Origin of the sequence: Pseudomonas sp. NBRC 111138 (genome assembly GCF_001320835.1) — a bacterium.
Taxonomy (GTDB): Bacteria; Pseudomonadota; Gammaproteobacteria; order Pseudomonadales; family Pseudomonadaceae; genus Aquipseudomonas; species Aquipseudomonas paracarnis.
Genome location: NZ_BCBO01000063.1, coordinates 56,333 through 114,003 on the forward strand (window position 1 = coordinate 56,333; position 57,671 = coordinate 114,003).

At 60.1% G+C, this 57,671-nt stretch carries 47 protein-coding genes and 2 pseudogenes (1 of these 49 cut by a window edge); 29 read left to right on the forward strand and 20 right to left on the reverse strand.

Going from position 1 to position 57,671, the window contains the following annotated elements; all coding sequences use genetic code 11:
* The 11 genes from APH41_RS11275 to APH41_RS11325 form a co-directional block, all read left to right on the forward strand.
* Positions 1-1,332 carry the 3' portion of a DUF1302 domain-containing protein gene (locus APH41_RS11275; protein ID WP_054896432.1) on the forward strand. It extends 312 nt beyond the left edge of the window, so 1,332 of the gene's 1,644 nt are visible here — the last part of the coding sequence; the start codon falls outside the window, past its left edge; it ends in the stop codon at positions 1,330-1,332.
* A gap of 89 nt (positions 1,333-1,421) precedes the next feature.
* Positions 1,422-3,743, forward strand: coding sequence for an RND family transporter (locus APH41_RS11280; RefSeq protein ID WP_371262622.1), 2,322 nt, complete (start codon positions 1,422-1,424; stop codon positions 3,741-3,743).
* Between the two features lie 10 nt (positions 3,744-3,753).
* Positions 3,754-4,698, forward strand: a complete 945-nt coding sequence (locus tag APH41_RS11285) for a YCF48-related protein (protein ID WP_054918964.1) — start codon at positions 3,754-3,756, stop codon at positions 4,696-4,698.
* A 242-nt stretch (positions 4,699-4,940) separates the two neighbouring features.
* Positions 4,941-6,224, forward strand: coding sequence for an acyl-CoA dehydrogenase family protein (locus APH41_RS11290; protein WP_054918966.1), 1,284 nt, complete (start codon positions 4,941-4,943; stop codon positions 6,222-6,224).
* Positions 6,225-6,278: 54 nt separating this feature from the next.
* Positions 6,279-7,412, forward strand: coding sequence for a trans-acting enoyl reductase family protein (locus APH41_RS11295; protein WP_054896436.1), 1,134 nt, complete (start codon positions 6,279-6,281; stop codon positions 7,410-7,412).
* A 10-nt stretch (positions 7,413-7,422) separates the two neighbouring features.
* Positions 7,423-8,982, forward strand: coding sequence for an AMP-binding protein (locus APH41_RS11300; protein ID WP_054896437.1), 1,560 nt, complete (start codon positions 7,423-7,425; stop codon positions 8,980-8,982).
* Positions 8,983-8,995: 13 nt separating this feature from the next.
* Positions 8,996-10,234: a thiolase family protein gene (locus APH41_RS11305; RefSeq protein ID WP_054896438.1), complete on the forward strand. Its 1,239-nt coding sequence runs from the start codon at positions 8,996-8,998 to the stop codon at positions 10,232-10,234.
* Between the two features lie 11 nt (positions 10,235-10,245).
* Positions 10,246-11,613 (forward strand): FAD-binding oxidoreductase, encoded by a 1,368-nt coding sequence (locus APH41_RS11310; protein ID WP_054896439.1) that lies wholly within the window; start codon positions 10,246-10,248, stop codon positions 11,611-11,613.
* A 191-nt stretch (positions 11,614-11,804) separates the two neighbouring features.
* Complete coding sequence (locus APH41_RS11315; RefSeq protein ID WP_054896440.1) at positions 11,805-13,277, forward strand: FAD-dependent oxidoreductase; 1,473 nt, start codon at positions 11,805-11,807, stop codon at positions 13,275-13,277.
* A 9-nt stretch (positions 13,278-13,286) separates the two neighbouring features.
* On the forward strand, positions 13,287-13,943 hold the full coding sequence (locus APH41_RS11320) for a c-type cytochrome (RefSeq protein ID WP_054918969.1): 657 nt from the start codon (positions 13,287-13,289) through the stop codon (positions 13,941-13,943).
* A gap of 39 nt (positions 13,944-13,982) precedes the next feature.
* A complete protein-coding gene (locus APH41_RS11325; protein WP_054918970.1) occupies positions 13,983-14,645 on the forward strand; it encodes a hypothetical protein in 663 nt (220 codons plus the stop codon).
* Between the two features lie 88 nt (positions 14,646-14,733).
* Here the strand turns inward: APH41_RS11325 and APH41_RS11330 are convergent, their stop codons facing one another.
* The 8 genes and pseudogenes from APH41_RS11330 to APH41_RS29660 all read right to left on the reverse strand — a co-directional run.
* On the reverse strand, positions 14,734-15,390 hold the full coding sequence (locus tag APH41_RS11330) for a c-type cytochrome (protein WP_054896443.1): 657 nt from the start codon (positions 15,388-15,390) through the stop codon (positions 14,734-14,736).
* Positions 15,390-16,874: an FAD-dependent oxidoreductase gene (locus APH41_RS11335; protein ID WP_054918971.1), complete on the reverse strand. Its 1,485-nt coding sequence runs from the start codon at positions 16,872-16,874 to the stop codon at positions 15,390-15,392. Before APH41_RS11335 ends, APH41_RS11330 begins: the two co-directional genes overlap by 1 nt.
* Positions 16,875-17,060: 186 nt before the next feature.
* Entirely contained in the window at positions 17,061-17,723 is a 663-nt protein-coding gene (locus APH41_RS11340; RefSeq protein WP_054896445.1) for a TetR/AcrR family transcriptional regulator, read from the reverse strand.
* Positions 17,724-17,813: 90 nt separating this feature from the next.
* Positions 17,814-18,230 (reverse strand): RidA family protein, encoded by a 417-nt coding sequence (locus APH41_RS11345; RefSeq protein WP_054918972.1) that lies wholly within the window; start codon positions 18,228-18,230, stop codon positions 17,814-17,816.
* 13 nt (positions 18,231-18,243) lie between these two features.
* A complete protein-coding gene (locus tag APH41_RS11350) occupies positions 18,244-19,077 on the reverse strand; it encodes a phytanoyl-CoA dioxygenase family protein (RefSeq protein ID WP_054896447.1) in 834 nt (277 codons plus the stop codon).
* Positions 19,078-19,747: 670 nt separating this feature from the next.
* Positions 19,748-20,338 (reverse strand): hypothetical protein, encoded by a 591-nt coding sequence (locus APH41_RS11360; RefSeq protein ID WP_054918979.1) that lies wholly within the window; start codon positions 20,336-20,338, stop codon positions 19,748-19,750.
* 135 nt (positions 20,339-20,473) lie between these two features.
* Positions 20,474-21,337, reverse strand: coding sequence for a methyl-accepting chemotaxis protein (locus APH41_RS29655; protein WP_370694803.1), 864 nt, complete (start codon positions 21,335-21,337; stop codon positions 20,474-20,476).
* Positions 21,332-22,087, reverse strand: a pseudogene (locus APH41_RS29660) (MCP four helix bundle domain-containing protein); the annotation flags it as partial. The gene APH41_RS29655 and the pseudogene APH41_RS29660, both read right to left, overlap by 6 nt.
* 157 nt (positions 22,088-22,244) lie before the next feature.
* Here APH41_RS29660 and APH41_RS11370 point away from each other — a divergent pair.
* Positions 22,245-23,456 (forward strand): multidrug effflux MFS transporter, encoded by a 1,212-nt coding sequence (locus tag APH41_RS11370; RefSeq protein ID WP_054896498.1) that lies wholly within the window; start codon positions 22,245-22,247, stop codon positions 23,454-23,456.
* Positions 23,457-23,552: 96 nt separating this feature from the next.
* Here the strand turns inward: APH41_RS11370 and xerC are convergent, their stop codons facing one another.
* Positions 23,553-24,467, reverse strand: coding sequence for a tyrosine recombinase XerC (gene xerC, locus APH41_RS11375; RefSeq protein WP_034127441.1), 915 nt, complete (start codon positions 24,465-24,467; stop codon positions 23,553-23,555).
* A 108-nt stretch (positions 24,468-24,575) separates the two neighbouring features.
* Positions 24,576-25,388 carry a M949_RS01915 family surface polysaccharide biosynthesis protein gene (locus APH41_RS11380; protein WP_054918985.1) on the reverse strand — a complete coding sequence of 271 codons (813 nt, stop codon included), beginning with the start codon at positions 25,386-25,388 and terminating at the stop codon, positions 24,576-24,578.
* A 411-nt stretch (positions 25,389-25,799) separates the two neighbouring features.
* Here APH41_RS11380 and arnC point away from each other — a divergent pair, with 411 nt between their 5' ends.
* The 12 genes from arnC (at position 25,800) to APH41_RS11435 (ending at position 38,889) form a co-directional block, all read left to right on the forward strand.
* Positions 25,800-26,834 (forward strand): undecaprenyl-phosphate 4-deoxy-4-formamido-L-arabinose transferase, encoded by a 1,035-nt coding sequence (arnC, locus tag APH41_RS11385; RefSeq protein WP_003191219.1) that lies wholly within the window; start codon positions 25,800-25,802, stop codon positions 26,832-26,834.
* Complete coding sequence (gene arnA, locus APH41_RS11390; protein ID WP_054918987.1) at positions 26,831-28,822, forward strand: bifunctional UDP-4-amino-4-deoxy-L-arabinose formyltransferase/UDP-glucuronic acid oxidase ArnA; 1,992 nt, start codon at positions 26,831-26,833, stop codon at positions 28,820-28,822. Before arnC ends, arnA begins: the two co-directional genes overlap by 4 nt.
* A complete protein-coding gene (gene arnD, locus APH41_RS11395; protein ID WP_054918989.1) occupies positions 28,822-29,706 on the forward strand; it encodes a 4-deoxy-4-formamido-L-arabinose-phosphoundecaprenol deformylase in 885 nt (294 codons plus the stop codon). Before arnA ends, arnD begins: the two co-directional genes overlap by 1 nt.
* Positions 29,703-31,358 carry a lipid IV(A) 4-amino-4-deoxy-L-arabinosyltransferase gene (gene arnT / locus APH41_RS11400; RefSeq protein WP_054918991.1) on the forward strand — a complete coding sequence of 552 codons (1,656 nt, stop codon included), beginning with the start codon at positions 29,703-29,705 and terminating at the stop codon, positions 31,356-31,358. The genes arnD and arnT overlap by 4 nt, the downstream gene beginning before the upstream one ends.
* Positions 31,355-31,702, forward strand: coding sequence for a 4-amino-4-deoxy-L-arabinose-phosphoundecaprenol flippase subunit ArnE (gene arnE / locus APH41_RS11405; RefSeq protein WP_054918992.1), 348 nt, complete (start codon positions 31,355-31,357; stop codon positions 31,700-31,702). Before arnT ends, arnE begins: the two co-directional genes overlap by 4 nt.
* A complete protein-coding gene (arnF, locus tag APH41_RS11410; RefSeq protein WP_054896505.1) occupies positions 31,699-32,112 on the forward strand; it encodes a 4-amino-4-deoxy-L-arabinose-phosphoundecaprenol flippase subunit ArnF in 414 nt (137 codons plus the stop codon). The genes arnE and arnF overlap by 4 nt, the downstream gene beginning before the upstream one ends.
* The gene (locus APH41_RS11415; RefSeq protein ID WP_054918996.1) at positions 32,109-33,491 is read left to right on the forward strand and encodes a UDP-glucose/GDP-mannose dehydrogenase family protein; all 1,383 of its coding nucleotides are present in this window, start codon (positions 32,109-32,111) and stop codon (positions 33,489-33,491) included. Before arnF ends, APH41_RS11415 begins: the two co-directional genes overlap by 4 nt.
* Positions 33,492-35,114: a glycosyltransferase family 39 protein gene (locus APH41_RS11420; protein WP_054919000.1), complete on the forward strand. Its 1,623-nt coding sequence runs from the start codon at positions 33,492-33,494 to the stop codon at positions 35,112-35,114. It abuts the gene before it with no gap.
* 320 nt (positions 35,115-35,434) lie between these two features.
* Positions 35,435-35,623 carry a type VI secretion system contractile sheath small subunit gene (locus APH41_RS28775; RefSeq protein WP_254989728.1) on the forward strand — a complete coding sequence of 63 codons (189 nt, stop codon included), beginning with the start codon at positions 35,435-35,437 and terminating at the stop codon, positions 35,621-35,623.
* Positions 35,624-35,789: 166 nt separating this feature from the next.
* The gene (locus APH41_RS11425; protein ID WP_054896508.1) at positions 35,790-36,500 is read left to right on the forward strand and encodes an HPP family protein; all 711 of its coding nucleotides are present in this window, start codon (positions 35,790-35,792) and stop codon (positions 36,498-36,500) included.
* 130 nt (positions 36,501-36,630) lie between these two features.
* A complete protein-coding gene (locus APH41_RS11430; RefSeq protein ID WP_054919005.1) occupies positions 36,631-37,734 on the forward strand; it encodes an enoyl-CoA hydratase/isomerase family protein in 1,104 nt (367 codons plus the stop codon).
* 3 nt (positions 37,735-37,737) lie between these two features.
* Positions 37,738-38,889, forward strand: a complete 1,152-nt coding sequence (locus tag APH41_RS11435) for an acyl-CoA dehydrogenase family protein (RefSeq protein ID WP_034127451.1) — start codon at positions 37,738-37,740, stop codon at positions 38,887-38,889.
* A 248-nt stretch (positions 38,890-39,137) separates the two neighbouring features.
* Here the strand turns inward: APH41_RS11435 and APH41_RS11440 are convergent, their stop codons facing one another.
* The 5 genes from APH41_RS11440 to APH41_RS11460 are packed head-to-tail and all read right to left on the reverse strand — an operon-like array spanning position 39,138 to position 44,695.
* Positions 39,138-39,911: an enoyl-CoA hydratase gene (locus APH41_RS11440; protein WP_054896511.1), complete on the reverse strand. Its 774-nt coding sequence runs from the start codon at positions 39,909-39,911 to the stop codon at positions 39,138-39,140.
* 11 nt (positions 39,912-39,922) lie between these two features.
* Complete coding sequence (locus tag APH41_RS11445) at positions 39,923-41,050, reverse strand: acyl-CoA dehydrogenase (RefSeq protein WP_034127453.1); 1,128 nt, start codon at positions 41,048-41,050, stop codon at positions 39,923-39,925.
* A gap of 9 nt (positions 41,051-41,059) precedes the next feature.
* Entirely contained in the window at positions 41,060-42,244 is a 1,185-nt protein-coding gene (locus APH41_RS11450; protein WP_047710882.1) for an acetyl-CoA C-acyltransferase, read from the reverse strand.
* Between the two features lie 12 nt (positions 42,245-42,256).
* A complete protein-coding gene (locus tag APH41_RS11455; protein ID WP_054896513.1) occupies positions 42,257-43,024 on the reverse strand; it encodes an SDR family NAD(P)-dependent oxidoreductase in 768 nt (255 codons plus the stop codon).
* A 21-nt stretch (positions 43,025-43,045) separates the two neighbouring features.
* The gene (locus APH41_RS11460; protein ID WP_054919007.1) at positions 43,046-44,695 is read right to left on the reverse strand and encodes an AMP-binding protein; all 1,650 of its coding nucleotides are present in this window, start codon (positions 44,693-44,695) and stop codon (positions 43,046-43,048) included.
* Between the two features lie 374 nt (positions 44,696-45,069).
* On the opposite strand from APH41_RS11460, the gene APH41_RS11465 reads away from it, so the two are divergent.
* From APH41_RS11465 to APH41_RS11480, 4 genes and pseudogenes are all read left to right on the forward strand, one after another.
* Complete coding sequence (locus APH41_RS11465) at positions 45,070-45,963, forward strand: bestrophin family protein (protein WP_054919016.1); 894 nt, start codon at positions 45,070-45,072, stop codon at positions 45,961-45,963.
* A 70-nt stretch (positions 45,964-46,033) separates the two neighbouring features.
* The gene (locus tag APH41_RS11470) at positions 46,034-47,092 is read left to right on the forward strand and encodes a tetratricopeptide repeat protein (protein WP_054919022.1); all 1,059 of its coding nucleotides are present in this window, start codon (positions 46,034-46,036) and stop codon (positions 47,090-47,092) included.
* A 157-nt stretch (positions 47,093-47,249) separates the two neighbouring features.
* Positions 47,250-48,749 carry an ATPase domain-containing protein gene (locus APH41_RS11475; RefSeq protein WP_034127457.1) on the forward strand — a complete coding sequence of 500 codons (1,500 nt, stop codon included), beginning with the start codon at positions 47,250-47,252 and terminating at the stop codon, positions 48,747-48,749.
* Positions 48,749-50,424: pseudogene (locus tag APH41_RS11480) on the forward strand (ATP-binding protein). The gene APH41_RS11475 and the pseudogene APH41_RS11480 overlap by 1 nt, the downstream one beginning before the upstream one ends.
* Before the next feature lie 63 nt (positions 50,425-50,487).
* Here the strand turns inward: APH41_RS11480 and APH41_RS11485 are convergent.
* The 5 genes from APH41_RS11485 to APH41_RS11505 all read right to left on the reverse strand — a co-directional run bounded on the left by APH41_RS11485 (position 50,488) and on the right by APH41_RS11505 (position 57,055).
* The gene (locus tag APH41_RS11485) at positions 50,488-50,865 is read right to left on the reverse strand and encodes a response regulator (RefSeq protein ID WP_032897270.1); all 378 of its coding nucleotides are present in this window, start codon (positions 50,863-50,865) and stop codon (positions 50,488-50,490) included.
* A 78-nt stretch (positions 50,866-50,943) separates the two neighbouring features.
* On the reverse strand, positions 50,944-52,137 hold the full coding sequence (locus APH41_RS11490; protein WP_034127459.1) for a hybrid sensor histidine kinase/response regulator: 1,194 nt from the start codon (positions 52,135-52,137) through the stop codon (positions 50,944-50,946).
* Complete coding sequence (locus tag APH41_RS11495; protein ID WP_054919024.1) at positions 52,131-52,730, reverse strand: chemotaxis protein CheB; 600 nt, start codon at positions 52,728-52,730, stop codon at positions 52,131-52,133. The genes APH41_RS11490 and APH41_RS11495 overlap by 7 nt, the downstream gene beginning before the upstream one ends.
* Positions 52,727-53,557: a protein-glutamate O-methyltransferase CheR gene (locus APH41_RS11500; protein ID WP_019817062.1), complete on the reverse strand. Its 831-nt coding sequence runs from the start codon at positions 53,555-53,557 to the stop codon at positions 52,727-52,729. Before APH41_RS11500 ends, APH41_RS11495 begins: the two co-directional genes overlap by 4 nt.
* Positions 53,558-57,055: a response regulator gene (locus APH41_RS11505; protein ID WP_054919026.1), complete on the reverse strand. Its 3,498-nt coding sequence runs from the start codon at positions 57,053-57,055 to the stop codon at positions 53,558-53,560.
* Positions 57,056-57,317: 262 nt separating this feature from the next.
* On the opposite strand from APH41_RS11505, the gene APH41_RS11510 reads away from it, so the two are divergent.
* A complete protein-coding gene (locus APH41_RS11510; protein ID WP_054896520.1) occupies positions 57,318-57,671 on the forward strand; it encodes a response regulator in 354 nt (117 codons plus the stop codon).

A 57,671-nucleotide genomic window follows, 5' to 3' on the forward strand; every position in this document is an offset into this window, starting at 1 on the left:
GACTACACGTTCATGGCGCGCGGTAGCTGGATTCGGGACTTTGCCGCGACCGACACCAGCGGTGCGCTATCGGCTAACCGGCCTGAAGGTGTCGGTAGCGACGGCCTCACCAGTGGCGCCCGAGACGATCTGGAGTTCAAGGCGCGTCTGCTGGATCTGTGGGTGAGCAAGAGTTTCGATGTCGGTGACCAACGTGTTCGCGCTCGCCTGGGTAATCAGGTGATCAACTGGGGCGAGAGTCTGTTCGCTGCTGGCGGCATCAACAACACCAACGCTTACGATGTCATGGCATTGTCGCGTCCCGGTACCCAGCTCAAGGAAGCCTTGCTGCCGGCCCCGATGTTGAGCCTGGCGTCGGGGCTTGGTGCCGGGGTGAATATCGAGGCGTATTGGCAGTTCAATTGGAACAAAAGTGAATTGCCCCCGGTAGGGAGCTATTGGTCCACCACCCACGCGCTGGGTGAGGGCAGGGGTACCTACGGGTACGATGAAAAAGAGGCGCGCAACAGCGGCCAATGGGGCGTGTCACTGCGCTGGCAGCCTGACAACACCGATCTCAACCTGGGTCTGTACGTGATGCGTTATCACGACAAACTGCCGTCACTGAGCGTGCAGGTGGATCCGCAAACCTTCGCCGCGGCGCCGACCTGGGAATATCCGGAAGACCGCATGATGTACGGCATCAGCGCCAATATGCCGGTCGGCGACTGGGCACTGGGCACCGAGTTGTCCTATCGTCCCAAGGATGCGGTACCGCTCAACCCGGTCATCGACGCTTGCGCCGCCAACGGTGGCAAATGCTGGAAAGACGCAAAGAAACTGCAATGGCACCTGACCGGCATCTACAGCATGACGCCGTCCAACTCGCCGACCTTGCTCGAATTCACCGGTGCCAGCACCGGTACCTTGTTGAGCGAACTGGTGGTCGTGAAATACCCCGGTCTGCATAACGACTACGCCGGGGAACCCATCGCCGCCGGCCTTAATACCTGGCAACTGGACCCGGCCATCGCGCCGAGCGCCAAGGGTAACAAAACCTCCTCTGGCATCAGCCTCGATTTGAGCCTGACCTATGACAACACGCTCGTTCCTGGCTGGCAGGTCACGCCGGGAGTGTTCTACTCGCGCTCGATCAACGGACGCACCCCGAACCTGTCGGCCACCTTCACCGAAGACGCCAGCAGCATGAACCTCTACCTCAACTTCGTGCGCAATCCGGCGAGCTGGCAAATCTCGGCCAACTACGCAAAGTTCATGGGCGGCAAGACCCCTTACGATCAACTGCTGCGTGATCGCGATTACGTTGGCCTTGTGGTTTCCCGAACCCTGTGAGGCGCGCCGTGAACAGTTCCCTGAACCTTAAGCAAAGCACTTCGCGCGGCGTGTTACCGCGCATCGAACAATGGCTGTTCTCGCATCGCATGCTGACGTTGGCGAGCCTGGCGCTGTTCACCTTGGGCATGGCTTGGTTTGCCGTGCAGTTGCGCATGGAAGCCGGGTTTGAAAAGCAGTTGCCCATCGGCCATGAATACATCGAGACCTTTGAGACCTATCGCAATGACTTGCTCGGCGCGAATCGGTTGACGGTGGTGGTCAAGGCTCGCCAAGGGACGATCTGGAGCCAGGCAGGGCTCAACCGTCTGTATGACGTCACCCAGGCGCTGATCTTTCTGCCCAACGTGTCGCGCAGCAGCGTGCGTTCGTTGTGGACGCCCAACGCGTTCGTCAATGAAATCACCGAAGAGGGCTTTCGTGCCGACCCGCTGGTACCAGGGACGGTAACGCCGGAAAGTCTCGATGATACGAGCATAGCCATGATCGCCAACTCGACGGCGCAGGGTGGTTTTATCGGAACGCTGGTGGCTCGCGACCAAAGCAGCGCGATGATCACGGTCGACCTCAACGAGTTCGATACTAACGGCCAGCGCCTGGACTATGTGGCTTACAACCAGGTCCTGGAGCAGCAGATTCGCGGTCAGTTCGAGGACATGGATTTCGAGATCCAGATCATCGGCTTCGCCAAGCAGATCGGGGACATTGCCGTGGGCGCTTCGGCGGTTTTCGAGTTCTGTCTGCTGGCCTTGTTGCTGACAGCGGCTGCGGTGTTCTGGTACTGCCATTCGCTGCGTTTCACCTTGCTGGCGGTGGGTTGCTCGCTGGTTTCGCTGATCTGGCAGTTCGGCGCTTTGCGTCTGCTCGGCTATGGCCTCGATCCGTTGGCGGTGCTGGTACCGTTTCTGGTGTTTGCCATAGGGGTATCCCATGGCGTGCAGCAGATCAACTTCATCATTCGCGAGATCGCCTGCGGCAAGTCGGTGGAGGGCGCGGCGCGTGCCAGTTTCAGTGGGTTGCTGATTCCCGGCACACTGGCGTTGGTCACCGCATTCGTATCGTTCGTGACGTTGCTGTTGATCCCGATACCCATGGTGCGGGAACTGGCAATCACCGCTTCACTCGGGGTGGCGTTCAAGATCGTCACCAATCTGGTGATGCTGCCCGTGCTGGCCTCGATGCTCAGGGTGCATGACGGTTACGCCGCAGCCGAGGAAGTTTCTCGCCAGCGCCGTGTCCGTTGGTTACACGGTCTCGCCCGTTTGAGCGAATGGCACAACGTGCGCTGGGTGCTGGGTATGGCCGTGCTGATCTTTGTCACGGCGGCGTGGCAAAGCCATGATCGAGTCGTCGGTTCTTTACAGGCCGGAGCCCCGGAACTGCGCGAGGATGCGCGCTTCAATCGGGATGCGCTGTCGATCGCCAGCAATTACGACATTGGTCTGGACTGGCTCAGTGTGGTCTTCGAGGTCAAGGTCGATGGCGGTGCGAACGACTGCGAGAACGTCGCTCTCGGCCAATATCAGGACCGTTTTGTCTGGGCCATGCAAGGTGTGCCTGGTGTGGTCTCGGTGACCTCGTTTTCCAACAGCCTGCGCCAGTTCAACGAGGGCTATAACGAGGGCAACCCGAAAATGAACGCGGTGCCCATCGACCCGACCAACTACTCGTCGATGGCCGCCGAGGTGGCTCGCGTGCCCGGCATGATGCGGCCTGATTGCAGTATGACCGCGGTGCATTTGTTTCTCGCCGATCACAAGGCAACCACCATTCACCGGGTGATCACCGCGGCCAAGGCTTTCCGCAGCCAGTTCACTCAGCCCGGGGTGAGTGTACGTCTGGCGTCCGGTAACGCCGGCGTGATCGCGGCGATCAACGAAGAAGTGGAACGCAGCGAGTTGCCGATGATGCTTTACGTCTACGGCGCTATCGCGCTGCTGGTGTTTGTCGTCTACCGCGATTGGCGCGCAGTGCTGGTCTGCTGCCTGCCGCTGACTCTGGGGACCTTCATCGGCTACTGGTTCATGAAGGAGCTGCAGATCGGCCTGACCATCGCCACCTTACCGGTCATGGTGCTGGCGGTCGGCATCGGCGTGGATTACGCGTTCTACATCTATAACCGTTTGCAGCTGCATCAGGCGCTCGGGCAACCGATCACCAAAGCCGTGGAGCATGCATTGCTGGAGGTCGGCGTCGCCACGATTTTTACTGCGATCACCCTGGCGGCGGGCGTCGCCACCTGGGCGTTTTCCGATCTGAAGTTTCAGGCAGACATGGGCAAGCTGTTGGCCTTCATGTTTCTGGTCAACATGATCATGGCTATGACCGTTCTCCCAGCCTTCGCAGTATGGCTGGAGCGGACATTCCCGCGACGGCGCCCAGTGCGCCTGATCGGCTCACTGGTGCATTGAGGAGACAGCCATGCGAAACCTGATGCCTTTACTGGTTCTGATGTTGCCGGCGTTATTGCAGGCTTCGTCCTTGTCGGCTGTACCGGCTACACAAACGGCCAGCGCCAATGCCGCGACGCTGTTGAGCGTTGCCCGGGCCGGGGAGCGAACCGTTGCCGTCGGCGATCACGGCGTGGTGCTGTTGTCGGATGATCACGGTGGGCATTTCCGTCAAGCGACATCCGTGCCGTTGGCCACCCCTCTGACGGGGGTGTCCTTCGTCGATGCCCGTCAGGGTTGGGCCGTTGGTCACTGGGGGGCGATTCTGGCCACTACTGACGGCGGCGATACCTGGCAGGTGCAGCGCCTTTCCAGTGCAGAAGATCGGCCACTGTTTGCCGTGCACTTTTTCAATCCGCAGCAAGGGGTGGCGGTGGGGCTGTGGTCGCTGGTGCTGACCACCGATGACGGCGGCAAGCACTGGACCGAGCAGCGACTCGAAGCTCCGCCGGGTTCGAAGCGGGCCGACCTAAACCTAATGGGGCTGTTTGCCGATGGGGAAGGGTGCTTGTACGCCACCGCCGAACGCGGCCAGTTATTGCGCTCAGACGATCAGGGCAAGCACTGGCGCTATGTGGATACCGGTTACAGCGGCACGCTGTGGACGGGGGCGGTGCTGGGCGACGGCTCGCTGCTGGTGGGCGGGCAACGCGGCACGTTGCTGCACGGCTCCGCCGACGGCGCACGTTGGCAGCGCGTGTCGCTGCAAAGCAAGAGCTCGGTCACCGCCATCGATGTTTCCGGGCAAACAGTCATCGCCGTAGGTCTGGACGGTTTGATCGTGCGCAGCGACGACGGTGGCCAAAGTTTCCATGAACAACCCAGCGGCGACGGGGTTTCGCTCACGGCGACACTGCTGAACGGGGATGGCTCGCCGATCGTCTTTTCCCGTAGAGGCGTCGTTTCTCGGCACTGATACCGGCGGTATGTCGGGAGGCGGACGCCATGCTCGTTTCCCGACACGTCGGCGCGATTTTTTCTCAAACGAACTGCTGATTTCCGGCCGAATTTCCATGCCTGAATGAGTTTCTATAGGTGCAAAATAATAAACATAACGAATGTTGCGTTAATTAATTTTGCTTGTTAGAGTCGATGGCAAATAACAAGACGCAGCACGCTGCAAGCGCAGCGGCTGCCACTCTCGATGGAGGTACTTTGATGATCTCGCTCAAGTCGACACTCACCCTGCCAGCCGCTGGACTCACCGGTTTCGAAACCCCGCTGACGGAAGAGGAGGCTGCGATTCAGGCCTCCGTGCACCGCTTCGCCAAAGAAGTGTTGCGACCATTGGGTCGCGAGCTGGACCGCATGACCGCCGAAGAGGTGGTTGTCCCTGGCTCGCCTTACTACTCGCTGTTTGCCGAGTTCGCCAAGCTCGGCCTCGACCCGGCGCTGTTGGCACAGTTGCCGCCGGACATGGCGGTGCGAATCGAATCGCTGATCGGTGAAGAACTCGGCTGGGGCGACGCCGGGCTGGCGATCTCTTTGGGCTGCGCCGGTTTCCCTCTGCAAATGGCCGTTGCCGCCGGCAATGCCGAACTGGTCGAACTCTGCCAGGGCCGGATCGGCTGCTGGATGGCCACCCAACCCGACCGTGGCAGCGACAACCAGATCTTCGACATGGCGCGAGACTGGCCAGCGGGCAAGCTCGGCAATATCGGCAACCTGACCGCCAAAGTGGTTGGCGATGAAGTCATCCTCAACGGCCAGAGCTCGGCGTGGGTCTCCAACGGCGTCATTGCCCAAGTGGCACTGGGCTTGATCTGCGCCGATTACGGTGACGGTTTTTACGATGAGAACGGCCGGCCGCACGGGATTGCGCTGATTATTCCGCTTGATCTGAAGGGCGTGTCCAAAGGCAAGCCGCTGGACAAAATCGGGCAGCGATCCTTGCCTCAAGGCGAAATCTACTTCGACAGCGTACGAGTGCCTCGGCGCTTTGCTATCGCCGAGCGCGACAACTACTACGGCGCCGTCAGTTCTTCCTGGTCGTTCGCTGGCACCCACATGGGCCAGGTGTTTACCGGTGTCGCACGAGCCGCCTTCGAAATGGCCCTGCAGTACTGCCATGAGCGCCGCCAGGGCGGGCACCCATTGATCGACCACCAGATGACCCGTCTGCGCCTGGGTGACATGTTGCGTCGGGTCGAAACGGCCCGTGCGGTCGCCCGACGTTCGCTGAGCTTCGCGCGCCTGTCGCCGCAAACCCATCCGTACGCCACCGCCTCCGCCAAAGTCACGGTGACCGAAGAGGCGATGGCCGTTGTGCAGGAAGCTTTCCGCCTGTTCGGTGGCAATGGCACCACCCGTGAATACCCGATCGAAAAACTCTTGCGTGACACCCAGTCGTCATTGATCGAGGACGGCGAAAACCGGGTCCTGACCATGCGCCTGGGGCTGCTCGCCCAGCAGCTGTACGCCGAAGGCTGGGCTAACAACTGATTCTGAATGCACCCGACATCACTCATCCAACAATAACAAATGAGGTAAATCCCGATGGCCAAATATCCTGTCGTTGTCTATGGCGCCAGTGGTTACACCGGCATGCTGATCATGGACTGGTTGATCGACCAGCACATCCCGTTCACCGCCGTCGCTCGCAACGCCGCCCGTGCTCAGGAAATGATGGCACAACGCGTCGTCGGCCTGGAGTCGGCCACTTACGAAATCATTGAATGCGCCCACGAGGTCGACGCGCTGGTCTCGGTTTTCAAAGGTGCGCGCGTGGTGTGCAACACGGTCGGCCCGTTCATCAATTTTGGCCTGACTGCCGTAGAAGCGGCCTTGAAAGCTGGCTGCCATTATCTGGATCCAGCCGGAGAGCAGGCGCACATTCGAGCCTTGCGTGATCAGTTCGGCGAGCTGTATCGCCAGGCCGGGCTGCTGCTGTCGCCATCGCTGGCGTACATGTACACCTACGCCGAGATCGCCGCCGAATTGGCCCTGGAAACACCGGGCGTCGATTCGCTGGAAACCGCGACACTGACCCGCGGCCCACGCACCGGTGCCGCTGGGGTGACTGTCGGTTCAACGGCGACCATTTTCGAGGGCGTCCGTTACCCCGGCGCCTACCTGTGGGAGAAGGAACTGGTGCCTTATGCGCCGAACACAAGCTTCAACGTGGTTTGTCCTGATCTGCTGGAAGCTGTGTTCTGCCTGCCTTGGGGCGGCACTTCACTACCGGTATTTTACGAAGAGGATGGCCGGGTACGCAGTTGCATGTCCTGTGTCGGCTTCTACGACAACCCGGTGATGAAAATGGTCCACGGCCTGGGTGAGAAGTGGGAAGCCGAATACAAGCACCTGCCCAAAGAACAGCAGGACGCGGTGATCCAGAGCCTCGTGCAATCGACCACCCCGAGCATGCCACCGCGTGAACGCAGCACTCTGCAACGCACCGTTGACTTCGCAATCGGTCGTGGTCAACTGACGGCCGTGCGTGCCACCGTGCATGGCATCACGCCTTACATCGCCACCGGGGCCTTGCACGCCGCAGCCGTGGTCAAACTGTTGAATAACGACACCGCCAGAACCGGTTTCGCCTCGGCCTCGAAAGCCTTCGGTCATCGCTATCTGCTGGGCTTCCTCGAGCAGCGTGGCCTGGCCCGCGCAACCGTTACTCAACTGTGAAGTGAATAACATGGCGATTATTGATTTCTTCGACCGTGGCTGGCGGATCAATCCGCACGGCGCGGCGTACATCCAGGACGATCGGGTGTTCACCTTCACCGAAGTCCGCAACCTGTCTAGCCGGATCGCCAACGCGCTGTTAGCCGCCGACCTGCCCGGCGGCACCAAGGGCGCAGTCTGGTCGGCCAACGATGCGGTGGCCTGGACCTGCACCCTGGGGCTCTGGCGCGCCAACCTGTGCTGGATTCCCATCGGCGCACGCAACAGCGCCGAAGAGAACCGTCACGTGCTCGATGCCTTCGACTGCGAGGTGCTGTTTTTTCAACGAGAGTTCGCGCCGATCGTCGACGCGTTGCGTTCGAGCCTGCCGAAAATCCGGTTGTGGATCTGCATCGACGAGCACTTGCCCGGGGCGCCGTCGCTCAAGTCCTGGATCGCGGATCAGCCGGCCACGGCACCGAAGGTCGAGTATCAACTCGATGATGTCGTGGCGCTCTCGCCAACCGGCGGCACCACGGGGCTGCCGAAAGGGGTGATGAACACTCATCGCAGCATCCAAACGTTCTGCGCGCACTTTATGATCAATTTCCCATATGCCGATGAGCATCCGCCGGTCAACCTGGCGGCGGCGCCGATGACGCATACCGCCGGCACGCTGTCCCTGCCGTGCACCTCGCGCGGAGGCACCGTGGTGATCATTACTAAGCCGGATCCTGCACTGATGCTGGCAATGATTCCGAAATACAAGGTCACCGAGACCTTTCTACCGCCGACGGTTATCTATCGACTGCTGGATGTTCCGGATCTGGCGCAGAAGGTCGATTTCAGCTCGTTGAAGTATTTCCTGTACGGCGCGGCACCGATGTCGGTGGACAAGCTCAAGCAAGCCATCGAGACCTTTGGCCCGGTAATGGCCGGCGGTTACGGTCAGACGGAAGCGCCGGCCTCGATTTCCAACCTGCCGCCCGCCGAACATTTGCACGGTGGACGTCTTGCAACGGACGAGCGTTTGTCATCGGTAGGCCGTCCTAATCCGCTGGTTCGGGTGGAAATTCTCAGCGACGCCGGAGACATTCTCGGCCAGGGCCAAACCGGAGAAATCTGTGTGCGCGGCGATCTGGTGATGAAGGGCTACTACAAGGATCCGCAGAAAACCGCAGAAACCATCGTCGATGGCTGGCTGCACACCGGCGACATCGGCCATTTCGATGTGCACGGCTACCTGCACATTACCGACCGCAAGAAAGACATGATCATCTCCGGCGGATTTAACGTTTATCCCAGTGAAGTCGAGCAAGTGCTGTGGAGTCATCCGGCGGTGCAGGACTGCGCCGTCATCGGTGTGCCAGATGAGCAATGGGGCGAGGGCGTGAAGGCCGTGGTCGAGTTGAGCGCCGGGCATACCGTCACTGCTGAGGAGTTGATCGAGCTGTGCAAGACCCGGCTCGGTTCGGTCAAGTCGCCGAAAACCGTGGATTTCATTGATGCATTGCCACGCAGCCCGGTCGGCAAAGTACTGAAAAAAGATCTGCGTGCCCATTACTGGCAAAACGTTGAGCGGCGTATCTGAGGGAAATGATCTGATGGAACCTATTTACATCGCCGGCATTGCCATGACCGAGTTCGGTCGCCACTTGGACCGAAGCCTTCAGGATCTGGCGCTGGAGGCCTTGCAAGGCGCACTCGCCGATTCCGGTGCCCTGCGCGCCGATATCGGTGCGGTGTTCTACGCCGGGATCACCAACGGTCATCTGCAAGGGCAACTGTCGATTCCCGGGCAGGTGCTGTGCAGCAAGATCGGCCTCGAAGGGGTGCCGGTGTACAACGTCGAAAACGCCTGCGCCTCGGGCAGTACCGCGGTTCATCTGGCAGTGCAGAGCTTGCGCTCGGGGGCTACCGACGTAGCCCTGGCGTTGGGCGCGGAGAAAATGAACGTGCCGGACAAGGCGCGGGCGCTGGCCCTGTTCGAAACCGGCTGGGACGTTTCCACCGCCGAGGAAAACTACGCGACGCTGGTGAAAATGGGCGAGGGCATCGTGGTGCCGCCGGGCTCGGAATCCGATCGTCCATACAGCAAGTTCATGGCCATCTATGCCGCCATGTGTCGCTGGCACATGAAGACCTACGGCACCACTCAGCGACAGATTGCAGCGGTGTGCGCCAAGAATCATCAACACTCGGTGCACAACCCGTATTCGCAATTTCGCAAGACCTTCACCATTGAAGAAGTGCTCGCCGCGCCGCCGATCACTTATCCGATCACGCTGCCGATGTGTGCGCCGTTATCCGACGGCGCGGCCGCCGCGATTCTCTGTACCGAGGCGGGATTGAAACGCATTGGTGCCGACCCGAAACGTTGTGTGCGGATCGCCGCCAGCGTGATCCGCAGCTTCACCCTGCGTGGGCTCGACGAGCCGCACAAGCACGTCAGCCTGTTGGCAGCGCGTGAAGCCTACGAAATCGCCGGCCTTGGCCCGCAGGACATGCACGTGGCCGAAGTGCACGACGCCTCGGCCATGGGCGAAATCATCCAGGCGGAAAACCTCGGGCTTGCGCCGCTGGGGGAGGGTGGGGTGTGTGCCGAACGCGGCGATTTCACCCTGGGTGGTCGCCTGCCGATCAATCCCTCTGGCGGCCTGGAATCCAAGGGCCATCCGCTGGGTGCGACAGGGATCGGTCAGTTGTACGAGCTGACCACCCAGTTGCGCGGGGAGGCCGGTGCACGCCAGGTACCCGGTGCGCGGCATGCCATCCAGGAAAACGGTGGCGGTCTGCAAGGTGTAGAGGAAGCAGCCGTCGCTATTCACATCCTGAGTCGATAGGAGCACATCACATGTCCATGACCTACCAATCACGAGAGCTGGAAAGCCACTTCGCCGGCGGGCATTTCCGTCGGCTGGGTGGCTGGGTCGAAACTCCGGCTGATCTGCAACCCGAGCTTGAGGGCGATGTCAGCGCGGACGTCATCGTGATCGGTGGCGGTTTCGCCGGGCTGTCCACCGCCCTGGAACTGACGGCGTTGGGGGCCAAGGTTGTGGTGCTGGAGCAGGCGTTTGCCGGTTTCGGCGCCAGCGGGCGGAATGCCGGCTATCTGGGCGGCAGCGTCGGCATTGAGTTCGAGTTATTCTTGAAACGTGTTGGCAAGGAAAAAGCGCAAAAAATCGTCAAATTCTATGACGAAGCTGTCGCCTACGTCGAAGGTCGCTTACGCGAATTGGAGATCGACTGCGACTACAACGCATCGGGCATCATCAGGGCGGGCATCCATCCGTCGCAGGAGAAAAGGCTGCGCAAAAGCATGGCCGTGGGCCACGAATTGGGTTCGCAAACCGAGTTTCTGGATCAGGCACAAATGCGCGCGCGGGGCATTCCACCGGCCTTTCTGTTTGGCTGCCTGCAACGCCACGGCGGTACGCTGGACCCTGGCAAATATGTGATGGGCCTGCGCCGCGCTGCACTTCAGGCGGGAGTGAGGCTGTATGAAAACACCAAGCTTGAGTCGTACTCCGACGGGTCGACGATCACCTGCCGGACGCCACGCGGGCAGGCGAGCGCGCCGATAGTGGTGCTGGCCACCAATGCCTATACGCCGCAACTCGGTCTTCTGCGCGACAAAGTCGTTCCATTTCGAGTGTCGGCGGTCGAAACCGAGCCATTGACACCACAGCAGTTGGCATCGCTGGGCTGGGCAGGGCGGGAAGGGTTAACCACGCCGCACCTGGTGATGGAAAGCCATCGCCTGACCGCACGCAATACGCTGCTGATGACCACTAAACGGCTGGGTTATGCCTACGGCTCGAAAACCCCGAACATTCCCGATGAGGTGACCTACCGCGCGTTGCAAGACAACCTTGGCGTGCGTTTCCCGACGTTACGCGGTGTCGGCATTCAAGCGTGCTGGAGTGGTTACGTCAGCATGGCCTACGACGCGTTGCCGGTGGTGGGCGAAACCGGGTCGCACCACAACATTCTCTATACCGCGGGTTGCTCCGGACACGGCGTCGCATCGCAGTCGCTGATCGGTCACCTGCTGGCGGAAAGAATCGGCGGTATCGAGCATCCGCTGCTCGCCGCGTTGCGGCATAAAACCCCGAAAACCCTGCCCGAACCGCTGCAGTGGTGCGCCGTGAATGTGGCGCTGGGAGGGGCACATCTGCTGGACGAATACACCAACCGCAAAGTTGCGCGCCCTCATGCCTGACGGCTGAGGCTTATAGAACCAACACGCTGAGTTTGCATGATGACGCTGACCTTGAAGTCCTGGGGCCGGTAGGCGTTCGCCTGCAGAAAGACAAACGAATGTTTGCGTTTTCGTCACCCCTTTTTTACTGCCGCACCCACGCTCGGCCACGGGCGTTCAATTCAACAATAACGTGATGTGAGGCAACGAACATGAGCACTGACGCCCCTCCTGATTTGAAGCGCAGGCAACTACTTAAACTGGCCGGTGCCACTGCCGCCGTGGGATCGATCGGTTTGAACATTGGCCTGGCCACTGCCGCCGATGCGCTGCTCAAAGACAACCCGGACGATGTGTTTGATGTGGTGATCATCGGTGCCGGCCTGGCTGGTTTGACCGCCGCTCGTGATCTGCATCTGGCGGGTTGCGAGTCGCTGCTGGTGCTTGAAGCGCGTGATCGTGTCGGTGGCCGCACGCTAAATCATGACTTGGGTTCCGGCTATATCTCCGAGGCCGGAGGCCAGTGGATCGGCCCCGGACAAACCGCCGTAGCGGACCTGGCCCGTGAGCTTGAGGTCGGCACCTTTCCCAGTTTCTATGAGGGGGAAACCGTGATCCTCGGTGGCGATGGACGTGTCGCCGTCGATTTGAAAGGCACCTTCGGTACCGACGAAAGCGTCTCGGCAAAACTCAGCGAGCTGTCGCGTGATGTGCCGTGCGGCGCGCCATGGAAATCCCCCCGACTGGCCGAACTGGACAAGCTCTCGGCAGGCGACTGGCTGGCTCAGCAAAACATCAAACCGGAAGACCGCGCAGGGTGGAATGCCAGCTTTCTCCTGACCTGCGGCGTCACACCAGCGAAGATGGGCTTTCTGCATTTTCTGTCGATGATCAATTCGGCCGGCAGCGAATACATGCGGCTCGACTCGATCAAGGACAGCGCGCAAGGGACGCGGGTCGTCGGCGGTTCACAGGTTCTCAGCAGCAAAATGGCGCAATTGCTGGGTGACAAGGTTCGCTTGTCGTGCCCGGTGCGCAAAATTGCTGACTGGAACGGCGACATCGTCAGACTGCAAACGGATCAGGGCGAGATCCGCGCCCGGCGCGTGATCATGGCGATTCATCCAGCACTGTGCCAACGCCTGCAGTACGATCCACCGCTGCCCGAAACCCGCGCCGCCCTGCAGCGAGCCTGGCCGGCGCACTCGCCGGCACGCAAGACCACAATGGTCTACCCGCGGCCTTTCTGGCGCGACAAAGGCTTGAACGGCCATATCATTCAGGTCGGTGGGCCGGTCATCTGGGCATACGACAACTCGCCGCCAAACGGCGAAATCGGTGTGATCAATGCGTTCATTTTGAATGCCGCAGCCCCCACCGACCTAGAGGCCGCGAAGCGTATGCAGACCGAAATCTATGCACGTGCCCTGGGGGACGCAGCGCTCGAGCCGGTTTCCTATCACGATCATGACTGGGCGCATGCCGACCCGTGGACCATTACGTGCGTGTCGCCGATTCCCCCCGGTTTCTGGTCGACACATGGCGAGGCACTGCGTCCGCCCTGCGGCAATCTGTTCTGGTCGGGCACCGAAACCGCTGACATCTGGGCAGGTTACATGGACGGTGCCGTGCGCGCCGGACGCCACAGCGCCTTACAGGTGCTCAACGCATTACGTAGGGTGTAGGAGGCGGCAATGAAAAAAATCATAGCGCTTGGCGTCATCGTGGTCATTGCGGTGCTGTTGGCGATTTTTGGCCGCGATCTGCTCGATCTGTATCGGCTGCAGAGTTACATCACCACCTCCACTGAGGCCTACCAGGCCGAACGTGGAAACTGGCCCCATCTGACCGATGCCTGCACCGGTTGCCATGGCAGCCACGGTAACTCGATGAACTCGAGGTATCCGAGCCTGGCCGGGCAACCCGCCGCGTATCTGTCTGCCCAGTTGCGCAATTTTGCGAGCGGACAACGGCTTGCGCCCAACATGGGGCCGTTGGCGATGACCCTCAGCCCGGATCATATTGATCTACTGGCGAATTTTTATGCCCGGCAATCGGTCGTTGCCCATGCGGCTGTCAGTCCTGACGAGGGGCTGAGGGATCAGGGCAAACAACTGGTGCAAACCCGAGGCTGCACCGCCTGCCATGGTGCCCAACTGATGGGCCAAGACGCCTTCCCACGCCTGGCTGCACAAGGGCAGGACTACCTTTTGGCCCAGCTCAACGCTTTTGCCAGCGGCGAGCGCATTGAGCCCAGTGGTGCCATGCAAGCCATGGCCGCAGCGCTGTCAGCGCAGGAGCGCCAAGCGATTGCGGCTTATCTGGCCGCACTCGTTCCTCAACCCCGCTAATCCATCAAATTATCTGTCAGCTGTACCGAGGCTATCGTTATGGAACCGAGAAATATTGTGCTGTGCCTTGCCTGTTTCTTGCTGCTTGCCAATGGGCTGACCTTCGGCATCAGGTTTCTGAAGAAAAGAAACCTGCTACTGGCTCTGGAGTGGTTTGTGGTTGCCTTTTCCGCAACAAACTTCCTGGTTTTTTTCCTGACGGGATCGGAGTATGCCTACCTGATTTCATACTTTTGCGACGCGTTCTCCAGAGCCTTTGGGATTCCGCTGATTACCGCGCTCGGGCTGATGGCGGTGACGCATGCCTACAAGCCGTCTGTGGGCAAGGAACTCATGATGTTTGCCGGCGCTCTGCTGGGCACACTCGCGTTGATCTCGGCCAAGGTTCTGGTCCCGCTCCTACCGTATTTCTACGTGCTGATGTGGGTGATATTTTCGGTCTACCTGGTGTATTTCGCAGTACGCCTGGCAACCGTTGGAGAGTCACTGCACGCGATCGGAGTGATGTTTGGCATGCTCGCCTCACTGACCATTGCGTGCATCTACGACTTCTACAAGATCCCCGGCGACGATAGCAATGTACTGCTGAACTTCTACGTGCTTGCACTGACGACCTGGGCTTATCTGCTGGTGCACCTGCATTACGCGTATTGCGCGCTGGAGCGCGCGAAGGGCGCAATGGCAGCTCTGCAAACGCGCTGAGGGGTAGTTGAAGTGTTCGAAGCCGCCGTTCTGGCGGCTTTTTTGCGTGATGCAGAGGAGGACGGGGGGCATCCTTGCCCGTGCAGGATCAAGGGTTCAGCTTGGCCAGATAATGCGCCACGGCCTTGATGTCTTCATCGGACAGGGTGCCCGCCATGGCATTCATGGCCTGCGTCGGATCGGTGCGTTGGCCACACTTGAAAGCGCTCAATTGATCGCTCAGATAAAGCTGCCCTTGTCCGGCGATACGCGGAGCCAGGGGGCCGCCAGAGAGTTTTTCGCCGTGGCAGGCTGCACACCCGTTGGCGGCGACCACACGCTGACCGCGCTGGTCCAGCGCATCATCCTTCGTCGGGACTTCAGTCACACCAGGTTTCTGTTCGGAAAAATAGGCGGCCAGACGTTTGATCTGCTCGTCCGTCAGATTGGCCGCCAGTGGCTCCATCTGTGCGCTGTGGCGACGTCCTTCGGCAAACGCGTGCAACTGGTTTTCGATGTACGCTGCGGTCTGCCCTGCAAGCGCTGCGTATTGAGCGTCGCGCGGTTGACCGTTAGCGCCATGGCAAAGCGCGCAGGTGTCCTGTAACTGTGGCCACGCACCGCCATTGGCCTGGTATGCAGCGTCGTGCTGATCCACGGCCTGCATGAAACGATAGCCCGCCCACAGTTCCGGTCCATACATCGCAATTGATCCGGCCAACGCTGCGCTCACGACGATGGCTCCAACCATCATAATCCGCTTCATCAGGCGTTCCTCCGAGGTTGAAGTAACGCCTGGAGCGCTTCCATTGCCGCGCGATGTCCGGCGCGGACTGCACCGTCCATTGCCCCGGCCCAGATCTGCGCAGTCTCGGTACCCGACCAGATCATGCGGCCGACCGCCGGCGTCAGATACTCGCCCCATTGCGTCCAGAAACCGGGAGGCATGGGGGAAATACAACTCAAACTCCACGGGTCGATCTTGCCCCAGTCCAGATCATGAAACTGAATCGGGTGCAGGGCTTGTTCGCCCATGGCGCTGGCGTAGATCGCCGACAAGGTGTCCTGCGCGGTTTTGGGGTCATGGGGTAATTGGCCAGTTCTGACGAAGCCGCTGAGCACACCCAGGCTGGCGTCCTCCGGCGAATTGTCAAAGGCCCAGATCAGCGGACCTTCCACTTGCACGATCTGGCCGTTGAGGCCTTGGTCGCGCCAGAACGGGCGCTCATAGACGTGCACGGTCTTGCGCATCGGTGCATGGGCCGGCCAATGCCGATGCAGCTCGGCACGCCCGGAGGGCAGGGGTGGATCGAAGACGATCTGATTGCACAGCGCCGGGCTCAGCGCGGCAATCACCTGCCGCGTGCGCATGATGCCCTGATCGGTATGCAACTCGACGACATCACGATCCCAACCGACAATCTTGCGCACTGGGCACGCCAATCGGACTTTTTCTCCGAGAGCTTGCGCCATCTTCAAGCTGAGGATTTGCGAGCCGCCTACCAAACGTGATTCCTGTGCACCCCCTTGGACACCTTCGAGCTTTTCGAGACGGCAGTCAGAGGAGTTGATCATCGCCAGGTAATGCAGGAGCCCCATGCCGGCCGGCGTGGTACCGAAGGTGAGGCTCACGGACATGTTGAAGCCGATCTTGTCGACATTGCTGATGCCTTGCCCGGCCAGCCATTGGCCAATCGAGAGTTTGTCCAGCTCACCCGCATCCTTGGCTTTCCACGGCGCTTTGCTGGGGACGCCTTCGGCGAGTTTGTTCAGTTTTGCGACGATGTCAGTATTGGAGTTCGGACCATCGCTGACGTCCTCTTGGACTGTTACCTCGTCTATCAGATAGACCGCCTTGCCCTTGTAGTACGTAGGGAAGGTTGCGACATCAAGCTGTCTGGCCAGATCGGCGATTGACGTTTGACCGGGGCCGATCCATTGCCCACCGGCCTCGCAGATTACGCCATTGCCTAGGTCATGGTTAAGGGTGCGACCACCGACGCGATCGCGGGCTTCAAGCACGACAAACGACTCGCAGCCAGCGGCCTGGAGGTCTCTGGCAGACGTAAGCCCGGACAGGCCTGCGCCAATGATCACCACATCCAGTATCGAGGTGTCTAAAGGTTGGGTTTGCGCCATCGCACGCCCGGTGACACCGAGCCCTCCGGCGAGGGCCGAGCCTCCAACCGCTTGCAATAACAATCGTCGCTGTCGTGATTGCGTCGACAGTTCATCGAGATCCGCATCCATCGTCACCTCCGTCTTTTAGTTATAATCACAGATGTTATGCAAATATATGACGGAACAGGAATTCAGCAAAGTGAAATCGGCGCAATGGCGATTAACCGAGGGGGTGAGAGATAGGCGGGCGCCATCAAGCAGGATTCGCTGCGCAAATGAAGCGAATCTTCTGGATGCCTGAGGGCAGGGTAGGGTTTAGCGAGCGGGGCTGATCAGCGTGATGACCGCATCCATCAAGGCCTTGCTGCGTTTGGCTTCAAATCGCTCTGGCTCGATTGGCAACATCATCATCCAGCCGTCACTCAGCGCGCTGAGCTGATCGGCGAGCAGATCGGCAGCAATGTCCTTGCGAATGATGCCCTGGGTTTGTCCTTTGCCCAGAATGCTTGCGAGATCCTCGCGAAAGCGCGAGTAACGTTTCTGGATTACGTCGGCAAACACCGGTTCGTGCCGGGCGTGTGCAAGCATCTGAAACAGGGCCAGCCAACGCGCCGAGTCGTTGGCTTGAGTCAGGTTCAACCACTGCTCGATCATTGCCCTGATATCGACTTTTTCCTGATCGGCATCCAGCAAGTGATCGAACTCGTCAAACAGACTCTGCGCCGCCGCCGTGATCATTTCTTCTTTATTGGCAAAGTAATAGGTCACGGCGCCCGTGGTGCAGCCGGCATGGCTGGCAACTTTGCGCAGAGACGTCCCGGCATAACCCTCCTGCGCAATGACTTCGATGGCTGCAGTCAACAGTTCACCGCGTTTTTCCAGACGATTACCTACCGGGCGGCCGCGACGTGGGGCGGGCGCTGAATCACTGTCTTTGGAGTGCTGACTATCCGTGGAAGGCGCTTGAGCATCATGCATGAGAGAAAGTGATTCCGTTGGTTGAAGGCGTTGAGCCGGCAGCGGCTGCGAACGCCATTTTGGCTTGGCACGTCGCGATCATGCAATCGTTCAGACTCGACCGCTGCCAATCACCGCGACGGCCCGAACCTCCACGCGCAAGCCCGGCATTGCCAGTTGTGAAATGCCGACAGCGGTCCAGGCTGGATAACGTTCAGGGAAGTATTCGTCCTTTACCTGTCCAAAGGCGTGCACTTCGCCCTGCAGATCGGTATGAAACGTCATCAACTCGACGACATCAGCCAGGCTTGCGCCGGCAGCTTCGAGGATGGTCCGCAAAGACTGAAACGCCAGATGGGATTGCGCCTGGATGCCTTCGGCGGGAACCATGGCCTCGTCGATACCGACCTGGCCGGACACCCAGATCATGTTGCCGACGCGTGTTGCCTGGGAAAAGTGGAAGTTGTCGTAGATTGCCTGGGTGTGACCAGGGTTGAAGGACTGACGCTGCAGGACTTGAGTGTTCATGGCAATGCTCCTTTTATATTAATTGGCGGAACGTTGGGTGGCGGAAGCCGTCTCCCGCTTTCAGGGTCGACAGCTCTTCAGTAAACAGCACGCCTTGCTGCGGGTAACCGCTCGCGCTGTTTTCTGGTAAAGGATGGAAGGTGGCGTCGTCGCCAAAGAAACGGAAAACGAAGGTGTGACGATCCGGGAAAGCTTCATCCACTGGAGCGCCACCATGCAGTGAACCCGGATGCAGCAAGACGATATCGCCAGGCTCGGTAGCCCACGAAATGATGTCGAATGATTCGGGATCGTTTTGGCGCAGCGCCTCGATATCCGGCAGGCGTGGTAATGCGTCGCCGCCATGCAGCGGTTGAGTCGGATCGTTAGGATCGCGAAACGTAGTGCCGTCGTAGCGTGGTCCTTTGTGCGAACCTCGAACGATTTCCAAAGCGTTTTTCTTCGGCACTGATTCAAAACTGATCCAGGCATTGGCCCAGTGGCTTCCGGCCCATGGTAGATAAGACGTGTCCTGATGCCAAAGCGTGCGAGATCCGCGCCCACCTGCTTTGAGAAACACCTCTTCGGCGAAGTACCACACGTTTTCCGAGCCCCAGAGCTGCGCAAACAGCTGGCCAAAGGGCAGGGAGGTTACGAGTTCTTCAAGACGGGCTTTGGCGACGGGGTTGGCATTGTCAACATGGGACTGTTGCTCAGTCCCGTCGAACATTCGGGTTGCATGAGGGCCGTGATTCTCGACTGCCCAGTCATAGGCTGCCCGGCACTCAGCCAATTGATCTTTGTTCAGAAAACCTTTGATCAGGACGGCCCCGTCTTCCAGGAACGCCTTTCGCACAGAGAGTTGCATGAGAGCTTTCTCCTCGAAAATGCCACGTGGCAATTTCGATGCTAGCAGCCCTCAAAATTAAACACAACGACAGTTATGTTAATTATGAAGAGCCATTACGATGACAGAATCCTGAAGATCTGTGCATACCAGCAACGGCGCCGTCACGATCAAAGATGAGGGTTTCAGCTGCGCAGTCCTCACTCGGTGCCAAGCATCACCTTGTCTGAGCGCACAGCCCTTATCCAGGTATCGGCTTTTTGCGTAGCTATAGAAAGCCTGGATCGCTCGTAGATGCGCCGCCGCAGTATTGAAAACGCGGCGCCTGAATTTGAGTTGGACGTACATGAGCGGACAAGCATGGGCAACGGCGCGCGTCACCAGCTTGCCCGAGCAGCGGTAGTCGTTGACCTGAAGAGGACTCGTCATGAGCACTATGGACATGGCTCATTGGGAGAGTAGGCGTAATAACGAATTCGTCGAATCAGTGACTTACGTCGCTTATGAACATATCCGACATAATACATTATTTAACATAATATACATTATGCGTACCTTCCTATGGAGGCTTGGGGGCCGGTGGTGGTCAGATTTGAAACCAGACCCGCTACATTGGAGCTGGAAATTCATCGTCACTAGGTCGATGCCGAAAATCTAGTGTCGTCCTTCGATTGGCGGCGATCATGAACAGCTATACAACAGGGAATGAAAGCCGGCGCAATTCTGAAATGACGAAATCTCCAAAGGAACCATGCTGCCAATCCTTGATATTGATCAGATATTTGGCACCTTTGAAATCCTTGAGATTATCGGTGATCAAAGGGAAATCGAGTGACCATTCACCGTAGTCAACATCAGTTTCATTTTTGAGAAGACCACTGTTGGTTGTCTTGACTCCAGATAATCCGCCGATTTTCTTGTGTAGGGTCGGGTCATCGCGGAAAGCCTGACCTTCCAGACTTCCCAAATACCCACCTCCTGTGACCGTTCCGTCTGCTTCCAAGGTGCCGAAACCGGCAGTACCTAACGGCGCATCCTCACCAACAGATCCAAAACCAAATCGATTAGCAGGCCGAGCCCCGAGACGGCCGAGTTGATCTCGAGCATAGATACCGATGAGCCTGACCAACTCGTCTGAATGGTCGAGCGGTGGAATTTCAATAAAACCGCGAGCGCTGACGGTAAACCTGTATTCATCGCCTTGTTCAACCAAAAGATCGACTTGCTTTGCGTAAAGAAAATTCCAAGTGCAATTATCGAGAAACACGAGTGGCTTAGACATGACCCTACTTCCTAGTAATGGGAAACGCGATTGTAGGCTAAATATGCCAATGCAGATGGCCACTAGATTGCTATAACTGCAAGTTATAACTAAACTAAATGACTATTTAGTTTAGTTATATTTGAGTATCCTCCATCAAAGCCTAAACCGATCCACCGACTGCGAAAGCTTCCCCGCCAAACTCGACAATTCATCCGTCGTCGACGCCGTCTCGCCAATCACTCGACTGTTACTTTCCGACATTCCCGCAATCCTCTCCACCTGATGAGCAATCTCATTACTGGCCAGGCTCTGCTCACTAATAGTGCGGGAAATATCGTTGACCAATTCAGTGGTGCTCAGCGTGGCCTGGAGGATCTCGCGAATGGCACGTTCCACTTCGGCAGTCACCGCCATGCCCTTGTCCACTTGGGCAACGCCCTCCTCCATGCTGATCACCGCTTCACGGGTGTTTTGCTGGATACTCCCGACCATGCTGGCGATTTCTTGGGTGGAGGCGCTGGTGCGTCCGGCCAGGCTGCGCACTTCGTCGGCCACGACTGCAAAGCCGCGCCCTTGTTCACCGGCGCGGGCGGCTTCGATGGCGGCGTTCAGGGCCAGCAGGTTGGTCTGGTCGGCAATCCCCTTGATCACCTGGATAATGCTGTAGATCGCCTCGGACTCCTTGTCCAGCGTGCGGATCACTTGGGCTGACTGTTGGGCAGAACGGGCGATGCCATCCATGTCGCTGACCACCTGGTGGATAACCCGGCCGCCGTCCTTGGCCAGGGTTTCAGCCTGACTGGCCATGTCCAGGGCACGTTGGGCGTGACGGGTGATTTCTTCGATACTGGCGGTCATTTCGCTCGCGGCGGCGGCCATGGTGCTGGCGGCGACGCTTTGTTGCTGGCTGCTGCCTGCCACTTCATGGCAACCCTGGCTGAGGCGCTCGCTCATGCCATTGACGCCATGGGCATTGCTGCGAACCACTTCGATCATGCCGCGCAAATCCCGCTGCATCGTCGCCAGGCTGCGAATCAGTGCACTGGCTTCGTCCTGGTTCTTGGGTTCGGCAATCGGCTCGCTCAGGTTGCCATGGGCAATGCTCTGGGCAATACGGCTGGCGGTGCGCAGCGGCCCCATGATGCTCAGGGTCACCCAACGTCCTTGTGCCAGCAGCAACAGCAGGCTCGCCCCCAATACAATAATCAAGGTCCGGTTAGCGTTACTGATGGTTTGCCGGGTACCGGTGCTGGTGAGTTGGGTATTGTTTTCGATCAGTTCGCTCAACGCCGCCATTTGTTCTTCCAACTGGCTGAACGCGGCATTGAAGGTCTGCAGTTCCCCTCGTGCGGCCTCGGGATTGTCCAGGGCCAGCGCGACGATGCGCTCGCCGGCACTGATGTAGGTGTCCAGGCTGGGTTTGATTTTTTCCAGGCTGGCCTTGATCGAGGCGTCCAACGGCAGCTTGAGATTGTCCGCCAGCACCTCGCGAAAATGCTCGGCATGCTCCTTGATCGAGCTGTTGACCTCAGCCGGCGTACTGGTGCTTTTGCCCAGCCCGACCAACATCGCCGACAGTACATCCGCACGCAGGGCGTCGTGCATCATGTCGGCTTCCATGTGGTTGCGCAGTACCGTCATGCTGACGTCGTTGTCCTGTACCGCATCGGCCATCCGCGTATTGCCCAGGTAGCCAGCCAGGCTCATGATCAAAGCCGTGAGCAACCCGGTCGCAATCAACAGCACCAAGCGTAATTTGATCGTCATAGTGGTACCCCGTGCCAGGAACGCCGGTTGGGAACCCAACCGTTTCAATGTCGCTGCTAGCTGTATCGGCAGCTGTTGCTTGTTAGTGAAGCCTAAGTTTGCGGATCTGCGCGGTTCCCTTAAGCTGACCGTCCGTTGCTCTACCTGGATCTGCCAAATGCCTCAACGTATCGCCCGTCTCGCCCTGTTGCTGGGCTTGATCACCGCCGTCGGCCCGTTTGCAATCGACATCTACCTGCCGGCGCTGCCCACCCTGGGCGCCAGCCTCCAGGCCTCGCCGGCGGCCGTGCAGATGAGTTTGACGGTGTTCTTTATGATTATCGGCGTGTGCCAGTTGTTCTACGGCCCCCTCAGCGATGTGTTCGGGCGTAAACCGCCGATTTATGCGGGCCTGGTGATCTTTGCCATTGGCAGTGTCGGCTGCGCGCTGGCACCGACCATCGAAGTGCTGATTGGCTTTCGTGCGGTGCAGGCGTTCGGTGCCTGTGCGGGGATGGTGATTCCACGGGCGATTGTCCGTGACCTGTACACCGGCCATGAAGCGGCGCGTCTGATGGCTTTGTTGATGCTGGTGATGAGTGTTTCGCCGATCCTCGCGCCACTGGCCGGTAGCGTGGTGATTTCGATCTGGAGCTGGCGCGAAGTGTTTGCCGTGTTGGCGGTGGTGGCCGTTCTGTGTCTGGTGATGACCGCAGTACAACTGCCAGAAACCCACCCGGCCGAGCGCCGCCTGGGCAAGACACTGGGCCAGGCGTTCGGCAGTTATGGCGCCCTCCTCCGCGACCCGGTCTTTACGGGCTTGTCGGTGGTGTGCGGGTTTGGTCTGGCCACCTTCTTCGTGTTCATCGGCAGCGCGCCCTTCGTGTACATCGAGTTTTTTGGCCTGACACCGACCCAGTTCAGCCTGTGCTTTGCGCTCAACGCGGCCTCGTTTTTCGCCATGAGCCAATTGACCGCCCGCCTCAGCGCCCGCTTTGGCCTGGCGCCGTTGATTCGCTGGTCGGTGGTGGGCGTGGCGGCGGTCATGAGCTTGCTGGCGGGCACCACACTGTGGGGTGACAGCCTGGGCTTGATGATGGGGCTGTTGTTTATCGGTTTCGGCTTTCTTGGCCTGCTATTGCCGGCGGCCGGGGTACTGTCGCTGGAGGATCATGGTGCGGTGGCAGGTTCTGCGTCTGCACTGCTGGGTGCGATCCAGATGGTCACAGCGGCTGTGGCGATGACCTTGGTGGGTATCTTTGCCGACCATACACCGGCGCCGATGTTGATCGGTATTGCGCTGTGTGCGCTTGCCGCGATGCTGACCACCTTGTGGACGTTGCGGCGCTTACCGGCTCACTTGACCTCAAGCGTCCCGCCTTCCTCTTGAGCACAGGAGCAGGCAGATTCAACATTCTGGTTGCCTGTGAGGCCCTCTTCGCAGGCAACCCAGCTCCCACATTTGAATCGTGGCGTATCCACAAGCCTACAAATCAAATCGGTCCACCGCCCGCCGGCGCTCATTGTCGTCACGCACGTCATAGCTGGCAGTGGTCTGGATGTTGGTGTGATGCGCCAGTTTCTGCGCAATCGACAAATCATGCTCCTCGATCACCCGGGTGATAAACGAACGACGGAAATCATGGGGCATGATCTTGACCCCCACTTGATCGCCGCGCTGGCGCGCGATGTAGTAAATCGCATGCTTGGTGATCCGCTCTCGGGTGATATGGCTGCCTCGCCGGATGCGGTTGAACAGGAAGCTGTCGTCCTGCTCGCCTTCCTTGAGGTGCTCGCGACGAAACGCCAGCCAGGCTTGCAGCTTGGCAAACGCCCAGTCCGGCGCGTACTTGACCAACTCTTTGTTGCCCTTGCCGATCACGCGCAAGCTGCGCTCGTCAAAGTTGACCTGTGCCAAGTCCAGGTTCACCGACTCCGACTTGCGCATGCCCGAGCCATATAACAGGCCGATCACCGCTGCATCCCGCAGGCCCTGGGGCCGAGGGTCGGCGGCGCAGACGTCGAGCATCTCGCGGATCAAGGTGCGGCGCAGATTGCGGCCCTGGCTCAGGCGCGTGCCAGGTGTGGCCTTGACCGAGCGCATCTTCAACAGGTGGTCCTGGCTGATCAAGCTCATGCGCCACGCTTCATTCATGACCCCGCGCACCGCATTCACATACAGCGACGAAGTGTTCGGCGCTAAGCCGTCCTCGCGCAAGGCAGCCACCAGTGCGATGACGTGTTCAGGCTGCAGCAGGTGCCAGTCAATCTCTTCGAGGTTGAGGTCTTCGAAACCCAAGCGGTCGGCGGCATCCTGCAGCACGTAGCGCATGGTCAGTTGGCTGGAAGGCGCCAGGCGGGTGAGATATAGGGTCAGTGGGTTGCAAATGGACTCGGTCAAGGTAGATCAGCCTTTGGATTAAATACACCGACCAACTATTTGATTAGTCGATGTATTTAGTGGATTGGCGAAGGCCGAGTCTAACTCAGGACCGGCCCTGGCACAAAATCACGGGGCCGATTCGTCGTCTTCGCTGGCTGCCTGGGGTTGGGCCTGGGATTGGCTCCAGTCAGCGTCCTGTTGCTGCATCAGCGCGAACCAATGCTGGCGCATAAAGGCGAGGTAATTGTCCGGCGCCTTGGCAAAGTCCTTCTCGTCACCATAGCAACCTGGCAGTGGGAGTTCGGTGCCCTGCTCCTTGTATTGGCTGACCAGCGCTTGCTGCGCCGCGACGCTGCAGTCGGTGGGCAGGGGCATGCCGCGCAAGGCACCAGCGTCCTCGTCCCACCAGCTGGCGCCCACGCGGTCAAGGCCACGCAGACGATACTTCTCGGACTTGCCGGCATGCATGATCAGCTTGAATTCGTTGGGGCTGACATCACTGGTGCAGGCCCGCGAATAACCGACCGTGGCCTGGGTATTGCCGTCGCCCAGCAGGTCGGTGACCTTGGTGGCAGCCCGGTCAAAGCGCAGCCCGGCGTCGAATTCGCAGTGCTGCACATCGTCGTACAGCATCCACACGCGCTTGGGGCGCTCGCCACCCAGCACGTATTGCGCCGCGTAGACAAAGGCCGATTGGGTACCATCGTCATCGCGCTCACCGACTTGCTCGGCGAGTACCAGCAGGTTTTTGCCTTGGCGGTCATCCCAGGTATAAGCCGCGACCTGCTTGCCGCGCACTTCCACCCCGTCCGGCACCTGGTCCAGTGGGGTCAGCGCGACGCCTTGATCGGCCCGCACGCTGGTGACACAGGCCACCGTCATCAACAATCCCATCAGCGCTGGCCGCAACTGGCCGCGTAAAAGCTGCACGCTATTCATCCGAGTACCCTGGCAAGAGAGGGCTTACTTTACCGGCACTTGAGCGCTAATGCAGAGAAGATTGTTGAAGGGCGAGCATTGGGCTGATCGCCTCGCTCAGATTGAACCAAGCGTCTTGTACGAAGCTCCGATGTCGCCCTGTGAGACCTACATGTAACGCCTTGATTACTTAGCTGAACCCTAGCTGTCTGCCTGTCAAATAAACGAGTTTTTCATCCGCCTTTCATATTCGTTGCACATTTTTGCGCTTAACCTTGTACGCAACACTTAAGAGCAATCCGTGGATTATCGACTAACCTATTGAAAACGCGTCATCTTTAGCGCCGTTTTGTAACCTGCGGGCTGTAGTTTCGCCCAATGAACGCTGCTGTTTTCACGCTTGAAGTCGCTTTAGCCCGAGGTCATGAATCTTTGAAACCCTACCCTATTCATTGCGTGTCGATCGTTATCCCGGTCTACAACGAACAAGAAAGCCTGCCTGAGTTGCTGCGTCGCACCACGGCAGCCTGCAAGCAGCTGGCCTACGAATACGAAATCATCCTGGTGGATGACGGTAGCCGCGACAACTCGGCCCAATTGCTCGAAGACGCCGCCGCGGAAGATGGTAGCAATGTGGTAGCGGTGATCCTTAACCGCAACTACGGCCAGCACGCGGCGATCATGGCCGGCTTTGAACAGTGCCGTGGCGAAGTGGTGATCACCCTTGACGCCGACCTGCAGAACCCGCCGGAAGAGATCCCGCGCCTGGTCGAGCAAGCTGCCCTGGGCTACGACGTGGTTGCCACCGTGCGCAATAACCGCCAGGACTCGGCCTTCCGCCGCTGGCCGTCGCGCTTGATCAACCTCGCCGTGCAACGTTCTACCGGCGTGGCCATGACCGACTACGGCTGCATGTTGCGTGCCTACCGCCGCACCATCGTCGACGCCATGCTCGCCTGCCGTGAGCGCAGCACGTTCATTCCTATCCTGGCCAACGGCTTCGCCCGCCACACCACGGAAATCCTGGTGCACCACGCCGAACGTGAGCACGGCGAATCCAAATACAGCGCCATGCGCCTGATCAGCCTGATGTTCGACCTGCTGACCTGCATGACCACCACGCCCTTGCGCCTGCTGTCCATCGTCGGTTTCAGCCTGGCGGCGCTGGGCGTGCTGTTTGCCTTTGCCCTGATCGTCATGCGCCTGGCCTTCGGCGCCGACTGGGCCGGTGATGGCCTGTTCGTGCTGTTTGCGGTGTTGTTTGTGTTCACCGGTGGCCAGTTCATCGGCATGGGCCTGCTGGGCGAATACCTGGGCCGCATGTACAGCGATGTACGTGCCCGCCCACGCTTCTTTATTGAAAAAGTGCTGCGCAACCAACCGGCAGCACCGGCTCCAGTCGTCGTGGTCGACGGCCTGGTGTCTTCCCATACTTCTACTTCTTCTTCGGATCAGGTCCAGTCATGAGTTCAAAAGCTGTTGTATTCGCCTACCACGATATTGGCTGCGCAGGCATTGAAGCGCTGCTCAGCGCCGGTTACGACATTGCCGCCGTGTTCACCCATGCCGATGACCCCAAGGAAAACAACTTCTACGGTTCCGTCGCCCAACTTTGCGCCCGCAATGGCATCCCGGTACATGCACCGGAAGACGCCAACCACCCGCTGTGGATCGAACGCATCGCCAAGCTGAACCCGGAGTACATCTTCTCGTTCTACTACCGCAACCTGCTGAGCGAGCCGCTGTTGGCCACCGCCCGCAAAGGCGCGTTCAACCTGCACGGCTCGTTGCTGCCTAAATACCGTGGCCGCGCCCCGGCCAACTGGGTGCTGGTCAACGGCGAAACCGAAACCGGCGTGACCCTGCATCGCATGGTCAAGCGTGCCGATGCCGGCGCCATCCTGGCCCAGCAAAAAGTCGCCATCGAGCGCAGCGATACCGGCCTGAGCCTGCACGCCAAGCTGCGTGATGCGGCCACGGCGCTGCTGCGTGATGCCCTGCCACAGCTGGCCCAGGGCAAGCTGAGCGAAACCGCCCAGGATGAGAGCAAAGCCACCTACTTCGGTCGTCGCACCGCCGCCGATGGCAAGCTGGACTGGAAAAAACCTGCCGAGCAACTGTTCAACCTGGTGCGTGCAGTGACCCAGCCGTACCCTGGCGCCTTCTGCGCCGTGGGCGAGCACAAGCTGATCGTGTGGCAAGCCGACGTGGTCAAGGGCAACGAAGGTCTGGCGCCTGGCCGTGTAATCAGCGTCAACCCGCTGCGCATTGCCTGCGGTGAAGATTCCCTGGTGGTCAAGTTCGGCCAGCGCAACGAAAACGGCCTGTACCTGGCCGGCCCGTCCCTGGCCGATGAACTGGGCCTGGTAGACGGTTCCGTGCTGCGCGGCGCCGAGTCGGGCCGCAAGCCGCGCCGTACCCGTGTGCTGATCCTGGGCGTGAACGGTTTTATCGGTAACCACCTGTCCGAGCGCCTGCTGCGTGACGACCGCTACGAAGTCTATGGCCTGGACATCGGCTCCGACGCCATCGAGCGCCTGCGCAGCCACCCGAACTTCCATTACGTGGAAGGCGACATCAGCATCCACACCGAGTGGATCGAGTACCACATCAAGAAATGCGACGTGGTGCTGCCGCTGGTGGCCATCGCCACGCCGATCGAATACACCCGTAACCCGCTGCGCGTGTTCGAACTGGACTTCGAAGAAAACCTCAAGCTGGTGCGCTACTGCGTCAAGTACAACAAGCGCGTGATTTTCCCGTCGACCTCCGAAGTCTATGGCATGTGCCAAGACCAATATTTCGACGAAGACACCTCCAACCTGGTGGTGGGCCCGGTCAACAAGCAACGCTGGATCTACTCCGTCTCCAAGCAACTGCTGGACCGCGTGATCTGGGCCTACGGCGACAAGGGCTTGAAGTTCACCCTGTTCCGTCCATTCAACTGGATGGGCCCGCGCCTGGACCGTCTGGACTCGGCGCGTATCGGCAGCTCCCGCGCCATTACCCAGCTGATCCTGAACCTGGTGGAAGGCACGCCGATCCGTCTGTTCGACGGTGGTGAGCAGAAGCGTTGCTTCACCGACATTGCCGACGGCATCGAAGCCCTGGCGCGCATCATTGATAACGACAATGGCGTCTGCGACGGCCAGATCATCAACATCGGCAACCCCGAAAACGAAGCCAGCATTCGCCAGCTGGGCGAAGAACTGCTGCGTCAGTTCGAGGCTCACCCACTGCGCCACAACTTCCCGCCGTTCGCCGGTTTCCGCGACGTCGAGAGCAAGGCGTTCTACGGCACAGGCTACCAGGACGTGGCGCACCGCAAGCCGAGCATCGAAAACGCCAAGCGCCTGCTGAACTGGGAGCCGAGCGTGCAGATGAGCGAAACCATCGGCAACACGCTCGATTTCTTCTTGCGTGAAGCCATGCTTGAAATTGCGGATAAAAAGTAATGCAGGCAGGTCTTCGCATCGACGTCGACACCTACCGCGGCACCCGTGAAGGTGTGCCACGGTTGCTCGACTCCCTGGCCGAAGCTGGGGTCAAAGCGACGTTCTTCTTCAGTGTCGGGCCAGACAACATGGGGCGCCACTTGTGGCGCCTGATCCGCCCGCAGTTTTTGTGGAAGATGCTGCGTTCCAACGCTGCCGGCCTGTATGGCTGGGATATCTTGCTGGCCGGCACCGCCTGGCCAGGCAAGCCGATTGGCCGCGACCTGGGGCATTTGATGCGCCAGGCCAAGGCCGCCGGGCATGAAGTCGGCCTGCACGCCTGGGACCACCATGGCTGGCAGGCCAACACCGGGCGTTGGAGCGAGGCACAGCTGGTCGAGCAGATTCGACGCGGCGTAGACACCTTGAGCGACATCCTCGGCGAGCGCATCGACTGTTCAGCGGCCGCCGGCTGGCGTGCCGATGAGCGCGTGGTGCAAGCCAAGCAAGGCTTCAACTTTCGCTACAACAGCGATTGCCGGGGCACCAGCCTGTTTCGACCAACCTTGGCCGATGGCAGTGCGGGCACCCCACAAATTCCGGTAGACCTGCCGACCTTCGACGAAGTCGTCGGGCCGGTGGTGGCTGCCAACGATTTCAACCGTTTCATTCTCGACAGGTTCAGCGCGTCGAAGCTGAACGTCTATACGATCCACGCAGAAGTAGAAGGGATTCTGATGGCCAATGATTTTCGCCAGTTGCTCGCCCAGGCAGGGCAGCGCGGCATTGATTTCAAACCCTTGGGCGAACTGTTGCCCACGGATGTGACCACCCTGCCCCAGCAACAGCTGGTACGCGGCGCCTTGAGCGGCCGCGAGGGCTGGCTTGGAGTACAGCAGGCATGATCCGCCGCTGGGCCTTGCCCCTGCTCCTGCTCGCGTTTGCGGTGTTCTACCTGCTGCCGTTGGCCACCCATGGCCTGTGGATTCCCGATGAAACCCGCTATGCACAAATCAGCCAGGAAATGCTGATGACCGGCAAGTGGGCCTCGCCGCACTTCATGGGGATTCGCTACTTTGAAAAACCTGCGGCCGGCTACTGGATGATCGCGCTGGGCCAGGCGATCTTCGGCCAGAACCTGTTCGGCGTACGGTTTGCCTCGGCGTTGAGCACCGGCTTGAGCATTCTGCTGGTGTATCTGGTCTCTCGCCGGTTGTGGAATGATCCGCAAAAAAGCCTGGTCAGCACGTTGCTCTACATGAGTTTCGTCAGCGTGGCTGCGCTGGGCGGCTATGCCAACCTGGACCCGCAGTTCACTTTTTGGGTCAACCTGACCGGCGTGGCCTTGTGGTTCTGCTTCGACAGCACCACGCGGCGTGCGCGTCTGTGGTCCTGGGCATTGCTGGGCCTGGCGTGCGGCATGGGCTTCATGACCAAGGGTTTTCTGGCGTGGTTGTTGCCAGTGTTGATCGCCCTGCCCTATGCCGTCTGGCAGAAACGCCTGGGTGAATTGTGCACCTTTGGCATGCTGGCGGTGGTGGTGGCAATTGCCGTCAGCGTGCCGTGGGCATTGGCCGTGCACCTGCAAGAACCCGATTACTGGAATTTCTTCTTCTGGCACGAGCATATCCAGCGCTTTGCCGGTGAAGATGCCCAACATGCGGAACCCTTCTGGTATTACTTGCCGCTGCTGGTGGCGTTCACGCTGCCGTGGGTGGCGCTGCTGCCGTCCACGTTCAAGCAGGCTTGGCAGCAAAAACGCGTGCCAGGCACGGCCTTTCTGTGGCTATGGCTGCTGATGCCCCTGGCCTTTTTCAGCCTGGCCAAAGGCAAACTGCCCTCCTATATCATGCCGTGCATGTTGCCCCTGGCCTTGCTGATGGGCCAGGCCCTGAGCGACAAACTGGCGCAAGGCCGTGGCCGCATCTTGCGTATCAATGGCTGGTTGAATCTTGGGCTCGGTGTACTGGCCTTGCTGGCGCTCAGTTGGTTCCAATTGAAAAAGTCGGTTTATGAGCCTGGCGAAGAAACCTTCAGCTTGGTGCTGGTGTTCAGCTTTTTGTTCGCCTGGATTGCCATCAACCTGCTGCAAGCCGTACGCCCTCTAAAACTGTGGGCTGCACCGCTGGTTGCCAGTGGGCTGCTGGTTGCATTGCTGCCCGCCGCACTGCCCCACTCAGTGGTTTATAACAAGACACCAGACCAGTTCATCATCGACCACATCCCGGAACTGCAGTCGGCCAGCGCGCTGTTAAGCAATGACCTGGGCGCAGCCTCAGCGCTGTCATGGCGCCTGAAACAGCCGAACATTACCTTGTACAACACCTCTGGCGAAGTGAAATACGGGCTGGCCTATGCGGATACGGCACATCGCCTGGTTGACCGTAATCAGGTTCAGGCCTGGATGGTAGAGAGCCGTCGCAGCGGCGCCGTTGGTGTGGTGATGCGGGTCAATGGCCAAGGTGAAAAGGAAGAACTCGCGCTGCTGCCCGCGGACGGCAAGCGTTATGCGCAGGGCAATATTGTGATTCTGATGTTCCCCCAGGTCACGCCATGATCACCCTGCTGCTATTGCTCATGGCCTGCCTGCTCACCTGCATGGGCCAGGTTTCGCAAAAATTCGCCGTGGAAAGCTGGCGCGACGTGCCGGGCGGCTGGGCACCGAAACTGCGCTCACCGTGGTTGTGGTCGGCGCTGGTGTGCCTGGGCCTGGGCTTGCTGGTGTGGCTGCTGGTGTTGCAGCGCCTGGAAGTCGGCATTGCCTACCCCATGCTCAGCCTGAATTTTGTGCTGGTCACGCTGATGGCGCGCTTTGTGTTTCATGAACCCATTGATGCTCGTCATTGGCTGGGCGTGGGGCTGGTGATTGCCGGCGTGGTCTTGCTGGGGCGCCAGGTATGAGTCGCGTGCGGGGTTTCGCCCTGGCTTTGGGCAGTGTCGGCCTGGTGAGTGGTGCCCAACTGGGCATGCGCTGGAGCATGACGCGCCTGCCGCTTCCCACGCAATGGCTGGCTGCCTTCACGGATAACAGCATCGACCTGGGCGCCTTGGGCGTGGTGATCCTGGCGACCATCGCCTATGCGCTGTCGATGCTGTGCTGGCTCGGCGCACTGAAGCACTTACCCCTGGGCCGCGCTTATTCGCTGCTCAGCATCAGTTACGCGCTGGTGTATTTGCTGGCCGCCAGCCTGCCGGCGTTCAACGAAACTTTTTCGCTTTCAAAAACCTTGGGGGTGGCCTTGGTCATCCTCGGCGTACTGGTTATCAACTCTCGTCGTGCTAGCACCTCAAGTCCCAGGAATACCCCATGAAAATCAGTGTATTTGGTAGTGGTTACGTTGGTCTGGTCCAGGCCACTGTATTAGCCGAAGTCGGTCACGATGTCATTTGCATGGACGTTGACAAGCACAAGGTCGAATCGCTGCAAAAAGGTCACGTGACTATCTTTGAGCCGGGCCTGGCAGCCATGGTCAAGGACAACCTGGAAAGCGGGCGCCTGCGCTTTACCCACGACGAAAAACTCGCCGTCGAGCACGGTGAAGTGTTGTTTATTGCCGTGGGCACGCCGTCGGATGAAGACGGCTCTGCCGACCTGAAATACGTGCTGTCGGTGGGTGATGCGGTCGCCCGCCATCGCGTGGCGCCGGTGATCCTGGTGGAGAAATCCACCGTACCGGTCGGCACTGGCGACACATTGCGCGACCACATCCTCAACAACCTGAGCGCCGCCGGCCGTGAGCTGCAGTTCGATATCGTCTCCAACCCGGAATTCCTCAAGGAAGGCTCAGCCGTTGCCGACTGCCGCCGCCCGGACCGGATCATCATCGGCTGCGAGCGTGAAGAGGTGCGCGACGTGATGCGCGACCTGTACGCGCCCTTCAACCGCAACCACGATCGCATCATCTTCATGGACCTGCGCAGCGCCGAACTGACCAAGTACGCCGCCAACTGCATGCTGGCCACCAAGATCAGCTTCATCAACCAGATCGCCGAGTTGGCTGAACACCTGGGTGCCGACATTGAGTCGGTGCGCCTGGGCATCGGTGCCGACTCACGCATCGGCTACCACTTTATCTACCCTGGCTGCGGTTATGGCGGCTCGTGCTTCCCCAAAGACATGCGCGCCCTGATCCACAGCGCCAAGCAGGCCAACTGCTCCAGCGACCTGCTCGAAGCCGTGGAAGCCATCAACCAGCGCCAGAAGAGCAAGCTGTTCGAGCGCATCAACGCGTTCTTCCAGGGCAACCTTAAGGGCAAGACGTTTGCTTTGTGGGGCCTGGCCTTCAAGCCCAACACCGATGACATGCGTGACGCCCCCAGCCGCGTGCTGATGGAAGCCCTGTGGGCTGCCGGGGCCAATGTGCGCGCCTTCGACCCTGAAGCCATGCAGGAAACCCAACGCATCTACGGCGATGACCCGCGCCTGATGCTGATGGGCACCCCGGAATCCACCTTGGGCGGCGCCGATGCGTTGATCGTGTGCACTGAATGGCAGCAATTCAAGGCGCCGGACTTTGACCTGATTCACCAGCGCCTGAAAACCCCGGTGATCTTCGACGGCCGTAACCTGTACGACGGCGAGCGCCTGACGCGCAAAGGCTTCAAGTACTTCCCCATCGGCCGCGGCGACTCCTGCGAGTTACCGATCCCCCAGCAAAACTGGGTGGAACAGGTCAAGGACGCTTGCTAAGTGAACATCGCCTTACCGTCCGGGCAGCGTGCAACGATCCGTCGCCAGTCCCTGGGGCTTGGGCTCTTGGCGCTGCTGCTGTTTATCGTCGGCAACTGGCACCAGGCGATCATCGGCTTTGATTCGCGCTTTGTGCTGTTTGCCCAGGAAATGCTGCGCCATGGCCCGAGTTTCTTTCCCACCACCTATGGTCAGCCGTATGCCGATTACCTGGCAACGTCGACCCTGCTGACATGGCTGCTGTCGTTGCCCTTGGGTCAGGTCACCAGCCTGACAGCGTGGCTGCCCACGGCGGTCGCGTCGGCGCTGATCGTGGTGCTGGTCTATCGCCTCACCGCGCCCTACTCGCCGCGCTGGGGCCTGCTGAGCATTGCGATGCTGCTGCTCAGCAGTACCTTCGTCAGCGAAACCCGCGCAGTCTCCCTCGACCAGATGCTCGCCGCCGTGGCGTTGGCGGTGTTCTACCTGGGCTATGCCCATGACCATTTCGCTGCAGCCAAGCGCCTGCATTGGGTGTTTTTTCTGCTGCTGTTGGGGTTTGCCATTCGTGGCCCGATTGGCCTGGTGATCCCCACGGGCGTGTTGTGCAGCTACTACCTGATCAACCGTCAGTGGCGCCAGCTGTTCAGCTTCGGCCTGCTGGCACTGGCGCTGCTGGCGGCGTGCGTCGGCCTGTTGTTGCTGCTGGCCAAGCTCAGCGGCGGCGAAGACTTCATGCATGATGTGATTCGCATGCAGTTCCTGGGGCGCATGGATGGCAGCGAAGGCTCCGGCGGCGTGCTGTATTACTTCACCAGCTCCCTGGGCAACTACGCCCTGTCCTATCCACTGGCATTGTTAGTGCTGCTGGCGGTGCTGATGGACGGTCGACGCGCACCGGCCCCGGCCTTGAAGCTAGTGCTCTACTGCGCGGCAGCGGCTGTGCTGGTGATGCTGGGCCTGTCGGTACCCCAAGCCAAGAAAGCGCGCTACATCCTGCCGATGCTGCCGATGGCCGCGATCATTGCCGCGTACCCCTTCGCGGTCACGCAAGGGCGACAGTTTGCGTGGCTACGCGCCTTGATGCTGGGCATCTGGACGCTGTTGCCAACGCTGTTGGCCATTGGCTTGATGGTGGCGCGGCGGCGCTACCCGGAACCGCTGGCCGACCTTGAGCTGATCTTCGTCGTGCTCGGCACGCTACAGGTGCTGGCCCTGCTGGCATTGCTCCGCTCGCGGCTGCGCACCTACGGCCCCGCCTTGGCCGCCGTGCTCGCCCTCTGGACCACCTACATCATGGTGGTTGAACCCCTGGAACGTCAGGTGTACGACACCCGCACCTTCAGCCTTGCCGTCAAGGCACACGTTCAGCAGCAACCAGCGCCGCTGGTGTTACATGCACTGGGCAAAGACGCGAAAGCTATCAAGTTCATGGTCAACTTCGATTGCGACAAGGTGCCGCTGTTTACCCAACTGCCTGCCGAATTGAAACCGGTCCAGGCGCCGGCGTGGTTGGTCATGAGCCAGGCTGATTTCCAGGCGCTGGAAGATCCGCGCTTGCGTTCAATCACGCCGACGCTCACCGCAGCGTTCGACAAAAATCCGTATGTGTTGCTGCACTTGGCAAAAGCCACGACGCCTTGAGTGCTATGCCCGCTGCACTGTAAGAAAGAACGCCCACTCCTCCACGAGTGGGCGACTTTCATCATAGGTACCAAGAAAACACCTACATTTGTTTGCGTAATGGCTGGTGCACTTTCCCTTCCGGTGCTCGGAGCCCAACTGTAGACTCGCTGCCACGTGCACTTACTATCTACCACCCGACCGCCAGGACTGCCCTGAAACGCTTGGGCCAGGGCACTTCATGACAACAAGGACGTTGTAGGCTGCCCGCGCGCGATGGCTTACTTCATCGAGAGGACAATGCCGTGCGAGAAAACCTGTTAACCCTCCCTTTACCCAGGCTGGATCGCTTGATGGCGTTGCGTGACGCACTGGTGGCGTTGAAGGGGCCGCTGGCCGACGATCCAAGGCTGCGCGAAGACCTGCAAGCGCGTCTGTTCAATGAAGAAACCCATAGTCGCGTGCTGGGCAAGATCAATCCGGCTACACCCGCAGACTCCGGGCCGATTACCTACGGCGAGGCCTTTTAGCTGCATTTATTTTGCATTTAACCCTCATTAATATGCATTGGCGCCGCGTTATCAAGCACTGCACACTGCACAGGTTCCTTCCCCCAAATGTTGGAACCTTCAAAGGGCTGTTCCGGGAAACCAGGCAGGCCTTTTTTTTCGCCCGCTGTTTATGGACCGTCTCTCAATGCTCGCTCGCTGGTTACCCGCTGCAATCAACACCCGTCCCGCCGAATGGAGCCGTGCAGCCATCGGCATGGCCCTGGGCACGATGTTCAGTGTCTGGGCCTGTGCCCAGGTGTTCGGCATGGAGGTGGCCCTGCACCTGCTCGGCCCTCTGGGCGCATCGGCCGTACTGTTGTTTGCCGTGTCGTCGGGGGCGCTGGCCCAACCCTGGTCAATCATGGGCAGTTACCTGTGTGCAGGCATCGTCGCGTTGTTGGTCGCCCGCGTCTTGGGGCGCACCTTGGGCAGCGCCTGCCTGGCGGCGGGCATGACCGTGATTCTCATCTGCTGGCTGCGTTGCCTGCACCCACCGGCCGGCGGCCTGGCCATGACCCTGGTGCTGGCCGATCCGGCATCGGTCAACCTCGGCTGGTACGAGCTTGCGCCGGTGATGCTCGGCGCCGGCGCCCTGCTCGCCTGCGCGCTGGCCTATAACAATGCCACGCGCACGCGTTATCCCAAGGGCCTTGCCGAGCCAGCCCCGGTTATCCTGGGCTCTGCCAATGCCGTGAGCGAGCCGAGCATCACGGCAGCCGACCTCAAGCTCGCGTTGGCCGAGATGGAGCAGTTCTACGATGTCGAACCGACAGAGTTGGAGCAACTGATCCACGCCGCCGAGGGCCATGCCCGACGTCGCAGTATCGGTGAGGTACTGGCCAGCCGGGTGGTTTGACCGGCACTGCATAAATGCAACAACGACCTGCAGGATTCCGGGTTGTACTGGGCAAATTTGCACTGGTACGATCACGAGAGAGTTCACCCGCGAACATCTTGATAAAGACAATAAAAGCAGGGAGTTAGAGATGACTGCTCAGGTTTCATCCCAAGCAAGCCGCGCCGAGGTCCAGCAGGACGCTGTCCTGGCAAGCGTGCGCAACCATATCGGCCACCTCACCCTCAATCGTCCCGCTGGCTTGAACGCCATCACCCTGGACATGGTCCGCCAGTTAACCGCGCATTTGCAGGCCTGGGCCGACGACGCCGAGGTCTACGCCGTGGTACTGCGCGGCGCCGGTGAGAAAGCCTTTTGCGCCGGCGGCGACATCCGCTCGCTGTACGACAGCTTCAAGCAAGGCGACACCCTGCACCAGGACTTCTTCGTCGAGGAATATGCCCTCGACCTGGCCATTCACCACTACCGCAAACCCGTACTGGCGTTGATGGACGGTTTCGTCCTCGGCGGTGGCATGGGCCTGGTGCAAGGTGCGGACCTGCGGGTAGTCACCGAACGCAGCCGCCTGGCGATGCCGGAAGTGGCCATCGGCTACTTCCCGGATGTCGGCGGCAGCTATTTCCTCTCACGCATTCCGGGTGAGTTGGGTACTTACCTTGGGGTGACTGGCGTGCAGATCCGTGCGGCCGATGCCTTGTACTGCGGGTTGGCAGACTGGTACATCGACAGCGCCAAGTGGGTTGAGCTGGATCAGAAACTCGACGGCCTGCAATGGCATGACTCGCCGCTCAAGGACTTGCAAGGTGTACTCGCCAAGCTCGCCGTGCAGCAATTGCCCGACGCCCCCTTGGCGGCCTTGCGCCCGGCCATTGACCACTTTTTCGGGTTGCCGGACGTGCCCAGCATCGTCGAGCAGCTGCAACAAGTCACCGTGGCCGATAGCCATGACTGGGCGCTGACCACCGCCAACCTCATGCAGACCCGCTCGCCCCTGGCCATGGCCGTGACCCTGGAGATGCTGCGCCGTGGCCGCCACTTGCCACTGGAACAGTGCTTTGCCCTCGAACTGCATCTGGATCGCCAATGGTTCGAGCGCGGCGACCTGATCGAAGGGGTTCGCGCACTGATCATCGACAAGGACAAGACTCCGAAGTGGAACCCGCCCACCCTCCATGCGCTGGATGCCAGCCATGTGGACAGCTTCTTCCGCGACTTCGTGCAGATTGGGAAATAAGCCATGCAAGATCTTGAATACACTGAAGAACAAGTGATGATCCGCGACATGGCGCGGGATTTTGCCCGAGGCGAAATCGCCCCCCATGCCCAAGCCTGGGAAAAAGCCGGCTGGATCGACGACGCCCTGGTGGCGAAGATGGGCGAGCTGGGCCTGCTAGGCATGGTCGTCCCGGAAGAATGGGGTGGCACCTATGTCGATTACGTCGCCTATGCCCTGGCCGTGGAGGAAATATCCGCCGGTGACGCTGCGACGGGCGCGTTGATGAGCATCCATAATTCAGTGGGTTGCGGGCCGATCCTCAACTACGGCACAACCGAACAGAAACACACCTGGCTGGCCGAACTCGCCAGTGGCCAGGCCATCGGTTGCTTCTGCCTGACCGAACCCCAGGCCGGTTCCGAAGCCCATAACCTGCGCACCCGTGCCGAGCTGCGTGATGGCCAATGGGTCATCAATGGCGCCAAGCAGTTTGTCAGCAACGGCAAGCGGGCCAAGTTGGCCATCGTGTTCGCCGTGACCGATCCAGACTTGGGCAAGAAAGGCATTTCGGCGTTTCTGGTGCCCACCGATACCCCAGGTTTCGTGGTCGACCGCACCGAGCACAAGATGGGCATTCGTGCGTCAGACACCTGCGCCGTTACCCTCAACCAATGCAAGGTTCCCGAAGCCAATCTGTTGGGTGAGCGCGGGAAGGGGCTGGCCATCGCCCTCTCCAACCTGGAAGGCGGCCGCATTGGTATCGCCGCCCAGGCCCTGGGCATCGCCCGCGCCGCGTTTGAAGCCGCGCTGGCCTACGCCCGTGATCGGGTGCAGTTCGACAAGGCAATCATCGAACACCAGAGCGTGGCCAACCTGCTGGCCGACATGCAAACCCAGCTCAACGCTGCGCGCCTGCTGATCCTCCACGCCGCACGCCTGCGCACTGCCGGCAAACCGTGCTTGTCCGAAGCCTCCCAGGCCAAGCTGTTCGCCTCGGAAATGGCCGAGCGGGTCTGCTCCAAGGCGATGCAGATCCATGGTGGGTATGGGTATCTGGAGGATTACCCGGTGGAGCGTTACTACCGGGATGCACGGATCACGCAGATTTACGAAGGCACCAGCGAGATTCAGCGGATGGTGATTGCCAGGGAGTTGAAAAACTACCAGCTCTAACGGACATGACACCATCGCCTTCTGTAGGAGCGAGCTTGCTCGCGAAAAACGTCAACGATAACGCGCGCTTGCTGACTGACCGCGGCGTCTGTGAGCTTCTCGCGAGCAAGCTCGCTCCTACAAAAATGCCTTGACCGTCTGGCATTATGGCTTGCCTGCGATGCAGAAACCTCGGTCCATCAGCTAACCGAGGCGATGCCATCGCAGGCAAGCCAGCTCCCACCTTTGCTATGCGGGGTTTGGCAGGGTTATTTATCCTTGAATTCCGGCGCCCGCTTGGCCACGAATGCGGCCATGCCTTCCTTCTGATCCTGGGTCGCGAACGCCGCATGAAACACCCGGCGCTCAAAGCGCACGCCTTCGGACAGGCTGACTTCAAACGCACGGTTCACGCTTTCCTTGACCATCATGCTGATCGGTACGGATTTACCAGCGATCAGGGCGGCCACTTTCAGCGCTTCTTCCAGCAGTTCATCGGCGGGTACGATACGCGCGACAATCCCGCAGCGCTCGGCCTCTACCGCGTCAATAAAACGCCCGGTCAGGCACATTTCCATGGCCTTGGCCTTGCCCACTGCACGGGTCAGGCGCTGGGTGCCGCCCATGCCCGGCAGCACGCCCAGATTGATTTCCGGCTGACCGAATTTGGCGGTGTCGCCGGCAAGGATAAAGTCACACATCAGGGCCAGTTCGCAGCCACCGCCAAGGGCGAAGCCATTCACGGCGGCGATGATCGGCTTGCGGCGATTGGCCACGCGATCGCTGTCGCTGAACAAGTCGTCCATATAGATCTGCGGGTAGGTCAGCTCGGCCATTTCCTTGATGTCGGCACCGGCCGCGAAGGCTTTTTTCGAGCCAGTCAGCACGATGCAGCCAATTTCAGGGTTGGCTTCCAGGCTGTCCAGCGCCTGGTTCAGCTCACTGACCAGTTGTGCATTCAAGGCGTTCAGTGCGCTGGGACGGTTGAGCGTGATCAGCCCGACACGGCCCTGGACGTCAAGCAGGATGGTTTCGTAACTCATGTATCGGCTCCTTAAAGATTGCGTGAGATGACCATGCGTTGAATATCGCTGGTGCCTTCGTAAATCTGGCAGACCCGCACGTCGCGGTAGATCCGCTCAAGGGGGAAGTCGTTCAGGTAACCGTAACCGCCCAAGGTTTGCAAGGCGGCCGAGCAGACTTTCTCGGCCATTTCGGACGCAAACAGCTTGGCCATGGACGCTTCCACCAGCGCCGGCTTGCCACTGTCACGCAGGGCGGCGGCGTAATGCACCATCTGCCGGGCGACGGCGATCTGGGTGGCCATGTCGGCCAGGCGAAAGGCCACGGCCTGGTGTTCGATCAACGGCTTGCCAAAGCTTTCACGCTCACGGGCATAGTCGCGGGCCGCTTCGAAGGCAGCGCGGGCCATGCCCACCGACTGGGAGGCGATGCCCACGCGGCCACCTTCCAGGTTGGCCAAGGCGATTTTGTAGCCCTCGCCCTCCTCGCCCAGACGGTTGGCCACCGGTACTTTCACGTCTTCAAACAGGATCTGACAAGTGTCCGAGGCATGCTGCCCCAGCTTGTCTTCCACCCGTGCCACGGTATAACCGGGCGAATCGGTGGGCACGATAAACGCGCTGATTCCACGCTTGCCTGCGGCGGGGTCAGTGACCGCAAACACAATCACGATCCCGGCGTTTTGCCCGGAGGTGATGAACTGTTTGCAGCCGTTGAGTACATAGTGGTCGCCTTCAAGGCGCGCACGGGTTTTCAGGCTGCTGGCGTCGGAGCCGGCCTGGGGTTCGGTCAGCGCGAAGGCACCGAGCATGGCGCCGCTGGCCAGGGGCGTGAGGAACTGCTCTTTCTGCTGGTCATTGCCAAACTTGAGGATCGGTACGCAACCCACCGAGTTGTGCACGCTCATGATCGTGGAGCAGGCACCGTCGCCAGCGGCGATTTCTTCCAGGGCCATGGCGTAGGCAAGGTAGCCGGTGTCGCAACCGCCCCACTGTTCCGGGACCAGCATGCCGAAAAATCCCAGTTCGGCCATTTCCCCAATGGCCTCCTTGGGAAAACGATGCTCGCGGTCCCACTCGGCGGCGAAGGGTTTCAAGCGCTCCTGGGCAAATTGCCGGGCGGCGTCGCTGATTTGCAGTTGTTCGTCATTGGGCAACATAGGTCATCCTCAATACAGGCATTCAACGGCCATGGCCGTGGCTTCACCGCCGCCAATGCAGATAGCGGCGACGCCACGCTTGAGGCCCTTCTGGCGCAGGGCCGCGAGCAACGTCACCAGGATGCGTGCGCCGGAGGCACCAATGGGGTGGCCCAATGCACAGGCACCACCATGCACGTTGACCTTGTCGTGGGGAATCTCCAGCTTGCTCATGGTGACCAGGCTGACCACGGCGAAGGCCTCGTTGATTTCGAACAGGTCCACCTCGTCGAGGCTCCAGCCGGTCTTGCTCATCAGTTTGCGAATCGCCCCCACCGGCGCCACCGGAAACAGCCCAGGCTCATCGGCAAACGCGGCGTGCCCGTGGATCACTGCCAACGGCTTGAGGCCGCGCTTGAGTGCCTCGGACTCACGCATCAGCAACAACGCCGCGGCGCCATCGGAGATCGAGCTGGAGTTGGCTGCCGTCACTGTACCGCCGTCACGGAACGCCGGTTTAAGGCTGGCAATCTTGTCCAGCTTGGCTTTCGGCGGTTGCTCATCGTGAAGGATGGTTTTTTGTTCCTTGCCCACGGTGACCTGCACCGGGACGATTTCACTGGCAAAGCTGCCGTGGGTGATGGCCTCTTGTGCGCGGGTCAGGGAAGCGATGGCAAACGCGTCCTGGGCTTCCCGGGTAAAACCATTGTGCTCGGCGCAGTCCTCGGCAAAGGTGCCCATCAGGCGCCCCTTGTCGTAAGCATCTTCGAGGCCGTCGAGGAACATATGGTCCAGCACCTTGCCGTGGCCCATGCGGTAGCCGCTGCGCGCACGATCCAGCAGGTACGGGGCGTTGGACATGCTTTCCATGCCGCCTGCGATCACCACATCCACGCTGCCAGCGCGCAGCGAATCGTGGGCCAGAATCGTCGCTTCCATGCCGGAACCGCACATTTTGTTGAGGGTGGTGCAGCGCGTGCCCTTGTCCAACCCGGCGCCCAGGGCAGCCTGGCGGGCAGGCGCCTGTCCAAGCCCGGCGGGCAGCACACAGCCAAACAGCACTTCGTCGACGGCATCGGTGGCGATACCGGCACGCTCGACCGCCGCACGAATGGCGGCTGCGCCCAGCTGCGGTGCGGTCAGGCTTTTGAGGTCGCCCTGGAAACCGCCCATGGGCGTGCGCACGGCGCTGACAATAACAATAGGGTCGTTCATGGCAATTGCTCCTTATTTGGCGGCCATGCGCAAGGCACCGTCGAGACGGATCACCTCGCCATTGAGCATGCTGTTTTCAATGATGTGGCGTACCAGCGCGGCATATTCGGCGGGCTTGCCCAGGCGTGGCGGGAACGGCACGCCGGCAGCCAGCGAGTTGCGGACTTCGTCGGTCATGCCGGCCATCATCGGGGTTTCGAAAATGCCCGGTGCAATGGTCATCACGCGGATACCAAAGCGCGCCAGTTCCCGTGCGGCAGGCAAGGTGAGGCTGGCGATCGCGCCCTTTGAGGCGGCGTACGCAGCCTGGCCGATCTGCCCATCGAATGCCGCCACCGAGGCGGTATTGATGATAACGCCGCGCTCGCCGTCGGCATTCGCCTCGGTTTCAGCGATAGCCGCAGCGGCCAGGCGCAACAGGTTGAAGCTGCCGACCAGGTTGACGTTGATCACCTGGGCAAAGCTTGCCAGGCCGTGCGGGCCATTCTTGCCGAGGATCTTCTCGCCGCGCACCACACCCGCGCAGTTGACCAGGCCATGCAAGCCACCAAAGGCCTCGACCGCTGCCTTCACCGCCGCTTCTGCAGCGGCTTCCTGGCTGATGTCTGCTACGGCACTGCGGGCGTTATCGCCCAGTTGCTCGGCCTTGGCGGCCACGGCGTCAGCGTTCAAGTCCACCAGCATCACCTTGGCACCTGCGGCAACCAGCATTTCAGCCGTGGCCGCGCCGAGGCCCGACGCGCCGCCGCTGACCAGGAATACCTTGTTTTCAATCTGCATCGTTGTTTCCTTTTAAAGGGATCACGCCACGGCCGCCTGGGCCTTGGCTATTTCCTGATTGCGCAAAATAAAGCGTTGCAGCTTGCCGCTCGGGGTCTTGGGCAAGTCGCTGACAAATTCGATTTCCCGCGGGTACGCATGGGCGGCCAGGCGCTGACGCACATGCAGGCGCAACTCTTCAGCCAGCTCCGGGGTGGCACGGTATTGCTCACTGATCACCACAAAGGCTTTGACCAGCTCGGTGCGCTCCGGGCAAGGCTTGCCGACCACGGCAGCCTCGACCACCGCAGGGTGTTCCACCAACGCGCTTTCCACATCGAAAGGGCCCACGCGGTAGCCGGATGTAGTGATCACGTCGTCGCTGCGCCCGACAAAGCTGATGCTGCCGTCCGGGTTCAGCTCCACGGTGTCGCCGCTGAGGTAGTACTTGCCGACGAACGCCTTGGTTTTCACGCCGTCGTACCCGGCAAACCAGCACATAGGCGATTGCTCGCGGTCGATGGCAAGGATGCCGGGTTGGCCGGCTGGCAGCTCCTGATGGTTGTCATCCAGCACCACGATGCGATGCCCTGGCGAGGCAAAACCCGCCGAGCCGACATGCACCGGATGCGCCAAACCATGGTGATTGCACAGCACCATGCCCAGCTCGGTCTGGCCGTAATGGTCGTGGATGGTCACGCCCAGGTTGTCGGCGAACCAGCGGATCACCTCCGGGTTCAATGGCTCGCCGGCGCTGCTGACGATGCGCAGCTTGCCCTTGATCGAACGGGCGAACTGTTCGCCACCGGCAATCAACAGCCGATACGCCGTGGGCGAACCGGTCAGGTTGGTGATCGCGTATTTATTGATGACCCGGCAGGTGCTTTCCAAAGTGAACGGGCCATCGTAGAAGGTAATCGGGTGCCCCATGGACAACGGCCCGGTCACGCCGAAATAGATGCCATAGGCCCACCCAGGGTCGGCAACGTTCCAGAACGCGTCCTCGGGGCGCAAGTCCACGGCGTCGCGCATATAGCCCTGGAACGCGACGATGGCCTTGAGCGGTACCGACAGCGCCTTGGACGGGCCGGTGGTGCCGGAGGTGAACATCAGCAGGAACGGCTCCTCTGCGCCCAGCAGCACCGGCTCGCAGTGAGAAGAGTAATTGGGCAGTTCGGCCCAGAAGCTGTAGTCGCCCCGCACGATACCTTCGCCTTTGGCCCCGGCGACTGTGACGATGGTCGGGCAGTCGGCGACCTCCGCCAGCTTGGGACGGTTCACTGCATCGGTGACTACCAGCGCTGCGCCAGAGCTGTTCAAGCGATGTTCAATCGCCTTGGGTCCGAACGCGGTAAACAGCGGCTGATAGACCGCGCCGATGCGCCACGTTGCCAGCACGACCACCAACAATTCGGCAGTGCGAGGCAACAGGCCCGCCACTTTGTCACCGCGCTTGACGCCCTGGGCCAGCAGGAAGTTGGCGAAACGTGCGGCCTGCTCCTGCAGTTCGGTAAAGGTAGAGGTGGCGCTGCGCCCGTCCTTGCCTTCCCAGAACAACGCGATGCGCCCCGGCAGCGCGTGACGGTCACAGCATTCAACACAGGCATTGAGCGCCTGCAGATTGCCGGCCAGTGCGGCGTCGGCGGTATGCTGGTAATCAAACTCGGTAGTGGCAGCCAAATACTCACGCATCGCTTCCTATCCTTCTGTGTTTTTATTTTCAGGACGTTTACAACTCGATAAACCGCTGAAATAGTCGCTCCAGAGCGGCGCAGCGGCAATGGTCAAAGCCTTCAACTTGGCTGACTGGTTTGGCCAGTCCGTAGTGAACACGGGGGCTTTTTCGCTTTTCTGTGGGAGCGGGCTTGCCCGCGAAGGCGGTGGGTCAGTCACCCCGACTGTCACTGCACCACCGCTTTCGCAGGCAAGCCTGCTCCCACAGGGTTATGTACTGCCGGTTCACACGTTAGTCATTGAGTTGACTGATCAGACGGTCGATCCAAGTGATTGGACGCGATGCATAGCAGCTTCTAATCTGACAGCCTGCTCCGCCACAGAAGCCCTCCATGATCGTTCGCCCTAAACCCAACGTCCTGGGTATCCTGTTCTCCCTCAAAGGCTCCATTGCCAAGCGCATTGCCTGGCGCAGCCTGCTGGTCACGCTGTTGGCCTCGGTCATCGTGCTGGTGGAAACCCTGCACCCCGCCTATTTTTCCAAGGTCAACGCTACGCCCTTCACCTTGTTGGGCCTGTCACTGTCGATCTTCATGAGTTTTCGCAACAACGCCTGCTACGACCGTTGGTGGGAGGGCCGCAAGCAACTGGGGCAAATGGTCATTGACGTGCGCTCGCTGATTCGCGAGACCCAGGTGCTGGGGGACACCGCCGAGCGTGCTGGCCTGCTGCGCGGCCTGTGCGGTTTTGCCCATGGCTTGGTCGCGCATTTGCGCCATGAAGATCAAGCCCGGGCGATACACCCGTGGATCAGCGTGCCAGCGAGCCACCCCAACCTGCCGGACAGCGTGCTGCAAGCAGTCGGTGCGCGCTTTTCGGTCCTGGCACAACAGGGCGTGATCAGCGAATGGCGCTACACCCAACTGGAAGCCCGGCTGGTCAGCCTGAGCCAGGTGCAGGCGGCATGCGAGCGCATCAAGACCACACCACTGCCCTTTCCCTACACCCTGCTGTTGCACCGCACCATTTACCTGTTCTGCATCTTGCTGCCATTCGCCATGGCCGAGCCTCTTGGCTGGTTGACGCCAGTGTTCACCGCGATTGTCAGCTACACCTTCTTTGGCCTGGATGCGATTGGCGATGAATTGGAAGACCCCTTCGGCTTCGACGAAAACGACTTGCCGTGTGACGCTATCCTGCGGACATTGGAGCGCGAGATCCTCTCCGCCTTGGGTGAAGTCAACCTGCCGCCAGCGTTGGAGCCAGCGGACTACGTGCTGACCTGACGCGGGTTTGACACTCGCCTCGCACTGACCGAAGCTTGGAACTTTGCTGCCCAAGCTTTCGGACGCCTGCATGTCAAAGTCTCGCCGTTACTCCATCATCGGCCTGTGCGCCCTGTTGCTGATCGTACTGATCACCTGGTTTTTCTCCCGTACCCCGGCAGTGGCCGTCCCCCCGGCCATCGCCCATGGCTATTCCAAGGCCTTGAAGCAGGCGCATAACGGCGAGCCAGGCGCCGCACGTGTGTTGTACCAACAGCTCGGCCGGCCGGACCTGTCGCCCGAGCGCCGCGCCGCCTTGCACGCCGAGCTGCCCAATTACCCCAGCCCCCAGGCGCTGAAACTGGCCGATAAAGACCTCGCCGATAAGTCGGCGCTGGTGCGCGAAGCCGCGATTCACAGCATCGTCGGCTTGGTGCCCACTGGCCAGCGCACCTTACTGCTCGGCCCGGTGCTGGACGATCCGGAACAATCGGTGCGCTTTGCGGCCGCCAACGCCTTGCTCGGCCTGTCGCCCGATACCCTGGGTTTGTACTTTGGCCCACTGCAGCAGGTGCTCGACGAATTCGTGACAACGCTGAAGGCCCAGCCCGAAACGGCTGAAGGCTGGATTCAATTGGCGCGCCTGTACATCCACAGCGCCCTGCTGCCGGAGGCGCAAAACGCCCTGGAGCAGGCAATGCGCTTGCAGCCGGACAACCTGCAAGCGGTGGTATCGCAAATCGAACTGCTGGACAAGCAAGGAAAGACTGACGAGTCGCGTCAACTGCTAGCCCGACAATTGGCTGCGCACCCCGAATCGGCCTACCTGCAACATGCTCTGGGCATGTGGCTGCTGCACCATGGCGAGCGGCCCTACGCCCTTCTCGGCTTGTCCAAGGCGGTGGAGCTTGCGCCGGACAACCCGGATTATCGCTACGACCTGGCCACGACCCTGCACGCCCAGGACGAAGTAGAGGCGGCCCAGCGCCAGTTGGAAGAAATCGTCCAGCGTCACCCCGCCAACCGCAAAGCCCGCGTGCTGCTGGTCAACTACTGGAAAGAGACCGGCCAGTTGCAGAACGTCCAAGTGCTGCTCGCTCAACTGGAGCAACAGAACCCGGATGATCCGGCGCTACAGCAGGGCCTCTGATCTGCGATCAGTTCAGCACTGCAAAAACTTGTAAAATCGGCCTCTCTTCGTCCAAATCATTCAAAACGTTGAACCGCCAGTGGCCACTACGGTCAAGTGAATATGGCGCGTCCCATTCGGCGTGCCCCTCTACTTGTACGTGACCTGAGGGCACTTCTTGAGTACATCCAAACAGCTGTTGAGTGAAAAGGCGGCCACCGGCGTCGAAGGTCTTGATGACATTCTTGCCGGGGGGCTATCGCGAAGCCACGTGTTTTTGCTCGAAGGCGAACCCGGCACCGGTAAAACCACCGTGGCCCTGCATTTTCTGCGGGCCGGTGCGCAGAACGGCGAACGTTGCTTATATATCACCCTGTCCGAAACCGAGCACGAACTGCGCCAGGGTGCCAAATCCCACGGCTGGGACTTGGATGAGCATATTCATATCTTCGAGCTGACCCCACCGGAAAGCCTGCTCAACGCCGATCACCAGCAAAGTCTGCTGTATTCCTCCGACCTGGAACTGGGTGAAGCCACCCGCCAGATCTTTGAAGTGGTAGAACGGGTCAAGCCGACCCGCGTGGTGGTCGACAGCCTGTCTGAGATCCGCCTTTTGGCGCAAAGCTCCTTGCGCTATCGCCGGCAGATCCTGGCGATCAAGCACTACTTCGTACGCTATGACGCCACCGTACTGCTGCTGGACGACCTGACCACCGAGTCCCTGGATAAAACCGTGCACAGCGTGGCCCACGGCGTGATTCGCCTGGAAGAACTGACCCCCACCTACGGTGCCGAGCGTCGGCGTATCCGCGTAGTGAAATACCGTGGCCAGAAATACCGTGGCGGCTTTCATGATTTCACCATCATGGGCGACGGCATTCACGTGTTCCCGCGCCTGGTAGCGGCCGAGCATCGCGGTGGTTATAACCGTCAAACGTTGAGCAGTGGCATCGAGGAGTTGGACTCTTTGCTCGGCGGTGGTATCGAGACCGGCTCCAGCAGCCTGATTCTCGGCCCGGCGGGCACCGGCAAGTCGCTGATCTCGATGATCTTCGCCGCCGCCGCCGTGGCGCGAGGCGAAAAGGCTGCGCTGTTTATCTTCGATGAAGAACTGGGCCTGCTGTTCGAGCGCATGAAAAACATGGGCATTGATCTCGCCGCGCTACGGGACACCGGCAACCTGCTGATCGAACAGGTAGACGCCGCTGAACTCTCCCCCGGCGAATTTTCGCACCGGGTTCGTCGCTGCGTGGATGAACGCGGCATCAAGACGGTGGTCATCGACAGTATCAACGGCTACCAGGCCGCCATGCCTGAAGAAAACGCGTTGATCCTGCATATGCATGAGCTGTTGCTGTACCTCAACCGCCGCGGTGCCGCGACCTTCATGACGGTGGCCCAGCACGGCCTGGTGGGCGACATGCAGACCCCGGTCGACATCACCTACCTGGCTGACACCGTGATCCTGCTGCGTTACTTCGAGGCTCTGGGCAAAGTTCGCCGGGCCATTTCGATCATCAAGAAAAGGACTGGCTCCCATGAGTCGACTATCCGCGAATATCGCATCGGCAGCCGTGGCATGACCGTGGGTGTTCCCCTGGATAACTTCCAGGGTGTGCTGCGCGGCATTCCAACCTATATGGGCGCCGGCTCCCCTCTGCTCAAGGATGAGGGCTAGTGCCGGCCCTCTCCCCCATCTCCGAGCGCGCCATCGTGCTGGCGCCCATGGGCCGCGATGGTTCATTGGCGCTGATGATGCTTAACGAAGCCGGCTACAGCGGGATCGTCGCCAGCAACCTGGGGCAAGTGTGCGAAGAACTGGCGCAAGGCGCCGGCCTGCTCATCATTGCCGCCGAGGCGCTGCGTGGCGTAGACCTTGAACCACTGCTCGAGCAATTGCACCAGCAGCCGGCGTGGTCCGACCTGCCGATCGTGCTGATGACCCATCATGGCGGCAAAGAGCAGAACGGCTCCACCCGGCTCAGTGGCTTGCTGGGCAACGTGACGTTTCTGGAGCGGCCTTTCCACCCCATTACCCTGATCAGCCTGGTGAGCGCCGCGCCGCGCTGCGCGGTCGGCGTCGCCAATACGAAGCACGGGACCGGTTGATTGACTTGAGCGAGAGTGAACTGCGGCTGCAGCGCACCCTGGAAACGCTTGAACAGCAAGTGGAAGAACGCACGGCTCAACTGCGCCATAACGAAGAGGCTTTGCGCCAGTCGCAGAAAATGGAAGCCGTCGGCCAGTTGACCGGCGGTATCGCCCATGACTTCAACAATATGCTCACGGGCATTATCGGCAGCCTGGAACTGCTGCGCAGGCGGGTATCCCGAGGCAAGCTGGATGACTTGGACAGCCTGATCGACCTGGGTGTGACCTCCGCCAATCGCGCGGCCAGCCTCACACACCGGTTGCTGGCGTTTTCGCGCCGACAATCGCTTGACTCCAAGCCCGTGCAGATCAATCAACTGGTGGCAGCCATGGGCGAGTTGCTGCAACGCAGCATCAACGAAAGCATCAGCCTGGACATGCGTCTGAGCGATGCCCTGTGGACCGCCGAAGCCGACCCGAACCAGCTCGAAAGCGCCTTGCTCAACCTGGTGATCAACGCGCGCGACGCCATGCCCACGGGTGGCACGCTGACCGTGGAGACCACCAATCGCCACCTCGACAGTGTCTTTACCGCCGCCTACGGCACCTTGACCCCGGGCGACTACGTAGAGCTGAGTGTCAGCGACAACGGTTGCGGCATACCGCAACATCTGATGGGCCGCGTGTTCGATCCGTTTTTTACCACCAAACCCATCGGCCAAGGCACCGGTCTTGGGTTGTCGATGATCTACGGCTTCGCTCGTCAGTCTCGTGGGCATGTGACCATCCACAGCGAAGTCAACCAAGGCACGACGGTCAGCCTGTTTCTGCCGCGCTTCATCGGTGAGCCCCAGCCACAGGCGCCGCTCAACCCGACACTGCTGCCGTTTGCCAATGCTGGGGAAACGGTGTTGATTGTCGAGGATGACCCCGCGGTTCGGGTGCTGGTCAGCGCTGTGCTCAAAGAACTGGGGTATGGGTTTATCGAGGCTGGGGATGCGAATACGGCGGTGCCGATCATTGAATCCGAACAGCGCATCGACCTGATGATCAGCGATGTCGGCCTACCCGGTATGAACGGCCGGCAACTGGCGGAAATCGGCCGGCAGATTCGTCCTCAACTCAAGGTATTGTTCATCACCGGCTATGCCGAGCACGCCGCCGTGCGAGGGGGGTTCCTGGATCCTGGCATGCAGTTGATCACCAAGCCGTTTACCTTCGATTTGTTGACCGCCAAGGTCCGAGAAATGATCAGGGCCTAGGGCGGTCACGCCACCTGATAAAAGGAAAACGTCGAGATGCGCAGGGTCTCAAGTTGTGGGGTATTAGGCCAATAAACGCTGGATATGCTCCTGCAGCGTATCCAGATCGAACGGCTTGGCCAGGATCGGCGCATTGCGCGTGATGGGGCTGTGGCAGTCCAGAATTTCCTGCGGGTACCCGCTGATAAAGATCACCTTCAGCTCCGGACGCAATTTGATTGCCGGCTCGGCAATCTGCACGCCCGAGATCCCACCCGGCAGGCGGTAATCGGTGACCATCAAGTCCAGGTGCGGTTTGGTCGCAAGGATTTCGAAGGCCTGCTCCCCGTCGATCGCCTTCAAGACCCGGTAGCCCAAGCCTGCCAGGTACTCGCCCAGCACAAACATAATGGATTCGTCGTCCTCGACGATCAGTACGACATCTTGTGCATCTTCACTCATGGGAAGCCTTTGTCCGGTCAATTGCTGCAGTTACGACCATGGGGTCACGCAGAGGTTGCGTCGGGGTGACGATTGATTTCACTCGGCCACTTCCAAAGGCAGGCATACCCGGAACAGGGCGCCCTCACCTATCTGACTCTCGACCTCAATCGTGCCGCCATGGGCCGCCACGATCTGTTCGGAAATAAACAGGCCCAGGCCCAGGCCGGCTGCGGAATGGTTGGCCGAAACCCGTTCGAACTGTTGGAAAATACGCTTCTGGTTCTCCTCGCTGATACCAATGCCATGGTCGCGTACCTCTACCCGCGCTTCGCCATGCTCGGTATACACCCGCACCTGCACCGGGCTCTTGGCTCCGTAGCGCAGGGCGTTGGTCAGCAGGTTGGTGATCACCTGCTCGATACGGAACTCATCCCAGCAGCCTTGCACGGGGCTTTCGGCCTGCAATTGCATGGACGACTCGGCGGCTGCCACTTGCGGCGCGAAGTTATCCACCAGGTTGCGTACCAGTTGCGCAAGGTCGATGCGTGCCGGGCGAATCGACAGCTTGCCGGTACGGATACGCGACACGTCGAGCATGTCCTCGATCAGGCGGATCAAGCTCTGGATCTGGCGCTCATCGCGGTCAACCATGGCGCGCATCTTGTCCAGGGTAAACGCCGCGGCGTTGTCCCGGGCCAGGTGCATCTTGCGCAGTTGGGTCTCCAGAATCAGCCCGTTGAGGGGCGTACGCACTTCGTGGGCGACAATCGACATGAAGTCGTCACGCATGCGCACCGCCTGTTCCAGCTCGGCCTGGGTGGCCTGCAGGCGCGTGAGCAACAGCTCCTGCTCACGGCGGCTGCGCTCCAGTTCTTCAACTTGCAGCTTCATCGCCTTGCTCTGCCGATACAGGTCGACGAACACATTGACCTTGCTCTTGACCGCATGGATATCCAGCGGCTTGTGCAGGAAGTCCACCGCGCCGCTTTCATAGCCCTTGAAGGCGTAGTTGAGTTCGCGGCCAGCGGCGCTGACGAACACGATGGGGATGTTCTTGGTCTTTTCGGTGCCGCGCATCAGTTCGGCCAGTTCGAAACCGTTCATGCCAGGCATCTGCACGTCGAGGATCGCCATGGCGAATTCATGTTCCAGCAACAGGGACAACGCCTCGTCGGCACTCAATGCCTTGAAGACCTGGCGATCCTCACGCTTGATCAGCGCCTCGAGGGCCAGCAGGTTTTCCGGCAGATCGTCGACGATCAGCAGTTTGGCCTGGACAGTACTTAACATGGGAAGGGTTCCAGGGAAGCCAGCAATGAGCCGATTCGGCTCAAGGAAAGAATATGGTCAGGTGTGTGCAAGGCCAGGGCCGCCAGGGGCATGACGGCAATGCGTGCCTCTTGTGGGTCCTGCACGATGGTAATGCCACCCGATTGCTTGACGTGGGCCCGCCCGCTTGCGCCGTCCTGGTTGGCGCCAGTCAACAAAATGGCGAGCAGGCCCGGCCCATACACATCGGCCGCCGAGGAAAACAGGTAGTCGATGGCGGGTCTGGAATGGTGCACCCGGTCTTCCTGGCTCAGGGACAGGCTGCGGTCCTGCTCTACCGAGAGGTGATAACCGGGCCCGGCAAAGTACAAGGTGCCCGCCTCCAGCGCTTCTTTGTCCCTGGCCTCCTTGACCGGGATGTTCAGGCGCCGGGCAAAGACTTCTGCCAGTTGGCTGCGGCGCTCGTCCGGCAGGTGCAGCACGGCAATGATCGGCAGCGCGAAGGTGCTCGGCAACTGGCCGAAAATACTCAGCAACGCCTCAACGCCGCCGGCGGAAGCGCCGACGACGATGGCTTCGATCCCCGAAATCGGGGTGTCTGGCGCGTCGCTCATGATTTTCGGTAAATCCGTTCCTGCTTGACCAAGGGCTCGAATTGCTTGCTGTAGGCGGAAAAATCCAGGGTTTCCTTGCTGCCCAGCACCAAAAAGCCGCGATGACACAGCGACTCATGAAACAAGCCAAACGCTCGATCTTGCAATTTTTTATTGAAATAAATCAATACGTTACGACATGAAATTAATTGAGTTTCTGAGAATACGCTGTCGGTTGCCAGGCTGTGGTCGGCAAAGGTCACGTTCTCGCGCAATGTCTTGTCGAAGATCGCGTAATCGTAAGCCGCTGTGTAGTAGTCAGCAAATGAACGTTGCCCGCCGGCCTGCTGATAATTGGCGGTGTAGGCGCGCACGTTCTCCAGGGAAAAGATGCCCTGCTTGGCTTTATCCAGCGACGCGGGGTTGATGTCCGTGGCGTAGATGATGGTGCGTTCCAGCAAGCCTTCTTCACGCAGCAGGATGGCCATGGAGTACACCTCCTCGCCCGTGCTGCAGCCGGCAATCCAGATCTTGATCGACGGGTAGGTCTTGAGCAGCGGCACGACTTCCTGGCGAATCGCGAGGAAGTGCGACGGGTCGCGAAACATCTCGCTCACCGGAATGGTCAAGAATTGCAGCAACTGCATGAACGCGGCCGGGTCGTGCAACACGCGCTCTTGCAGTGCGGAAATGGTCGCGCAGTCGAACTGACGCAAGGCATGGGCCACACGGCGTTTGACCGACGCGCCCGAGTAGTCGCGAAAGTCATAGCTGTACTTGAGGTAAATCGCCTCGATCAACAGGCGCAGCTCAATATCGCTGCTCTTATCCAAGAAACACTGCTCCACTTAAATGCGTTCCATCTTCGGTAGCCATACGCGAATCAGTGAGAACAGGCGGTCCAGGTCAATCGGCTTGGCCAGGTAATCGTTTGAGCCTGCTGCCAGGCAACGTTCCTGATCGTCCTTCATGGCCTTGGCCGTCACGGCAATGATTGGCAGTTTTTTCCAGCGTGGGTCCTGGCGGATCAAGGCGGTGGCCTCGTAACCGTCCATCTCCGGCATCATCACGTCCATCAGCACCAGGTCGATATCGTCCACTTCATTGAGCTTGTCGATGGCTTCCTGGCCGTTACGCCCGATCACCACCACAGCGCCTTTGTGCTCCAGGGCGCTGGTCAGGGCGAAGATATTGCGTACGTCATCGTCCACCAGCAGGATCTTGCGCCCCTCGAAGACCTTATCGCGGCTGCGGGCAGTCTTGAGCATCTTCTGGCGGTCATGGGACAACTGGGATTCGACTTTGTGCAGAAACAGCGTGACTTCATCCAGCAGACGCTCAGGCGAGCGCGCACCCTTGATGATGATCGAGCGTGAATACTTGCGCAGTTCGGCCTCTTCATCCCGGGTCAGGTTACGCCCGGTATAGACGATTACTGGCGGGAACGAGCAGATGTCCTCGGTGGCCATACGCTTGAGCAGCTCGTTGCCGAGCATGTCCGGCAGCTTGAGGTCGATGATCATGCAGTCGTAGATAGTGGTGCGCAGCAGGTCGAGGGCCTCCTGGGCGAAGCCTACGGCGGTGATCTCGATGTCATCGTCGCCGATCAGGCGGGCAATGCTGTCGCGCTGCAGGTCGTCGTCTTCCACCAGCAGGATGCGCTTGACCTTCTGGGTCAACTTGGCTTCCAGGCGCGCAAACACGTCCTTGAGCTCTTCGCGGGTAGTGGGCTTGACGGCATAACCGATGGCGCCCATGTGCATGGCGGCTTCGACGCGGTCTTCCACGGAAATCACATGCACGGGGATATGGCGCGTGTTGGCGTGTTCCTTGAGGCGTTGCAGCACGGTCAGCCCGGAATGGTCTGGCAGGCGCATGTCCAGCAGGATCGCGTCGGGGATGTACTGCTCGGCAAGGCTATAGCCCTCGTCGGCACCGTGGGCTACCAGGCAGTGGTAACCCAGTTCGTGAGCGAGGTCGAACAGGATTCGCGCAAAATTCGGCTCGTCTTCCACCACCAGGATGCAGCGGGTGCTGAACGGTGCTTTTTCTCGGTCGTCGGCAAAGCGTGGGATCAGCTTGGCGTCGGCCACCGGCAATGGCGACACCTTGACGGGCGCCGGTGCCGGCGCGACCACCACTTGACGCGGTGGCTCGATCGGCGCTGCGTCCTCGTCGCGTTCGACATACTGTTCAGGCAGTACAAGCGTGAAAATACTGCCTTTGCCCGGTTCGCTGGTCACACTGATATAGCCGCCCAGCAAGGTGGCCAGGTCACGGGAAATCGACAAGCCCAGGCCAGTACCGCCGTAACGGCGATTGGTGGTTCCGTCGGCCTGGCGGAAGGCTTCGAAGATGCTTTCCTGCTGATCCGGGGCGATACCTATGCCGGAATCGCGCACGGTAAAGGCAATGCCCTCCCCCGGCGCGCGTGACACCGACAGGCTGACCTCGCCCTGTTCGGTGAACTTGATGGCGTTGGACAACAGGTTCTTGAGGATCTGCTCCAGGCGTTGGCGATCAGTAAACAGCAGGGTTGGCGAGCCTTGCTGCACGTCCACCTGGAAGCCCAGTTTGCGGTCCATTGCCAGCGGCTCGAACATGCCGCGCAGGCCATCCACCAGGCGTTCGACGCTAGCGTTTTCCGGGCGCACTTCCAGCTTGCCGGCTTCGACCTTGGAAATATCCAGGATGTCGTTGATCAGGTTGAGCAAGTCATTGCCGGCTGAATAGATCGATTCGGCAAACTTGACCTGCTCGGCGCTGAGGTTTTCCTGGGGGTTATCTGCCAGCAGTTTGGCCAGGATCAGCGAGCTGTTCAGCGGTGTGCGCAGCTCGTGAGACATGTTGGCCAGGAATTCGGACTTGTACTTGCTGGAACGCTGCAGCTCATCGGCGCGGTCTTCCAGCTCCAGTTGGGCCTGGTTCAGCTCGATGTTCTTGCGGTCCATGGCGTCGCGCTGTTCGGCCAGGGTCTGGGTCTGTTCGGCGAGTTGCTCGTTGGTCTGCTCCAGCTCAGCCTGCTGGGTTTCCAGGTGGGCCTGGGACTCCTTGAGGATGCGCGACTGTTCTTCCAGCTCTTCGTTGGCGGTCTTGAGCTCTTCCTGCTGTACTTGCAGTTCTTCGTTGAGCTGCTGGGTCTCGGCCAGCACTTCCTGCAAGCGCTGGCGATAGCGCGCGGCTTCGATGGAGGTGCCGATATTGCCGGCGATCAGTTCCAGCAGTTCGATATCACGCTCATCCAGCGGGCGCAGGAAACCCAGCTCGACCACGCCATTGACACGGTCATCATCGCTGGTTGGCACCACCAATACGCTGCGGGCGGCCCCTTCACCGAGGCCGGAACTGACCTTGAAGTAATCCACCGGCACATCGTCCAGGCGAATCAGGCGATCGCGCTGGGCGGCCTGCCCGACGATGCCTTCGTCGCTGTAGATCGACTGTTCCTGTTGTTCCTGCTCGCGGGAGAAGCCATACGTGGCCACACGCTTGAGGCCGCCGTGTTCTTCGCGCACGTACAGCGCCGCGACGGCCGAGCCCATGTACTGGGCGAAGAACTGCAGGATATTGCGTCCCAGCATGTTCAGGGTCAGTTGGCCCAGCACTTGCTCGGCCAGCTCGGTCTGGCCATTGCGCAGCCAGGCGGTTTGCTCCAGGCGCCGTGCAATCTTCTGTTGTGACGCGAGGTTTGCGCTGTAACTCTTTGAAAGTGAAATTAAATTCTTCCTGCCGATGTAGGCCAGAAAACCACTCAGCCCCAGTACAAACGCCAGGTACAACGTGACACTGATCACCGTCGTGCGGGTAACCTCTGCGTTACGGGTGATACGGAACTGTTGTTCCATCGCCACCGCGTCCTCATATTCCTTGCGAATTTCATCGGTGAGCCGCTTGCCCCGGCCCGCCTTGACCGCGCCCCGGTAATCACCGCTGTTGCGCTGCAGCTCAATCATCGACTGTGCGTAGTTGTTCCATTCGGTTTGCAAGGTTTCCAAGCGCTTGAGTCGGTCGACCTGCTGCGGGTTGTCGGCCACAAGATCCTGCAAATTGCGCAGGTCGGCAATGATCCGCGGCTTGGCCACTTCGTACGGATCAAGGAAGTGCTCGTCACCGGTGATCAGGAACCCGCGCATACCCGTTTCCAGGTCAACCGTCAGTTTGGACGTCTCATTGAGGTTGTTAATGACGCGGTCGGTGTGCTCCACCCACTGGATCACCGAGAGCAAATAGGTAATCAGGCAGACGAAAAACACCGCGCTGAGCACGCCCACGCCCAAGGGCAGGGCCACGTTACGGCTCAGCAAGGTACGAAAGCTTTTTTCATCGACGGACGACGCGGGTGTCATGGGCATGCCTTGGCCAAATGCGGGAAAACCGCAAGTTTGCCCGAATAACGTCGCTCAACGCTATGTTTGTGCGTTGATTGGCAGCGGATGCGGTCTAGCTCATGGCGCCTGCACCTTGGTGAGTCAGCACGCAAGCGGACGGGACTTTTTGCGCCGCTAAGGTCACAATGCCAGCAATTGCTTCGGAACTTGCTGGCATTGTTATTACTCACAATCTAGTTGCCTTTAAGCCCAGCGCTCTCACTGTTCAGGAAAGTCCACTATGTCTCACACCTCCACCATCCTTGTAGTCGAAGACGACGCCATCGTGCGCATGCTGATCGTCGATGTCCTCGAAGAGTTGGAGTTCACGGTGCTCGAAGCCGCGGATGCTGGGGAAGCACTGGCGCTAGTGCAAAATACCGACAAGATCATCGACCTGATGATGACCGACGTTGGCCTGCCCGACATGGACGGCAAACAACTGGCGAACAAAGTCCGCGAACTGCGCGCGACCCTGCCTATCCTGTTTGCCAGCGGCTATGCCGAAAACATTGATGTACCCGAGGGTATGGAGGTGATTGGCAAGCCGTTTTCGATCGATCAGTTGCGTGACAAAGTCAAATCCATGCTCTAA

Coding starts and splice junctions, on each gene's coding strand:
- APH41_RS11325 (WP_054918970.1), top strand. CDS start 13,983: ATGGAACCGAGAAATATTGTGCTGTGCCTTGCCTGTTTCTTGCTGCTT.
- APH41_RS11335 (WP_054918971.1), bottom strand. CDS start 16,874: ATGGATGCGGATCTCGATGAACTGTCGACGCAATCACGACAGCGACGA.
- APH41_RS11450 (WP_047710882.1), bottom strand. CDS start 42,244: ATGAACGACCCTATTGTTATTGTCAGCGCCGTGCGCACGCCCATGGGC.
- APH41_RS11310 (WP_054896439.1), top strand. CDS start 10,246: ATGTCCATGACCTACCAATCACGAGAGCTGGAAAGCCACTTCGCCGGC.
- APH41_RS11330 (WP_054896443.1), bottom strand. CDS start 15,390: ATGAAGCGGATTATGATGGTTGGAGCCATCGTCGTGAGCGCAGCGTTG.
- arnF (WP_054896505.1), top strand. CDS start 31,699: ATGAGTCGCGTGCGGGGTTTCGCCCTGGCTTTGGGCAGTGTCGGCCTG.
- APH41_RS11280 (WP_371262622.1), top strand. CDS start 1,422: ATGCTGACGTTGGCGAGCCTGGCGCTGTTCACCTTGGGCATGGCTTGG.
- APH41_RS11305 (WP_054896438.1), top strand. CDS start 8,996: ATGGAACCTATTTACATCGCCGGCATTGCCATGACCGAGTTCGGTCGC.
- APH41_RS11435 (WP_034127451.1), top strand. CDS start 37,738: ATGCAAGATCTTGAATACACTGAAGAACAAGTGATGATCCGCGACATG.
- APH41_RS11340 (WP_054896445.1), bottom strand. CDS start 17,723: ATGCATGATGCTCAAGCGCCTTCCACGGATAGTCAGCACTCCAAAGAC.
- APH41_RS11370 (WP_054896498.1), top strand. CDS start 22,245: ATGCCTCAACGTATCGCCCGTCTCGCCCTGTTGCTGGGCTTGATCACC.
- APH41_RS11490 (WP_034127459.1), bottom strand. CDS start 52,137: ATGTTAAGTACTGTCCAGGCCAAACTGCTGATCGTCGACGATCTGCCG.
- APH41_RS11470 (WP_054919022.1), top strand. CDS start 46,034: ATGTCAAAGTCTCGCCGTTACTCCATCATCGGCCTGTGCGCCCTGTTG.
- APH41_RS11425 (WP_054896508.1), top strand. CDS start 35,790: ATGCTCGCTCGCTGGTTACCCGCTGCAATCAACACCCGTCCCGCCGAA.
- arnA (WP_054918987.1), top strand. CDS start 26,831: ATGAGTTCAAAAGCTGTTGTATTCGCCTACCACGATATTGGCTGCGCA.
- arnE (WP_054918992.1), top strand. CDS start 31,355: ATGATCACCCTGCTGCTATTGCTCATGGCCTGCCTGCTCACCTGCATG.
- APH41_RS11415 (WP_054918996.1), top strand. CDS start 32,109: ATGAAAATCAGTGTATTTGGTAGTGGTTACGTTGGTCTGGTCCAGGCC.
- APH41_RS11440 (WP_054896511.1), bottom strand. CDS start 39,911: ATGAGTTACGAAACCATCCTGCTTGACGTCCAGGGCCGTGTCGGGCTG.
- APH41_RS11455 (WP_054896513.1), bottom strand. CDS start 43,024: ATGCAGATTGAAAACAAGGTATTCCTGGTCAGCGGCGGCGCGTCGGGC.
- arnT (WP_054918991.1), top strand. CDS start 29,703: ATGATCCGCCGCTGGGCCTTGCCCCTGCTCCTGCTCGCGTTTGCGGTG.
- APH41_RS11510 (WP_054896520.1), top strand. CDS start 57,318: ATGTCTCACACCTCCACCATCCTTGTAGTCGAAGACGACGCCATCGTG.
- APH41_RS11350 (WP_054896447.1), bottom strand. CDS start 19,077: ATGCAACTCTCTGTGCGAAAGGCGTTCCTGGAAGACGGGGCCGTCCTG.
- APH41_RS11290 (WP_054918966.1), top strand. CDS start 4,941: ATGATCTCGCTCAAGTCGACACTCACCCTGCCAGCCGCTGGACTCACC.
- APH41_RS11465 (WP_054919016.1), top strand. CDS start 45,070: ATGATCGTTCGCCCTAAACCCAACGTCCTGGGTATCCTGTTCTCCCTC.
- APH41_RS11505 (WP_054919026.1), bottom strand. CDS start 57,055: ATGACACCCGCGTCGTCCGTCGATGAAAAAAGCTTTCGTACCTTGCTG.
- APH41_RS11460 (WP_054919007.1), bottom strand. CDS start 44,695: ATGCGTGAGTATTTGGCTGCCACTACCGAGTTTGATTACCAGCATACC.
- APH41_RS11445 (WP_034127453.1), bottom strand. CDS start 41,050: ATGTTGCCCAATGACGAACAACTGCAAATCAGCGACGCCGCCCGGCAA.
- APH41_RS11285 (WP_054918964.1), top strand. CDS start 3,754: ATGCGAAACCTGATGCCTTTACTGGTTCTGATGTTGCCGGCGTTATTG.
- APH41_RS29655 (WP_370694803.1), bottom strand. CDS start 21,337: ATGCAGCGGGATTTGCGCGGCATGATCGAAGTGGTTCGCAGCAATGCC.
- APH41_RS11295 (WP_054896436.1), top strand. CDS start 6,279: ATGGCCAAATATCCTGTCGTTGTCTATGGCGCCAGTGGTTACACCGGC.
- APH41_RS11430 (WP_054919005.1), top strand. CDS start 36,631: ATGACTGCTCAGGTTTCATCCCAAGCAAGCCGCGCCGAGGTCCAGCAG.
- APH41_RS11300 (WP_054896437.1), top strand. CDS start 7,423: ATGGCGATTATTGATTTCTTCGACCGTGGCTGGCGGATCAATCCGCAC.
- APH41_RS11485 (WP_032897270.1), bottom strand. CDS start 50,865: ATGAGTGAAGATGCACAAGATGTCGTACTGATCGTCGAGGACGACGAA.
- APH41_RS11345 (WP_054918972.1), bottom strand. CDS start 18,230: ATGAACACTCAAGTCCTGCAGCGTCAGTCCTTCAACCCTGGTCACACC.
- APH41_RS11315 (WP_054896440.1), top strand. CDS start 11,805: ATGAGCACTGACGCCCCTCCTGATTTGAAGCGCAGGCAACTACTTAAA.
- APH41_RS11380 (WP_054918985.1), bottom strand. CDS start 25,388: ATGAATAGCGTGCAGCTTTTACGCGGCCAGTTGCGGCCAGCGCTGATG.
- APH41_RS11360 (WP_054918979.1), bottom strand. CDS start 20,338: ATGTCTAAGCCACTCGTGTTTCTCGATAATTGCACTTGGAATTTTCTT.
- APH41_RS11320 (WP_054918969.1), top strand. CDS start 13,287: ATGAAAAAAATCATAGCGCTTGGCGTCATCGTGGTCATTGCGGTGCTG.
- arnD (WP_054918989.1), top strand. CDS start 28,822: ATGCAGGCAGGTCTTCGCATCGACGTCGACACCTACCGCGGCACCCGT.
- APH41_RS11495 (WP_054919024.1), bottom strand. CDS start 52,730: ATGAGCGACGCGCCAGACACCCCGATTTCGGGGATCGAAGCCATCGTC.